This is a genomic window from Aeromonas sp. D3, assembly GCF_027705025.1.
Lineage (GTDB): Bacteria > Pseudomonadota > Gammaproteobacteria > Enterobacterales > Aeromonadaceae > Aeromonas > Aeromonas salmonicida.
This window is the reverse complement of record NZ_JAPDBE010000010.1, coordinates 1-57671: the sequence shown is the minus strand read 5'-3', so window position 1 is coordinate 57671 and position 57671 is coordinate 1. Positions and strand designations below refer to the sequence as shown.

The 57671-nt window shown below is 57.3% G+C and carries 53 protein-coding genes; 33 read left to right on the top strand and 20 right to left on the bottom strand.

Translation table 11 applies throughout. The features are described from left to right. Positions 1-216: 216 nt before the first annotated feature. The 3 genes from OKC28_RS08420 to OKC28_RS08410 all read right to left on the bottom strand — a co-directional run bounded on the left by OKC28_RS08420 (position 217) and on the right by OKC28_RS08410 (position 4479). Positions 217-1404 (bottom strand): acyltransferase family protein, encoded by a 1188-nt coding sequence (locus OKC28_RS08420; protein ID WP_256688316.1) that lies wholly within the window; start codon positions 1402-1404, stop codon positions 217-219. Positions 1405-1743: 339 nt separating this feature from the next. Continuing rightward, entirely contained in the window at positions 1744-2934 is a 1191-nt protein-coding gene (locus OKC28_RS08415; RefSeq protein ID WP_059112021.1) for a class I SAM-dependent methyltransferase, read from the bottom strand. Between the two features lie 114 nt (positions 2935-3048). Further along, positions 3049-4479: a methyl-accepting chemotaxis protein gene (locus tag OKC28_RS08410; RefSeq protein ID WP_270688695.1), complete on the bottom strand. Its 1431-nt coding sequence runs from the start codon at positions 4477-4479 to the stop codon at positions 3049-3051. A gap of 86 nt (positions 4480-4565) precedes the next feature. Between OKC28_RS08410 and yccX the strand changes: the two genes are divergently transcribed. Further along, positions 4566-4838 (top strand): acylphosphatase, encoded by a 273-nt coding sequence (gene yccX / locus OKC28_RS08405; RefSeq protein WP_256688318.1) that lies wholly within the window; start codon positions 4566-4568, stop codon positions 4836-4838. Between the two features lie 69 nt (positions 4839-4907). Here the strand turns inward: yccX and OKC28_RS08400 are convergent, their stop codons facing one another. Together OKC28_RS08400 and metG are read right to left on the bottom strand one after the other, a co-directional pair. After that, on the bottom strand, positions 4908-5543 hold the full coding sequence (locus OKC28_RS08400; protein WP_256688319.1) for a glutathione S-transferase family protein: 636 nt from the start codon (positions 5541-5543) through the stop codon (positions 4908-4910). A gap of 191 nt (positions 5544-5734) precedes the next feature. After that, entirely contained in the window at positions 5735-7768 is a 2034-nt protein-coding gene (gene metG, locus OKC28_RS08395; protein WP_256688320.1) for a methionine--tRNA ligase, read from the bottom strand. Positions 7769-7954: 186 nt separating this feature from the next. On the opposite strand from metG, the gene apbC reads away from it, so the two are divergent. The 4 genes from apbC to OKC28_RS08375 all read left to right on the top strand — a co-directional run bounded on the left by apbC (position 7955) and on the right by OKC28_RS08375 (position 12325). After that, positions 7955-9037 carry an iron-sulfur cluster carrier protein ApbC gene (gene apbC, locus OKC28_RS08390; protein WP_256688398.1) on the top strand — a complete coding sequence of 361 codons (1083 nt, stop codon included), beginning with the start codon at positions 7955-7957 and terminating at the stop codon, positions 9035-9037. A 109-nt stretch (positions 9038-9146) separates the two neighbouring features. After that, positions 9147-9791 (top strand): uridine kinase, encoded by a 645-nt coding sequence (udk, locus tag OKC28_RS08385; RefSeq protein ID WP_021138915.1) that lies wholly within the window; start codon positions 9147-9149, stop codon positions 9789-9791. 63 nt (positions 9792-9854) lie between these two features. After that, a complete protein-coding gene (gene dcd, locus OKC28_RS08380; protein ID WP_005311470.1) occupies positions 9855-10436 on the top strand; it encodes a dCTP deaminase in 582 nt (193 codons plus the stop codon). A gap of 416 nt (positions 10437-10852) precedes the next feature. Continuing rightward, positions 10853-12325: an inorganic phosphate transporter gene (locus OKC28_RS08375; protein ID WP_042467361.1), complete on the top strand. Its 1473-nt coding sequence runs from the start codon at positions 10853-10855 to the stop codon at positions 12323-12325. Between the two features lie 757 nt (positions 12326-13082). Here the strand turns inward: OKC28_RS08375 and rne are convergent. After that, a complete protein-coding gene (gene rne, locus OKC28_RS08370) occupies positions 13083-16283 on the bottom strand; it encodes a ribonuclease E (RefSeq protein WP_270688692.1) in 3201 nt (1066 codons plus the stop codon). A 412-nt stretch (positions 16284-16695) separates the two neighbouring features. Here rne and rluC point away from each other — a divergent pair, with 412 nt between their 5' ends. Continuing rightward, positions 16696-17640 (top strand): 23S rRNA pseudouridine(955/2504/2580) synthase RluC, encoded by a 945-nt coding sequence (rluC, locus tag OKC28_RS08365; RefSeq protein WP_202864462.1) that lies wholly within the window; start codon positions 16696-16698, stop codon positions 17638-17640. Continuing rightward, entirely contained in the window at positions 17640-18287 is a 648-nt protein-coding gene (locus OKC28_RS08360) for an HAD family hydrolase (RefSeq protein ID WP_234595760.1), read from the top strand. Before rluC ends, OKC28_RS08360 begins: the two co-directional genes overlap by 1 nt. Positions 18288-18374: 87 nt before the next feature. On the opposite strand, the gene OKC28_RS08355 is transcribed toward OKC28_RS08360, so the two are convergent. After that, complete coding sequence (locus OKC28_RS08355; RefSeq protein WP_256688322.1) at positions 18375-18956, bottom strand: Maf family protein; 582 nt, start codon at positions 18954-18956, stop codon at positions 18375-18377. A gap of 302 nt (positions 18957-19258) precedes the next feature. Here OKC28_RS08355 and yceD point away from each other — a divergent pair, with 302 nt between their 5' ends. The 15 genes from yceD to OKC28_RS08280 all read left to right on the top strand — a co-directional run bounded on the left by yceD (position 19259) and on the right by OKC28_RS08280 (position 31442). Next, positions 19259-19780: a 23S rRNA accumulation protein YceD gene (yceD, locus tag OKC28_RS08350; protein ID WP_005311491.1), complete on the top strand. Its 522-nt coding sequence runs from the start codon at positions 19259-19261 to the stop codon at positions 19778-19780. Positions 19781-19799: 19 nt separating this feature from the next. Next, positions 19800-19967: a 50S ribosomal protein L32 gene (rpmF, locus tag OKC28_RS08345; RefSeq protein WP_005311492.1), complete on the top strand. Its 168-nt coding sequence runs from the start codon at positions 19800-19802 to the stop codon at positions 19965-19967. 9 nt (positions 19968-19976) lie between these two features. Beyond that, on the top strand, positions 19977-20996 hold the full coding sequence (gene plsX / locus OKC28_RS08340; protein ID WP_011898705.1) for a phosphate acyltransferase PlsX: 1020 nt from the start codon (positions 19977-19979) through the stop codon (positions 20994-20996). A gap of 7 nt (positions 20997-21003) precedes the next feature. Further along, entirely contained in the window at positions 21004-21963 is a 960-nt protein-coding gene (locus OKC28_RS08335; RefSeq protein ID WP_256688323.1) for a beta-ketoacyl-ACP synthase III, read from the top strand. Positions 21964-22035: 72 nt separating this feature from the next. After that, on the top strand, positions 22036-22971 hold the full coding sequence (fabD, locus tag OKC28_RS08330) for an ACP S-malonyltransferase (protein WP_034281768.1): 936 nt from the start codon (positions 22036-22038) through the stop codon (positions 22969-22971). A gap of 13 nt (positions 22972-22984) precedes the next feature. Continuing rightward, positions 22985-23719 carry a 3-oxoacyl-ACP reductase FabG gene (fabG, locus tag OKC28_RS08325; protein ID WP_219615690.1) on the top strand — a complete coding sequence of 245 codons (735 nt, stop codon included), beginning with the start codon at positions 22985-22987 and terminating at the stop codon, positions 23717-23719. 157 nt (positions 23720-23876) lie between these two features. Further along, positions 23877-24113, top strand: a complete 237-nt coding sequence (acpP, locus tag OKC28_RS08320; protein ID WP_270688685.1) for an acyl carrier protein — start codon at positions 23877-23879, stop codon at positions 24111-24113. A gap of 82 nt (positions 24114-24195) precedes the next feature. Next, positions 24196-25437 carry a beta-ketoacyl-ACP synthase II gene (gene fabF / locus OKC28_RS08315; protein WP_219592345.1) on the top strand — a complete coding sequence of 414 codons (1242 nt, stop codon included), beginning with the start codon at positions 24196-24198 and terminating at the stop codon, positions 25435-25437. 15 nt (positions 25438-25452) lie between these two features. Then, the gene (pabC, locus tag OKC28_RS08310; RefSeq protein WP_256688324.1) at positions 25453-26313 is read left to right on the top strand and encodes an aminodeoxychorismate lyase; all 861 of its coding nucleotides are present in this window, start codon (positions 25453-25455) and stop codon (positions 26311-26313) included. Further along, positions 26303-27304 carry an endolytic transglycosylase MltG gene (mltG, locus tag OKC28_RS08305; RefSeq protein ID WP_021138904.1) on the top strand — a complete coding sequence of 334 codons (1002 nt, stop codon included), beginning with the start codon at positions 26303-26305 and terminating at the stop codon, positions 27302-27304. The genes pabC and mltG overlap by 11 nt, the downstream gene beginning before the upstream one ends. Beyond that, complete coding sequence (gene tmk, locus OKC28_RS08300; RefSeq protein WP_059112037.1) at positions 27304-27945, top strand: dTMP kinase; 642 nt, start codon at positions 27304-27306, stop codon at positions 27943-27945. The genes mltG and tmk overlap by 1 nt, the downstream gene beginning before the upstream one ends. After that, positions 27930-28877 (top strand): DNA polymerase III subunit delta', encoded by a 948-nt coding sequence (holB, locus tag OKC28_RS08295; RefSeq protein WP_256688326.1) that lies wholly within the window; start codon positions 27930-27932, stop codon positions 28875-28877. Before tmk ends, holB begins: the two co-directional genes overlap by 16 nt. 25 nt (positions 28878-28902) lie before the next feature. After that, a complete protein-coding gene (locus OKC28_RS08290; protein ID WP_256688327.1) occupies positions 28903-29682 on the top strand; it encodes a TatD family hydrolase in 780 nt (259 codons plus the stop codon). Between the two features lie 289 nt (positions 29683-29971). After that, a complete protein-coding gene (locus OKC28_RS08285; protein ID WP_034523632.1) occupies positions 29972-31000 on the top strand; it encodes a site-specific integrase in 1029 nt (342 codons plus the stop codon). Between the two features lie 169 nt (positions 31001-31169). Continuing rightward, a complete protein-coding gene (locus OKC28_RS08280; protein WP_005311516.1) occupies positions 31170-31442 on the top strand; it encodes a RepB family protein in 273 nt (90 codons plus the stop codon). A gap of 192 nt (positions 31443-31634) precedes the next feature. On the opposite strand, the gene rsmF is transcribed toward OKC28_RS08280, so the two are convergent. The 4 genes from rsmF to OKC28_RS08260 all read right to left on the bottom strand — a co-directional run bounded on the left by rsmF (position 31635) and on the right by OKC28_RS08260 (position 37070). Continuing rightward, entirely contained in the window at positions 31635-33065 is a 1431-nt protein-coding gene (gene rsmF, locus OKC28_RS08275; protein WP_256688330.1) for a 16S rRNA (cytosine(1407)-C(5))-methyltransferase RsmF, read from the bottom strand. A gap of 131 nt (positions 33066-33196) precedes the next feature. Further along, positions 33197-35749: an MlaD family protein gene (locus tag OKC28_RS08270; protein ID WP_021138897.1), complete on the bottom strand. Its 2553-nt coding sequence runs from the start codon at positions 35747-35749 to the stop codon at positions 33197-33199. A gap of 102 nt (positions 35750-35851) precedes the next feature. Further along, on the bottom strand, positions 35852-36460 hold the full coding sequence (locus tag OKC28_RS08265; RefSeq protein ID WP_005311518.1) for a paraquat-inducible protein A: 609 nt from the start codon (positions 36458-36460) through the stop codon (positions 35852-35854). Next, positions 36438-37070, bottom strand: a complete 633-nt coding sequence (locus OKC28_RS08260) for a paraquat-inducible protein A (protein ID WP_005311519.1) — start codon at positions 37068-37070, stop codon at positions 36438-36440. The genes OKC28_RS08265 and OKC28_RS08260 overlap by 23 nt, the downstream gene beginning before the upstream one ends. A 147-nt stretch (positions 37071-37217) precedes the next feature. Between OKC28_RS08260 and prpB the strand changes: the two genes are divergently transcribed. From prpB to OKC28_RS08245, 3 genes are read left to right on the top strand one after another with little or no spacing between them, the layout of a single operon-like run. Beyond that, the gene (gene prpB / locus OKC28_RS08255; RefSeq protein ID WP_021138896.1) at positions 37218-38105 is read left to right on the top strand and encodes a methylisocitrate lyase; all 888 of its coding nucleotides are present in this window, start codon (positions 37218-37220) and stop codon (positions 38103-38105) included. An 11-nt stretch (positions 38106-38116) separates the two neighbouring features. Next, positions 38117-39244 carry a bifunctional 2-methylcitrate synthase/citrate synthase gene (gene prpC, locus OKC28_RS08250; RefSeq protein ID WP_021138895.1) on the top strand — a complete coding sequence of 376 codons (1128 nt, stop codon included), beginning with the start codon at positions 38117-38119 and terminating at the stop codon, positions 39242-39244. A gap of 10 nt (positions 39245-39254) precedes the next feature. After that, entirely contained in the window at positions 39255-40700 is a 1446-nt protein-coding gene (locus OKC28_RS08245) for a bifunctional 2-methylcitrate dehydratase/aconitate hydratase (protein WP_021138894.1), read from the top strand. A 75-nt stretch (positions 40701-40775) separates the two neighbouring features. Here the strand turns inward: OKC28_RS08245 and OKC28_RS08240 are convergent, their stop codons facing one another. After that, positions 40776-41519: an FFLEELY motif protein gene (locus OKC28_RS08240; protein ID WP_005311522.1), complete on the bottom strand. Its 744-nt coding sequence runs from the start codon at positions 41517-41519 to the stop codon at positions 40776-40778. Between the two features lie 229 nt (positions 41520-41748). Here OKC28_RS08240 and OKC28_RS08235 point away from each other — a divergent pair, with 229 nt between their 5' ends. Next, positions 41749-42126: a polyhydroxyalkanoic acid system family protein gene (locus tag OKC28_RS08235; protein ID WP_085941456.1), complete on the top strand. Its 378-nt coding sequence runs from the start codon at positions 41749-41751 to the stop codon at positions 42124-42126. Positions 42127-42431: 305 nt separating this feature from the next. Continuing rightward, complete coding sequence (locus OKC28_RS08230) at positions 42432-43862, top strand: wax ester/triacylglycerol synthase family O-acyltransferase (protein WP_270688675.1); 1431 nt, start codon at positions 42432-42434, stop codon at positions 43860-43862. 79 nt (positions 43863-43941) lie between these two features. Here OKC28_RS08230 and OKC28_RS08225 read toward each other — a convergent pair whose 3' ends face one another. The 4 genes from OKC28_RS08225 to OKC28_RS08210 form a co-directional block, all read right to left on the bottom strand. Continuing rightward, a complete protein-coding gene (locus OKC28_RS08225; protein ID WP_270688673.1) occupies positions 43942-44742 on the bottom strand; it encodes a hypothetical protein in 801 nt (266 codons plus the stop codon). Between the two features lie 13 nt (positions 44743-44755). Beyond that, positions 44756-45424, bottom strand: a complete 669-nt coding sequence (locus OKC28_RS08220; RefSeq protein WP_005311531.1) for a TetR/AcrR family transcriptional regulator — start codon at positions 45422-45424, stop codon at positions 44756-44758. 1 nt (position 45425) lies between these two features. After that, positions 45426-46610, bottom strand: coding sequence for a patatin-like phospholipase family protein (locus OKC28_RS08215; RefSeq protein ID WP_270688668.1), 1185 nt, complete (start codon positions 46608-46610; stop codon positions 45426-45428). Between the two features lie 93 nt (positions 46611-46703). Further along, positions 46704-47282, bottom strand: a complete 579-nt coding sequence (locus OKC28_RS08210) for a phasin family protein (RefSeq protein ID WP_021138889.1) — start codon at positions 47280-47282, stop codon at positions 46704-46706. A 245-nt stretch (positions 47283-47527) separates the two neighbouring features. Between OKC28_RS08210 and OKC28_RS08205 the strand changes: the two genes are divergently transcribed. Beyond that, positions 47528-49498 carry an SDR family oxidoreductase gene (locus tag OKC28_RS08205; RefSeq protein ID WP_099993235.1) on the top strand — a complete coding sequence of 657 codons (1971 nt, stop codon included), beginning with the start codon at positions 47528-47530 and terminating at the stop codon, positions 49496-49498. A gap of 49 nt (positions 49499-49547) precedes the next feature. Here OKC28_RS08205 and OKC28_RS08200 read toward each other — a convergent pair whose 3' ends face one another. Then, a complete protein-coding gene (locus OKC28_RS08200; protein ID WP_270688666.1) occupies positions 49548-50444 on the bottom strand; it encodes an esterase/lipase family protein in 897 nt (298 codons plus the stop codon). Positions 50445-50615: 171 nt separating this feature from the next. Between OKC28_RS08200 and OKC28_RS08195 the strand changes: the two genes are divergently transcribed. From OKC28_RS08195 to OKC28_RS08175, 5 genes are all read left to right on the top strand, one after another. Continuing rightward, entirely contained in the window at positions 50616-50936 is a 321-nt protein-coding gene (locus tag OKC28_RS08195; protein ID WP_021138886.1) for a YebG family protein, read from the top strand. Between the two features lie 299 nt (positions 50937-51235). Then, entirely contained in the window at positions 51236-52513 is a 1278-nt protein-coding gene (locus tag OKC28_RS08190; protein WP_270688664.1) for a tyrosine-type recombinase/integrase, read from the top strand. A gap of 243 nt (positions 52514-52756) precedes the next feature. Continuing rightward, positions 52757-53107: a DUF3653 domain-containing protein gene (locus OKC28_RS08185; RefSeq protein WP_155602675.1), complete on the top strand. Its 351-nt coding sequence runs from the start codon at positions 52757-52759 to the stop codon at positions 53105-53107. 171 nt (positions 53108-53278) lie between these two features. Beyond that, entirely contained in the window at positions 53279-53677 is a 399-nt protein-coding gene (locus OKC28_RS08180; RefSeq protein ID WP_270688661.1) for a hypothetical protein, read from the top strand. A 77-nt stretch (positions 53678-53754) separates the two neighbouring features. Beyond that, positions 53755-54672, top strand: coding sequence for a DUF2971 domain-containing protein (locus tag OKC28_RS08175; RefSeq protein WP_270688659.1), 918 nt, complete (start codon positions 53755-53757; stop codon positions 54670-54672). Positions 54673-55067: 395 nt separating this feature from the next. Here the strand turns inward: OKC28_RS08175 and OKC28_RS08170 are convergent, their stop codons facing one another. From OKC28_RS08170 to OKC28_RS08160, 3 genes are all read right to left on the bottom strand, one after another. Further along, complete coding sequence (locus tag OKC28_RS08170) at positions 55068-56123, bottom strand: zonular occludens toxin family protein (RefSeq protein ID WP_270688657.1); 1056 nt, start codon at positions 56121-56123, stop codon at positions 55068-55070. After that, positions 56124-56438, bottom strand: coding sequence for a DUF2523 family protein (locus OKC28_RS08165; protein ID WP_265432641.1), 315 nt, complete (start codon positions 56436-56438; stop codon positions 56124-56126). Between the two features lie 3 nt (positions 56439-56441). Then, a partial coding sequence (locus tag OKC28_RS08160; RefSeq protein WP_270688728.1) for a hypothetical protein occupies positions 56442-57671 on the bottom strand: 1230 nt, incomplete at its 5' end.

The window sequence follows — 57671 nt, the reverse complement described above, 5'->3', positions numbered from 1 at the left end:
GTGAGCCATATCATGACTAAACCCGGTATCAAGGGGCCACCTTCTTAAGGTGGCGCCTTTTTCAGGTTATTGGGGGGGGGGGCAAGGATTTGACGGGCAGGGTACTGGTAACCATGGTTCCATGCACAACAGCATCGTTTTTAGCTAGCATCCGAGTCGTCTGAGCAAACCTGGAGACGCTGACCGATAGGTTATCCAGGCTTGGTCACTGCTTGTTTAACTGACTCGCTCCATCGCCGCCGGTTGCCGCGACTTGCCAAAGCGGCGCAGACGCCGTTGCAGTGGTCGCTCCAGCAGGTTGTAGCTTAAAGAAGAGAGGCCGATCAGCACTGCCAGCATCAACAGGGTCGCCACTACCCCCAGCAGCGGGCTGGTCTGGGCATACCACCACTCGGTGAACCCCGGCGCCAGATAGTGAATAAGCTCGCAGCCGGTGAGCAGTACCAGCACATGGAGCAGGTAGATGGAGTAGGAGAGATCCCCCAGCCCGTTGGTGAGGCGGTTGTCCAGCAGGCGCAGCAGCGGGCTCTGGCGCTCCCCCTGAGCGGCGGCAATCCAGATCAGCAACACGTAGGCGCCGATCAGCAACAGGGTCAGCTGCGGCGTCATGGTGAATTGCATCAGCACGAAGGGCAGGAAAAAGGCGATCAGCAACGGCAGATCCCGTTGCATCATGGGCAAGCCTTTCGCGGCCTTGACCCTGGGCAGCAGCCAGAGTCCGAGCACGAATTCACTCACCCCGCGTCCCACCGCCAGCGCCCCGCTGGTGACATCCAGGGTGCCCCGGCTGTGCACGATATAAGCCAGCACCGTCAGCGCCAGCAGCGGCGCGAGATGGCCCCAGCGACTGCGGGTCACGGCGAGCGGGATCAGCAGCGGGAACAGCAGATAACTTATCCACTCCACGCTGAGGGACCAGGCGGCGAAGTTCCAGGTCAGCCCGTGACTGGTTACCACCTGCAGCAGCAGGAAGGCGCTTGGCAGCGCCTCGGCCGGGGTGAAGGGGGAGCCGAAGGGCGGCATCCCCTCCCACTCCCACATCTTGAACAGGGGGCCGGCATAGAAGCCAATCCCGTGCCGGGTCTTGTAAAGCTCCCAGCCAACCAACAACAGCAGGGTCACCAGGTAGAGGGGGTAGACCCGGGTCAGCCGCAGCCAGAGGAAGCGGCCATAGCCGATGGTGCGGGGCGTGCGGGTGAAAGCCTCCCCATAGACATGGGCCAGCACCACGCCGCTCAAAATAAAGAAGAGGTCGACCCAGAGGTAGCCATTCTCGATGAGTTGGGTGTAGCCTGCGATCGACTCCATCCACTGGGGAAAGAGCAGCAAGCGGGCATGGAACAGCACCACCATCAGGGCAGCGATGCCCCGCAGCGGCGTTAACAGCGGCAATGATTGATTCATATCGGGATCCCTTGTGATGTTCAGCTTGGCCTGACATCGATTTTGTTGTTGTGCAGGGGCATCAAGCCTGATGCCCCGCAGCCTTGACTCATGCTGGTCACAGGCGGGACCACACTACCCAAAAGAGAGTCATACGGGTGTGATTAAAGTCATAAAGTGTGCACGGATTGTGCACAACAACCGTTCAAACAGTGAAATAAAGACAGGGAAAGATAACAGGCGGAAGAAGAATGAGGGGGGCAAGGGAGCCGCGTCTCGCTCGGGCATTATACGCAGCGATGCCTAAAAATCAGGCCCGCAATGCGGGCCTGATTGATCAAAGGGAACGGGTATTGACGATCAGCGGGCGCGAACCACCAGCCCTTTGAGATAGAAGCCTTCCGGATAGGCGGTGCCAATGGGGTGATCGGAGGCTTGTGACAACAGCTCCAGGATCTGGGCATCGCGACCGGCGTCGAGCGCCGCATCGGCCACGATCTTCTGGAACAGGCTCTGCTCCATCAGGCCGGAGCAGGAGTAGGTCAGCAGCACGCCACCCGGCGCCAGCAGCTGGAACGCCAGCATGTTGATGTCCTTGTAGCCGCGGCAGGCACCCAGCAGCTGGGCCTTGCTCTCGGCAAACTTGGGCGGATCCAGCACGATAACGTCGAACTTCTCACCCTTCTCGCGGTATTCACGCAGCAGCTTGAACACATCGTGACGGATGAACTGGGTGTTGGAGATATCCAGTCCGTTCAGCTCAGCGTTGTGGCGGGCCATATCCAGCGCAGTCTGGGAGAGATCCACGTTGACCACTTCGTTGGCGCCACCCTTGAGGGCATAGATGCCAAAGCCACCGGTGTAGCTGAAGCAGTTGAGCACCCGCTTGCCCTCGGTGTACTTGGAGACAGCCTGACGGTTGTCGCGCTGATCCAGATAGAAGCCGGTCTTGTGACCGTTGCGGATGTCCACCAGGATCTTGACGCCGTTCTCTTCGATCACCACAGGCTCGGTCGGAGTCTCGCCATGGATGACGCCGGTACGCTCTTTCAGCCCTTCCTTCTTGCGCACAGCCACGTCTGAGCGCTCATAGATGCTGCACTCCGGGTAGAGAGTGCGCAGCGCTTGCGTGATCAGCTCGCGCTGGAACTCGGCACCGGCGGAGAGGATCTGGCACACCAGGAAATCGGCATAACGGTCTATGGTCAGACCCGGCAAACCGTCTGATTCGGCGGCGCACAGGCGATAGCCGGTGAGGCCCTGACGCTTGATCAGCGGATCGCGGGACTCCTGGGCATATTTGAGGCGACGCAGGAAGAAGTCGAGATCGACTGTCTCCTCTTTATCGAAGGTCCAGACCCGGGCACGGATCTGGGAGCTGCCTGACCAGGCACCACGGGCGAGCCACCGGCCATCGTTGGCGTAGATCTCGACGGTATCGCCGTCAACGGGGTTGCCTTCAACCCGCTCAATCCCCTTGGAGAAGATCCAGGGGTGACGGCGCAGCAGGGATTTTTCGCGACCTTTGACGAGATAGATGAAAACGCTCATGGGTGTTTGCCGATGGTAAAAAGAAAAGGGGCCACATTCTATGTGGCCCGCTGGTAAAACTCAAACAACCTTGGCAAGAGAGCCCGGCTTGTCTGATCTGGCATCAACTTCAGATCAGATCTTGAGCCCCTTCAATGCCTGGGCCAGCTCGGTTGCCGTGCCTTTGAGACCGGCAGTGCCGGCCACAGAGGCACTGGCGGATTCCTCCACCTGACCCGCTTCGTGGCGCACCTGGTCCAGGTTGCGGGTGATCTCCCCGGCGACCGAGCTCTGCTCCTCGCTGGAGGTGGCTATCTGGGTGCTCATCTCCAGCACGGCATCGCTGTGGTTGCTGAGCTTGTCGATGTCGAGCCCCACTTCGCTGATCAGCGCCTGGCTGCTGGCGGCGCGGCCGACTGTCTTCTCCATGATGTCGTTGAGGGCGCCGGTGCCGGCCTGCAGCTCTTCGATCATCTGCTGGATCTCCACAGTGGCCTGCTGGGTGCGGCTGGCGAGGGTGCGCACCTCGTCCGCCACCACCGCAAAGCCACGACCCTGCTCACCCGCGCGGGCGGCCTCGATGGCGGCATTGAGGGCCAGCAGATTGGTCTGCTGGGAGATGGCATTGATGACGTTGACCACCTCGTTGATGCGATTGGCGTTGTGGGTCAGTCGCTCCACCGCGCCTGAGGCATTGCCAATTTCGTCGGCCAGGGTGCGGATGGCGGCTATGGTACGCGATACTCGGGCGGCGCCGTTGGCCGCCTCTTCGCTGGATTGGCGAGTCTGTTGCAGGGTGTCGTTGGCATTGCGGGCCACTTCCCGAATCGCGGCCGACATCTGCTCCATGGCGGCAGCCAGGGAGTCCATGTGCTGGCGCTGGGAGCGGGCCATGGTTTCCCCTTCGCTGGCGTGGTCACGAAATTCGTCGGCGGCCATGGTGAGCGCTTCGGCAGACTCCTCCACCAGCTGCACTATCTTGTGCTGACGGTCGGTGAATCTGTCTATGCTGCCCGCCAGGATGGAGAACTCGTCCCGCACCGGGAAGAAGTTGAGACGGAAGGTAAGATCCCCGTCAGCCACGGTTTGGAGCGCCTTGTTGGTGGAGTAGAGGGCGCCGGAGACAAAGGTCATCAGGTAGTGGGTGATGAGGGCCAGCAAGGCCGCCAGCACGGCAATGATGGTGAGGGTGGTGCCTTGTCCGTCCCACATGGAGTAGCGGCCGGCATCCAGGCTGCCGGTCACGAAGCCGGCCTGGCCTGCGCTGGCACTGAAGCGGTAGTTGTCTCCCTGTTGGGTCAGGCCGGCACTGCCGGTCGGGCTCAGGGTGAGATCCGCAGGCAGGGTGAGGGTTGGTTGCTGGCTCACCAGCTGGGCGCTGGTGTCGACCCTCAGTTGCAACTGATTCAGCCGCATTTGCATCTGCTGACTATGGCTGTCAGCCAGCAGATACCAGGTGAGAAAGGCGATAAACAGCAGAGGGCACCAGAAGGTAATGAGAAATTTTTCACTGATCGTGAGATGAATGAGATAGCGGTCAACCCACCGGAATTTTACTTCTTTCATAATGGTATTGCGTCCTGCAAGGGGGAAGAGAGTGTCGCGCTCATTATCGCCTTGGAGAGAAATTTCTTAAGGGAAAGGTGTGAGAAATGGGAGAGCAATCGTTTGTCGTGCGCGTCTGGGGTCAGGTGCAAGGGGTGGGATTTCGCTACTTCACCCGTGAGCGGGCGTTGCAACTGGGGCTGAGAGGCTACGCCTACAACCTGGCAGATGGCTCGGTGGAGATCCTGATCTGTGGGCCCGAGCAGGGGGTGCAGATGATGCTGGGCTGGCTGGAGCGAGGCCCGCGTACCGCCGAGGTGACCCGGATGGAGTATGAAGAGACACCGCCACCACAGAAAGGGGGATTTCACACCAATTGAGCGGAGGGAAACCGCCATGCCACACATAAAAACGGGAGCCATCGGGGCTCCCGTTTGCCTATGTTGGCGTCAGCTGGCCTGGGCGGCGTCGGCGATGGCCTGGGTCTTGGCCAGCACGGCTTGCAGGGCAGGGCGTTTGGCCAGGCGATCCCGATAGGCGGCCAGCTTGGGGGGAATGGTCTGCTCGAAGCGGGTTGCCCACATCAGGGTATGGGCCAGCAGCAGATCCGCTATGGTGATCTGCTCCCCCAGCAGGTAGCCCTGTTCGGGCACCCAGGACTCGGCGATGGCCGCCGCCTTGTCAAACTCCCACTTGGCGGTGGGGAAGATGGCTGGCAGGCGCTGGGGTTCCGGCAGGGCAAACTTGTGCTTGCCGATGGTCCACAAGGGTTGCTCCAGCTCACAGGTAATGAAGCTGACCCACTGGGCATGCAACGCCGATGTCTGCGTCCCTCTGGCTGGCAGCCAATCCGAGCCATAGACTTCGGCCAGGTACTGCATGATGGCGGCGGATTCGGTCAGTACGAAATCCCCATCTTTGAGCACCGGCATCTTGCCACTCGGGTTTAGCGCCAGAAACCACTCGCTGCGATTCTCGCCCTTGGCGAAGTCGAGAAACTGAAATTGCCACGCCACGCCCAACTCTTCCAGTAACCAGGATATGCGCAGTGCCCGGCTGACCGGGGTTCCGTATAAGGTGATCATGTTTGCTCCTTGTCTGATGAGTGACGGGCCCATGTGCGCCCCTTGGTGAAAAGGCAGTCTAGGCAAATTGTGCCGCGGCAACAACCGCCTATGTGTGGGGGATCGGGGACGAGTCTGCCCATGCTGTGGGAAAATGGCATAAAAAAGAGAGGCCAGATGGCCTCTCTTCTCATAGGGGGCAGCAAGCGTGCTTACTTGACGCGCATGCCTGGCTGGGCGCCTTCCTGCGGCTCCAGGATCCAGAGGTCCTTGCCGCCCGGCCCTGCGGCCAGCACCATGCCTTCGGACATGCCAAAGCGCATCTTGCGCGGCGCCAGGTTGGCCACCATCACGGTCAGCTTGCCTTCCAGATCTTCCGGGTTGTAGGCAGACTTGATGCCGGCAAACACCTGACGGGTTTCACCGCCCAGATCCAGTTGCAGCTTGAGCAGCTTGTCCGCTTCCGGTACCGCTTCCGCCTTTTTGATCAGCGCCACGCGCAGATCAAGCTTGGCGAAATCCTCATAGGAGATGGTTGGGCTTATGGGGTCATCTGCCAGCGGGCCTGTGATCTTGGGAGCTTGCTCCTTGGCAAGGTCCTCCTTGGAGGCCTCGATCATGGCTTCAATTTTGGCGGGCTCGATGCGGGAGAACAGCGCCTTGAACGGGGCCAGCTGGTGGTTGGTTAGCGGCTGGGCCACGCCATCCCAGGAGAGGGTTTCACCCAGGAAGGCTTCGGCACGCTCGGCCAAGAGCGGCATGACCGGCTTGAGGTAGGCCATCAGCACGCGGAACAGGTTGATGCCCACGGAGCAGACCGCCTGCAGCTCGGCGTCTGCGCCTTCCTGCTTGGCCAGCACCCAGGGCGCCTTCTCGTCCACATAGCGGTTGGCCTTGTCGGCCAGCGCCATGATCTCGCGGATGGCGCGGCTGAATTCGCGCGCTTCATAGGCCTCGCTGATGGAGGCGCTGGCGTTGGCGAACTCGGCATAGAGCTCGGGCTCGGCGCAGGTAGCGGCCAGCTTGCCGTCGAAACGCTTGGCGATAAAGCCGGCATTGCGAGATGCCAGATTGACCAGCTTGTTGACCACGTCGGCGTTGACCCGCGCCACGAAGTCATCCAGGTTGAGATCCAGATCGTCGATGCGGCTGTTGAGCTTGGCGGCGTAGTAGTAGCGCAGGCACTCCGGATCCAGGTGGTTCAGGTAGGTGGAGGCCTTGATGAAGGTGCCCTTGGACTTGGACATCTTGGCACCGTTGACGGTCACATAGCCGTGTACGTTGACCTTGGTCGGCTTGCGGAAACCCGCCCCTTCCAGCATGGATGGCCAGAACAGGCAGTGGAAGTAGGCGATGTCCTTGCCGATGAAGTGATAGAGCTCGGCCTCGGAGTCCGCCTTCCAGTAGCTGTCAAAGTCGATGTCGCCGCGCTTGTTGCACAGGTTCTTGAACGACGCCATATAGCCGATGGGAGCATCCAGCCAGACGTAGAAGTACTTGCCAGGGGCACCCGGAATCTCGAAACCGAAGTAGGGGGCGTCGCGGGTGATGTCCCACTGCTGCAGGCCGCTCTCGAACCACTCCTGCATCTTGTTGGCCATCTCTTCCTGAATGGCGCCGGAGCCGCGTACCCAGCCGGCCAGCCAGGTTTCGAACTGGGGCAGGTCGAAGAAGAAGTGCTCGGAGTCCTTCATCACCGGGGTCGCACCGGAGACGGCGGATTTCGGATCGATGAGCTCGGTCGGACTGTAGGTGGCACCGCAGCTGTCGCAGTTGTCGCCGTATTGCTCCGGAGACTTGCACTTGGGGCAGGTGCCCTTGACGAAGCGATCCGGCAGGAACATGGATTTTTCCGGATCGAACAGCTGAGTGATGGTGCGGCCCTTGATAAAGCCACCGTCTTTCAGACGACCGTAGATCAGCTCCGCCAGTTCGCGGTTCTCATCGCTGTGGGTGGAGTAATAGTTGTCGAAGCTGATATTGAAACCGGCGAAGTCGGTCTGGTGCTCTTTGGAGACAGCCGCGATCATCTCTTCCGGGGTGATCCCCATCTGTTGCGCCTTGAGCATGATGGGGGTGCCATGGGCATCATCGGCACAGATGAAGTGCACCTGATGGCCACGCATTCGCTGATAACGAACCCAGATATCGGCCTGGATGTGTTCCAGCATGTGGCCAAGATGGATGGAGCCATTGGCGTAGGGGAGGGCGCAGGTTACCAGCATTGTACGAGGATCAGTTGCCATATAGTCGTTCTTGATGTGCTTGTTGTGATGATACAGTGCCGTGCATGTTACCCGAATTGGGGGTCGCCTGCCTAGGGTGGCGGCGCTGTCCGCTCTGGTGCTCGCGCTGGTTGGCAAGCAGGCAAGCCACTGATTTGTGTGCGGTAACAGTTCACCTCAAGATAATGACAAGATAATGAGGAGTTACTGGTGATTGATTCAGTAAAACAGATCCTGGCCGAATTTAAGCCGACAGGGTGGGACAAGGATCTGGTTGCGGCCGGGTTTGCGCGCAGCATAGAGCAGCAAGGGCAAGGCCTGGTCATCAAACTGGTGTTGCCCTTTGCCGGATCTTCCCTGTTTGAGCAGATCAAGCAGGAGTTCGATGCTCGCCTGCGTACCGCTACCGGTGCAACCCGCATCGACTGGACCTGTGACATCGAGGTGGCCAGCATGCCGCGGGCGCAAGGGCTGGCCGCGGTGCAGGGTATTCGCAACATCCTGGTGGTCGCCTCCGGCAAGGGCGGGGTCGGCAAGTCCACCACCGCCGTCAACCTGGCGCTGGCGCTGCAAAAAGAGGGGGCGCGGGTCGCCATTCTGGATGCAGACATCTATGGCCCCTCCATTCCGACCATGATGGGTACCCTCAAGGAGCGTCCCAGCAGCCTTGACGGCAAGTTGATGGAACCCGTGATCGCTTGTGGCCTCAAGAGCAACAGCATTGGTTATCTGGTGGCCGAGCAGGATGCCACCATCTGGCGCGGCCCCATGGCGAGCAAGGCGCTGGCCCAGATCCTCCATGAGACCCGTTGGGGCGAGGTGGACTATCTGGTGGTGGACATGCCGCCAGGTACGGGGGACATACAACTCACCATGGCCCAGCAGGTACCGACGTCGGCAGCCGTGATCGTCACTACGCCGCAAGATGTGGCACTGGCCGATGCCCGCAAGGGGGTCGCCATGTTCAACAAGGTCAATGTGCCCGTGCTCGGCATCATAGAAAACATGAGCTATCACGTCTGCAGTGCCTGCGGTCATCGCGAGTCCTTGTTCGGGACAGGTGGCGGCCAGAAGATGGCAGAGCAGTATCAAGTGGCGCTGCTGGGTCAGCTGCCGCTGCACATTGATATCCGCCAACACATGGATGATGGCTGCCCGACCGTGTTCGGTGCACCGGAAGGAAGCCTGGCCCAGGCCTATCTGAAGCTGGCTCGTCGGGTGGGGGCTGAACTCTATTTCAGCGGTAAACCGATTGCGACCCCTCTCTATGCCATGGCGCTGGATGAATAATCGGCTGTCGGCTGTTTGAGGTGGATTTGAGGGTGGGCATGGCTCACCCTTTTTTATATAATGGATCGGTTTAAACAATCCCCACTGCTCTTCTCTTTAGGTATTTTCAATGTCTGATACTCAACATTCGTGTGTGATCATCGGTATTGCTGGCGCATCCGCGTCTGGCAAGAGTCTTATCGCTCAAACCATTTATGAAGAGCTGGTGGCCGAACTGGGCGCAGGTCAGATTGGTGTGATCACCGAAGATTGCTACTACCGTGATCAGACCCACCTGACCATGGAAGAGCGGGTCAAAACCAACTATGACCACCCCAATGCCCTGGATCACGATCTGCTGGTGCAGCATCTGAGCCAGCTGGTGAAAGGGGATGCGGTCAATATCCCCCAGTACTCTTATACAGAGCACACCCGCATGAACGAGGTGACACCGTTCGCCCCGCGTCGGGTGATTATTCTGGAAGGGATCCTGCTGCTGACCGACAGTCGCTTGCGGGATCTGATGGATGCCTCCATCTTCATGGATACCCCGCTGGATATCTGCCTGCTGCGCCGTTTGGTGCGTGACGTACAGGAGCGTGGTCGTACCATGGATTCCGTACTCAAGCAGTATCAGAAAACCGTGCGCCCCATGTTTTTGCAGTTTATCGAGCCTTCCAAGCAGTACGCGGACGTGATCGTGCCCCGCGGTGGCAAGAACCGCATCGCCATCGACATGCTCAAGGCGCGCATTCGTCACATGTTGATTGGTTAAGATGAAACAAGCCGGGTGATGCCCGGCTTTTTTAAATGAACATTTTGTCAGGAGAGTCGCCCAATGCGTCTTTGTGATACCGATATTGAACGTCATCTGGATGAGGGCAAGATCGTCATTGAGCCAAGGCCCGGTGTTGAGCGGATCAGCGGCGTCAGCGTCGATGTGCTGCTGGGCAACGAATTTCGGGTATTTCGTGATCATACCGCTCCCTATATTGATTTGAGCGGCCCGAACAGCGAGATGGCCGACGCCATCGATCGGGTGATGAGCGACGAGATCCACATTCCGGATGGCGAAGCCTTTTATCTGCACCCGGGCCAGCTGGCGCTGGCGGTGACCTATGAATCCGTCACCTTGCCTGCGGATATTGTCGGCTGGCTGGATGGCCGCTCCTCCCTGGCTCGTCTCGGTCTGATGGTGCACGTCACCGCGCACCGGATCGATCCGGGCTGGTCTGGTCGTATCGTGCTGGAGTTCTACAACGGCGGCAAACTGCCGCTGGCGCTGCGCCCCAAGATGAAAATCGGTGCCTTGAACTTCGAGATGCTCTCCGGCCCAGCCGCCCGCCCTTACAACAAGCGGGAAAACGCCAAGTACAAGAGCCAGCAGGGCGCCGTTGCCAGCCGCATCAACCAGGATTGATATCCATACTTGCAGAGTGTTGAAAGAGGGGCGCCCATGGCGCCCCTTGCTGTTGGGCTTGCCATTATGCCCAGTGACAGCGTGCAGGAGACCCAAGTGGTTGGGGCAGGGGAGCGGGCTCATTGCTTGCCCTTATGTCTCCATTATCAGGTGTCGGTCGGCCGAGAATTGACGCTGTAACCGATAGAAAATCTGTCTTGCGCTGCCTGAATGTGATGAATTGTCCCCGTTTGGGAACTGTTTTTGTCAGCTCAAGTTTGTTTAATTAATCAAAGACAAGCCGCATGGAGACTGGCTCTAAGCTATTTCCCTACTGAATGCCCTTTTTTTTTCTTACTGAAATATTTCAACAACGGGTATGGCACCGCCAGCCTTCTGGCATAATCCGCCGCAACTCATAAACAGGTTCGTTTTGTATGTTTGAAATGTTTAGTGGTTTGGGTTTGTGGTGGTCAATCGGTTTGGTATTGGCCGTTTTTTTTGTGCTTGCCTATGAATTTATCAATGGCTTTCACGATACCGCTAACGCGGTAGCAACGGTTATCTACACCAAAGCGATGCCGGCTCACCTGGCGGTAGTCGCATCCGGGATCTTCAACTTTTTTGGCGTCATGTTCGGCGGTCTGGGCGTGGCCTATGCCATTGTCCATTTGCTGCCGATTGATTTGCTGTTGGGCATGGATTCCACCCAGGGTTTGATCATGGTGTTCTCCCTGCTGTTTTCCGCCATTGTCTGGAATCTGGGGACCTGGTTCCTGGGCATTCCGGCTTCCAGTTCTCACACACTGATCGGTTCCATTCTGGGGGTAGGCGGTGCCTATGCCTGGCTCAACCATCAGCCGCTGACTCAGGGCATCAACGTCGCCAAAGCCATCGACATCATGCTTTCCCTGATCATCTCGCCGACCGTGGGCTTCATCGTGGCAGCCCTGTTGCTGTTTGCCATGAAACGAGTCTGGCTGGGCAGCAAGATCCACAAAACTCCGGAAGAGCGTTTGCTGGTGGATGGCAAGAAGCACCCGCCGTTCTGGGCGCGCCTCACCCTGGTAGCTTCTGCCATGGGGGTAAGCTTCGTGCACGGCTCCAACGATGGTCAGAAGGGCATTGGTCTGGTGATGCTGGTGTTGATCTGCATGGCCCCCGCCTATTTTGCATTGGACATGAACAGCCGTTCCTACGAACTGGATCGCACCCAGGATGCCAACCAGCGCATCATGGAGATCTATCAGCGCAACCACGAGCTGGTGTCTCAGGTCGTGGACTTCAAGGTGCCTGCCCAGGCCCAGGAAGAGCTGATGACCCATTGCTCTGCGGACGCTACGCTGCAAAACATGGCAACCCTGGATGCCCGTCTGGGCGCTGTGCGTACCTATGAAGAGATGGACCTGACCAATCGTCGGGAAGTGCGTCGCCTGCTGCTGTGTATTGACGACACAGCCCGCAAAGTGTCCAAGCTGCCGCTGCCGGCCAAAGAGCTGACTGACCTTGCCAAATGGCGCAAGGATCTGACAGCGACCGCTGAATATGCACCGACTTGGGTCATCGTCTCCATCGCCTTGGCGCTGGGTTGCGGCACCATGGTAGGCTGGCGTCGTATCGTCTACACGGTGGGTGAGAAGATAGGCGCCACCGGTATGACATACAGCCAGGGCATTGCCGCCCAGATCACTGCGGCTGCGTCCATCGGTGTTGCCAGTTTGACCGGTATGCCAGTGTCCACCACCCATATCCTCTCTTCTGCGGTAGCGGGGACCATGGTAGCGAACAAATCCGGCCTGCAGAGCCAGACCATCAAGACCATACTGATGGCCTGGGTGCTGACCCTGCCGCTGACCATGTTGCTCTCTGGTGGTCTGTTCCTTATCAGTCACCATCTGTTTGGCGGCTGATAACAGCTAATCTTGCTGATTGACGAAGGGCCTGCGGGCCCTTTTTTCATTGCTGTGGATCAGAGTCCGTCTGCTTCGTCTCGAACCAATACAAAGCGTTGACCAAACAGGATGGGCTTCCTGGTTATATTATGTATGCCATCAAACTAGATGCGTTGTTCACCCAATAACACCGCCTATCCAACATGGATATACCTATCCCGGCAACACATGCCAACAGTAACTGTGCATTGCAGACGTCACTCAGGGGGCTGCTACTCTGTGCTGTCCGTTATCAAGGGTCAGCATACGGTACATACTCAGGGCGCAAGAGGGGCATCTGTGCTCATCATCTGGGGCAGATACCCATCCTGGCTGAATATGGGAGACAGATGTAACGAGGATCCATCCTGGCTAAACAGAGTCTCTGCTGCTAGCCCCAAGACAGACACGAGTAGACAAGGGTGAGCAGGGCATGTGCAGGACTCTTGCTCAACCAGCGCATTTGTCAGAGAGAGGGGGGATGACAGGCAAGCATCAATCATAAGCGCGGGGCCAGGCATCATTGTCTAATGAAGCGAACTGGCTGGAGAGGCAATAAGGGCTTGCTAGCGTTGCCAAAGGGATGACACCAGCTGACTGGTGCGGGGCAGGGGAATCTTATATGCCGGAGAGCAGGGGGCATATTGCAGCGGGAGCCTCATCTACCTGAATTGAGGATAAAAAAAGAGCCACACACTGTGTGGCTCTTTTTTCTATCAGGCTAGTTAGCCAGCAATCAAGGACGACCAGCCGGGCTGGTTGCCACATTGACGGCAGCAGTACTGCCCGCATGACGGCCAGAGCTTGCCACTTCGCTGCGAACCAGCGGTGCTTGCTCTACCGGCTCACGCTCCGGCTGGGCTGGCGCCGCAGCAGGCGTTGCCATCGGGGCTGAAGCCTTGCGAGCGCTGGCCAGCAGACCGGCACCCTTGTTGACCTGCTTGGTCACAGGGGCTGCAACAGCTGCCTTGGCAACAGGCTGTTCAGCCGCAGGCTCAGCGACCGGTTCAACCACAGCAACGTCAGCAGTCACGACCGGCGCAGTTGCGATGACAGCAGGAGCTGCCTCAATGGGCGCAGCTTCGGCAACAGGGGCTGCTTCGGTAACAACTGGGGCCTCATCAGCAGGCGTTGCTGCAACGACCTCAGTAGTCTTGACATCGACAGGTGCTGCTTCAATGACGGGGGTCACTTCGGCAACGACTGGCGCAGTCACGGCCTCTGCCACAACCGGCTCGGCAGCAACAGGGGCTACGTCAGCGTCGGCAACGGTGTCGGTCACGACAGGTGCTGCAACTACGGCTACGGCGGCTTCTGCTTGCTCACGTGCTTCTTCGGCAACGGCTTCTGCCACTACGTGCTCGGTCAGAGCGGAAGAGGCTTGTACGGCAGCGGCAATGGCAGCGGCGCTCGGGATGGTGACGACAGGCACAGCCGGCTCTTCCACCTTCACCTGAGCAGCATCCGCCTGGGCGGCTGTGGTCATGGTTGCGGTGTCTGCCTGCTGATCGTCATCATCACGCTGGCTACGGGCATCTTCGTTGATGCGCTTGCGGCGTTGACCCTCGATACGCTGAGTGCGCGGGGTGCGACGGGAACGACGCTGGCCGTCGGCCTGCTCGTCACTCTGCTCAACGGCATCCGCCACGACAGCAACGGGAGCCTCGGTCGGCACAACAGCAACATCGCTGGCCGGTACGTCGGCACGGATCTGCTTGCGCAGTTGACGACGTTCGCGGCGCTCGGCGACTTTCTGCTCTTTTTCCTGCTGTGGCTCGGCGCTGACAAGGGCAGTTTCAACGATTTCTACCGCTTCAACGACCGCCTCGGCACGGGGCTCGCGCGGTGCACGGGGCTCACGAGCCGGACGCGGGGCACGCGGTTCACGTTCCTGACGCGGTTCGCGGGGCTCACGTTCCACACGCTGCTCGCTGCGTACTTCAGTACGAGTTTCACGTTCCTGACGGGGCTCACGCTCTTGACGAGGTTCGCGCTCTTTGCGCGGACGACGGTTGCGGCTTTCGCCACCCTCGCGGCTGGCGGCGCCTTCGCGCTTCTCACCCGCTTCAGCTGTGTTGCGGCTGTTGCGGTTGTCGTCACGACGGGGACGCTGACCACGGCCACGGGTGTCATCACGCTGATGACGATGAGCCTCGTCCTTGCGTGCTTCCCGTTGCACTGCCGGTTTCTCGGCAGGGGCCTTGACATCGGCAGGGGCTGCGTCGGAACCGAACAGACCTGAAATGGCCTTGAACAGTTTGCCAAACAGACCCGCTTCCGCTTTGGCGGCAACGGGAGCTGGCGCCGCGACGGGGGCAGCAACTGCAGCCGGCGCAGCCGGTTGAGGTGCCTGGACGAAGCCTTGCAGCAGCGGTTGCTCACGCTCGATCACCTGAGTCTGCTTCGGCTGGTAGACCGGCTTGGCAATCTCGGTTTTCAGCTCGTAGCTGGCCGCTTCCGGGATTTCGTTCTGACGGATGCGGGTCACTTCGTAGTGCGGGGTTTCCAGGTGCTGGTTAGGAATGATGTACAGACGTACTTCATTACGCTGTTCCAGACTGGCGATGGAGGCGCGCTTCTCGTTGAGCAGATAGGCGGCAACATCAACCGGCACCTGAGCATGAACCTGCTCTGTGTTGTCCTTCATGGCCTCTTCTTCGATGAGACGCAGAATGGACAAGGCCAGTGATTCGTTGTCACGGATGACCCCCTGGCCCTGGCAACGGGGGCAGATATGACTGCTGGACTCGTTGAGGGAGGGGCGCAGACGCTGACGGGACATTTCCAGCAGACCGAAACGGGAGATACGGCCCAGCTGGATGCGGGCGCGGTCCTGATGTACCGCTTCACGCAGACGGTTTTCCACTTCGCGCTGATGGCGAACCGGCGTCATGTCGATGAAGTCGATGACGATCAGACCACCCAGGTCGCGCAGACGCAATTGACGGGCAATTTCATCGGCCGCTTCCAGGTTGGTTTGCAGCGCCGTCTCTTCGATATCGCCGCCCTTGGTGGCGCGGGAGGAGTTGATATCGATGGAGGTCAGTGCTTCGGTCGGGTCTATGACTATGCTGCCGCCGGAGGGCAGGCGCACTTCGCGCTGGAAGGCCGACTCGATTTGGCTCTCAATCTGGAAGTGGTTGAACAGGGCAACTTCACCCTTGTACAGCTTCACGCGGTTGAGGAAATCGGGACGAACCAGCTCGATGTGAGCACGGGCACGTTCAAAGATGACAGGGTCGTCGATCAGGATCTCGCCTACATCGCGACGCAGGTAGTCACGAATGGCACGTACTATCACGTTGCTTTCCTGGTGGATAAGCACGGGAGCAGTTCGGTCCTGTGACGCCTTGTGGATGGAGTCCCAGTGGTTGAGCAGAACGTTGAGATCCCATTCCAGCTCTTCCGGGGATTTGCCCACACCGGCGGTACGCACGATGAGGCCCATGCCGTCCGGCACTGTCAGTCCACTCAGGGCTTCTTTCAGTTCTGTCCGTTCATCGCCCTCAATGCGGCGGGAGATACCGCCTGCACGGGGATTGTTCGGCATCAGCACCAGGTAGCTACCGGCCAGGCTGATAAAGGTGGTGAGGGCTGCACCCTTGGTGCCACGCTCTTCTTTATCGATCTGGACGATCACTTCCTGGCCTTCGCGGACCACTTCTTTGATGTTGGGACGACCCTGATAGGAATAACCGGAGGGGAAGTAATTGCGGGCGATTTCCTTTAACGGCAGGAAACCGTGGCGTTCAGCGCCGTAGTCGACAAAAGCAGCTTCGAGACTGGGTTCTACGCGGGTGATCTTACCCTTGTAGATGTTCGCTTTTTTCTGCTCATGGCCCGGACTTTCAATATCCAAATCGTAGAGCTGTTGTCCGTCAACCAGCGCTACGCGCAACTCCTCTTCCTGAGTCGCGTTGATTAGCATTCTTTTCATTGAGTTCTCGTTATTTTGTCATTTTGATTTCCTCCACAGGATCCTGCCGGCGCCGGCCTCGGGTCTTCAGCATACTTGGGCAACCTCCCGGTTGGGGTATGCATGAGGCGCAAACTAAGGGCGCTCTGGTTCGGCCTTCTCGAAAGGCATGAATTAAGGATGCCGATGTGGAGACAAATAATCGGTTCTGCTTGTGTTCTCCATGCGTTGTACCTCGCACCCGGGAACCGTCATGTTCTTATATACACGGTGTTTTGGGATTGGGTGGCATAAATATTGGCCACTTAGTACAAGGCTTGAACACAATGACAAAACCTTGTTTATTATCCCATTTAAACCACTTTTATAGCAAGGCGCCATTTTTCAACAAAGCATGCAGCCAAGGGGCGCCGGCGGTGTTAAAATCCGCGCCATGACACAGATACAACAACAAGTGCAGCTGCTCACCATCGAAGCTGAGCATGAAGGGCAGCGCATCGACAATTTTCTCAAGACTCAGCTAAAGGGCGTCCCCAAGAGCCTGATTTATCGCATCCTTCGAAAAGGGGAAGTGCGCGTCAATAAAAAGCGCATCAAACCGGAATACAAACTCTGCCCGGGCGACGAGGTGCGGGTTCCCCCCGTGCGGGTTGCCGAGAAGAATGAACTGCCCTCTGCCAACCTTGGCAGCATCCAGCGTCTGGAGAGCCAGATCCTGTTTGAAGACGACGCCATGATAGTGCTCAACAAACCGTCCGGCATGGCCGTGCACGGTGGCAGCGGTCTGAGTTTCGGCGTCATAGAGGGGCTGCGCGCCCTGCGCCCGGACGCTCGCTTCCTGGAGCTGGTGCATCGGCTGGATCGCGACACCTCAGGCGTACTGCTGGTTGCCAAGAAGCGCAGCGCCCTGCGCAGCCTGCACGAGCAACTGCGGATCAAGACCATGCGCAAACAGTATCTGGCGCTGGTACGCGGCCAATGGCAGCCCCACGTCAAGGTGGTCAATGCGCCGCTGCGCAAGAACGATCTGCAATCCGGTGAACGGGTTGTGCGGGTCAGCAGTGATGGCAAGCCATCCGAAACCCGTTTCCGCATCGCCCGTCAATTTGCCGAGGCGACCCTGGTCGAGTGCAGCCCGATCACGGGGCGTACCCACCAGATCCGGGTCCATACCCAGCATGCAGGTCATCCCATTGCCTGTGATGACAAGTATGGGGAAGCAGCCTTTGACGATAAAATGCGCAGCCAAGGGCTGAAACGGCTATTTTTGCACGCCTGGAAGCTGACATTCACTCATCCGGTTGATGGCCGCGAGGTGCTGATCGAGGCACCGCTCGCGCCTGAGCTCGACAATTTCCTCAACAAGTTGGCACGCTGATGAAGGCTATCCGACTCGCCATTTTCGACTGGGACGGTACCCTGATGGACTCGGTGGGGCGGATTGTTGCCTGCGTCGCGGGGGCGGCGCGCGATTGCGGCGAGCCGGTGCCCACTGCGGTGCAGACACATCAGATAATAGGGCTCAGCCTGGAGGTCGGCATTCCACTGCTGTTTGACCTGGCGCCGGGGGGCGAGCGGGCCAACGCCCTGATCGCCCGCTATCGTCACCATTATGTGCATGATGGCACGCCCAGCCCGCTTTTTGTCGGGGCGAGTGCGCTGCTGCACCACTGGCACGGGCAGGGAATTGCGCTGGCGGTGGCGACGGGTAAGTCTCGACGCGGCTTGGATCGGGTGCTGGATGATACCGGCCTGCGGCCGTTGTTTGCTGCCACCCGTGGCGCGGATGAGGCCAACTCCAAACCCGATCCTTTGATGTTGACGCAAATTCTGGATGAGCTGGGCTTTGCTTCCCATCAGGCAGTGATGATCGGTGACTCCATCCACGACATGGCGATGGCAGAAGCGCTCGCCATGCCGCGGATCGGCGTAAGCTGGGGTGTGCACGACAAGAAGCGCTTGCAGACACATGATCCGCTTGCGGTCGTCGATACCATGGACGAGTTGAAGCTGCTGCTGGGTTAGTCTTGCCATATGCCAGTTGAATAGATGACGAAACGGGAGCCTTGGCTCCCGTTGTTCGTTTGGCTCGTCGTGGATAGGCCATTCCCGTCAGGGCAGGGCGAGGCCGTGGCGTTCCAGCAGCTCGATCAGGCCGATCAGGGGCAGGCCGATCAGAGAGTTGGGATCGCGCCCCTCCAGCCCCTTGAACAGCACTATCCCCATACCTTCACATTTGAAGCTGCCCGCGCAATCAAGGGGCATCTCCGCTGCCACGTAGCGGCGAATGGCGGTCTCATCCAGAGTGCGGAAGTGCACAGTGAAGGGCTCCACCAGCTGTTCTGCTTTGCCGCTGGCGGCATCCAGTACGCACAGGCCGGTATAAAAGGTAATGCTGCGGCCCCGTGCGGCCATCAGTTGTGCCACCGCCTTCTCCACCGTGCCCGGCTTGCCCAGGATCTGACCGTCGCAGACACACACCTGATCGGACCCTATGATCAAGCCCTGATCACGCTGGTTGGCAATGGCGTTCGCCTTGGCATAGGCCAGCCGCGCCACCAATGCCTCGGCAGATTCGCCGGGCAGGGGAGATTCATCCACCTCGGGTGCTGCACATTCAAAGGGAAGGCCGAGTTTTTCCAACAGGGTTTTGCGATAGCGGGACGTGGAGGCGAGGATAAGCTGTGTTGGCATTGTGTTGTGATGTCCTGATTTGATGCAGTCAGGTGCCGATGGTATCGCCACGCCGTGAGCTGGGCAAATCTCCGATGAGGTTTCCATGCTGGACCAGCAATGATGAGGATGGCACTTGGGTTGCCATTCTGGGTGGCAGTAAATCCGGACAGGATCCTGTGTAGGATCCTGCTGTTTATGGCATAATCAGCCACCGATGAGAACAAGTCCCGGCATCTCAGGGAATTGTATGGTTAAAATCATCGGCGGTAAGGACTTTTTCCTTTGACTATCAGTTGTTGGACCTATAATATTCGCGCCCTATGCAAAAGGTGAAGTTGCCCGTTAAGGTTGATCCAGTCCGTAATGCCTTGAAGCTGCTCGACTATGTCGGGATAGTGGAAAAGTCGCAGATGCCCAGGCTGGAGGAATCAACCGCAGGCTTGCAGAGTGATGTTGATGTATCACTGCACTTTGGCAAAGATGTCCAGAAGTTGACCGTTATGAAAGGCACTGCCCATGCCAAGGTTGACCTGGTTTGCCAGCGTTGTGGAGAGACATTCGAGCACCTTTGTGAAGCTGATTTTATCTACACTCCGCTGTTTGAAAAAACAAACGAGGAAGAACTGCCGGAAGCTTATGAGCCCATTGAGTTGGACGAAAACGGCGAGATAGATCTTCATCAAGTTCTGGAGGATGAACTCATCCTCTCGTTGCCTCAGGTGGCAATGCATCCAATGGATGCGTGCCCTCGCGGTAACATGGACATGACTTGGGGTGATATCGAACCTGCTGATGAGCGGCCGAATCCCTTTGCAGTTCTTGAAGAGCTTAAACGTAAGTGAATCTAGGAGTTAGCCTACAATGGCCGTACAACAGAACCGTAAAACCCGTGCCAAGCGTGGCATGCGTCGTTCACACGATGCGCTGACCAGTGCAGCTCTGACTGTTGATCAGACCAGTGGTGAAATTCATCGTCGTCACCATGTGACTGCCGATGGTTTCTACCGCGGTAAAAAGGTAATCGCTTAAGGATTGCCTTTGTCTACGCAAACTGTCGCGCTAGACATAATGGGGGGAGATATTGGCCCCTCGGAAACAGTGCCTGCCGTTGTGCAGGCACTGTCTCTTTTGCCCCAGCTAAAACTCATTCTGGTTGGTGATCAACACCAGACCACTGCCTTATTGCAGCAACATGGCTTGCTGACTCATCCTCGCGTTCGTTTCGTACATGCATCCCAAGTGGTTGGCATGGGCGACAAGCCGATCGTGGCGCTGAGAACTCTGAAAGACTCCTCCATGCGGGTTGTGCTTAATCTGGTGAAAGCCGGTGAGGCCGATGCCTGCGTCAGTGCCGGTAATACCGGTGCCCTGATGGCCATGGCCAAGTGTGTGCTCAAATCCTTGCCCGGTGTCGACAGACCTGCGCTCATCAAGGCGCTGCCGACCTTGAGCGGCAAGCGTACCGTGATGCTGGATCTCGGCGCCAATGTCAGCTGCGATGCCGACACCCTGTTGCAGTTCGCTGTGATGGGGTCGGTGGTGGCCGAAAAGGTTGAAGGCATTGCGTCGCCCCGGGTTGCCTTGCTCAACGTGGGGGAAGAGGAGATAAAGGGCAATGACCTGGTGCGTCACAGCGCAGAGTTGCTCCGTCAGTGCAGCGCACTCAATTTCGTTGGCTTTGTCGAGGGGGATCGCATCTTCAGCGGCGAGTGTGATGTTATTGTCTGCGATGGTTTTGTTGGCAATGTCGCCCTCAAAACGGCGGAAGGGGTAGTGCGGATGATGGCCCAGCTGGCCGGATATCCCCGCAAAAAACGCAGTTTTCTTGGCCGACTCGCCGGATTTATGTTCAAACGACGTTTTTCTTACCTGAACCCCGACCAGTATAACGGTGCAAGTCTGTTAGGATTGCGCGGCATTGTGGTAAAAAGCCATGGGCGAGCCGAACGGCACGCTCTGTGTAATGCGATCCTGCTGGCCGCACAAGAGGCCAAGCATCAACTTCCATTGCAAATAGCAGATCGCCTTGAATCTGTCTTTTCCGACAGGGATCTATAAGAACTCTATGCATAGCAAAATTCTGGGTACTGGCAGTTATCTGCCGAGTTCAGTGCGTACCAACGCCGATCTCGAGCAAATGGTTGAAACCAGTGATGAGTGGATCGTGGAACGTACCGGGATCCGTGAACGCCGTATTGCCGGTGCCGACGAAACTGTCGCCACCCTGTCTCACCAGGCCGCCCTGCGCGCCCTGGAAGCTGCGGGTCTGACCGCTGCCGATCTCGACATGATAGTGCTGGCTACCACCAGCGCCGAAAACGCCTTCCCGGCTGCCGCCTGCGAGCTGCAGGGATTACTCGGTGTGCCAGGCATTCCTGCATTTGACGTGGCAGCCGCCTGCGCCGGTTTCACCTATGCGCTCTCCATTGCCGATCAGTTCGTCAAGTCCGGGGCCGCCCGCCATGTGCTGGTTGTTGGCGCCGATGTGCTGTCCCGCATGTGTGACCCGCAAGATCGCGGCACCATTATACTGTTTGGCGACGGGGCAGGGGCTGTGATTGTTGGCGCAAGCGAGACACTTGGGATCCTGTCTACGCACCTTCATGCCGATGGCCGTTATGGCGATCTGCTCAAGTTGCCGCACCCTCGTCGCGGCATGCCGGGCGCCGAGCTCGAAGCCTACATGTATATGAAGGGCAACGATGTGTTCAAGGTCGCGGTGACGCGGCTGAGCGAGATCGTGACCGAGACGCTGGCAGCCGCTGGCATAGCGCCGAGCGAACTCGACTGGCTGGTGCCGCATCAGGCCAACTTCCGCATCATCAGCGCGACCGCCAAGAAGCTCGGCATGAGCCTCGATAAAGTGGTGCTGACCCTCGACAAACACGGCAACACCTCTGCTGCCTCCGTGCCCATTGCCTTTGATGAAGGGGTGCGTGACGGCCGGATCAAACCGGGCCAGCTGGTACTGCTGGAGGCCTTCGGCGGTGGTTTCGCCTGGGGTTCGGCGCTGATCCGCCTCTGATCTTCAGCGGGATGGCGCCAAGGCATCATCCCGTGACCGATTTCGTTTTGTCTTACCTTAAAGGAATCAATGATGACCCAATTTGCCATTGCCTTCCCGGGACAAGGCTCCCAAGCCGTTGGCATGCTGGCCGAGCTGGCCGAGCAACACGCCGTGATCAAGGAAACCTTCGCCGAGGCGAGCCAGGTGCTGGGTTATGACCTGTTTGCCCTGGTCATGGATGGTCCGGTTGAAGATCTGAACAAAACCTGGCGCACCCAGCCCGCGTTGCTGACAGCTTCCGTCGCCCTGTGGCGTCTGTGGCAACAGCAGGGTGGGGCGACCCCCGCCATGATGGCCGGCCACAGTCTGGGTGAGTACTCAGCACTGGTGTGCAGCGGCGCGCTGGATTTCGCCGATGCGGTCAAACTGGTTGAACTGCGTGGTTTGGCCATGCAGGAAGCCGTACCGGAAGGGACCGGTGCCATGGCGGCCATCATAGGTCTGGATAACGAAGCCATCGCCGCCAACTGCGAAAAAGCGGCGCAAGGTCAGGTGGTCTCTCCGGTCAACTTCAACTCCCCGGGCCAGGTGGTGATCGCCGGTCACAAGGAAGCGGTTGAGCGCGCAAACGTACTGATGAAAGAGTCTGGCGCCAAGCGGGCATTGCCGCTGCCGGTCTCTGTGCCATCTCACTGTGCACTGATGAAACCTGCCGCAGAAAAACTGGCGGCTGCGCTGGACGGGATCGAGATCAAGGTTCCAACCATCGCAGTCATCAATAATGTCGACGTATCCTGTGAACAGGATCCGGCCGCCATCAAGCAAGCGCTGGTGCGTCAGCTGTTCAGTCCGGTCCGTTGGACCGAGACGGTGGAGCGGATGGCCAATGAAGGTGTCACCCTCGAGATCGAGATGGGGCCGGGCAAGGTATTGACCGGGCTGGCCAAGCGCATCGACAAGCGCGTGGAAGGTATCCATGCCAACGATGTAGCCTCTTTCGAGCTGGCGCTGGCCCAGTCCAAGTAAACAGGAGCAGATAATGAGTTTTACCGATAAGGTTGTGTTGGTGACCGGTGCCAGTCGTGGTATCGGCCGTGCGATTGCCGAGACATTTGCGGCCCGTGGCGCAAAAGTCGTCGGCACAGCGACCAGCGACAGCGGCGCAGAGGCTATCAGCGCCTATCTGGGTGAGCAGGGTTGTGGCATGGCACTGAACGTGACCAGTCCTGAATCCATCGAGACTGTTTTCGCGGCCATCAAGGCGCGTTTCGGCGACATCGATATCCTGATCAACAATGCCGGCATCACCCGCGACAACCTGTTGATGCGTATGAAAGATGACGAGTGGAATGAAATCATCGACACCAACCTGACTTCCCTCTATCGTCTGAGCAAGCCAGTATTGCGCGCCATGATGAAGAAGCGTCATGGCCGGATTATCAGCATCGGCTCCGTGGTCGGAACCATGGGCAATGCAGGCCAGGTCAACTATGCAGCCGCCAAGGCGGGTCTGGTTGGCTTTACCAAATCGTTGGCTCGGGAAGTGGCATCCCGTGGTATTACAGTGAATGCGGTTGCGCCCGGTTTTATCGAGACCGACATGACCCGGGCACTGAATGACGAACAACGTGCCGGCATCATGAATCAGGTGCCAGCAGCCCGTTTGGGTGATCCAAAAGAAATTGCCGCAGCTGTGGTATTCTTGGCGTCGGATGATGCCGCCTATATCACTGGCGAAACCCTGCATGTTAACGGCGGGATGTACATGGTGTAATCAATTTGTCGTGAGATCTGTTCAAATTTGCGATAGTACGCCGAAGTTTGGCGAATTTCGTGGTTTGACCAGAGGCAAGCTACTTGCAAACTGACGTTAATTGAATAAACTACCCCAACCAGACGCAATAGCGTATTTTTAAAGGAAAATTCAGGTCATGAGCAACATCGAAGAACGCGTAAAGAAAATCATCATCGAACAACTGGGTGTTAAAGAGGAAGACATCAAGAACGCTGCCTCCTTCGTCGACGACCTGGGCGCTGACTCTTTGGATACCGTTGAACTGGTAATGGCGCTGGAAGAAGAATTCGATACCGAAATTCCTGATGAAGAAGCCGAGAAGATCACCACTGTTCAAGCGGCTATCGATTACATCACCGCTAATCAGGAATAAGTTCCTGTTCTGAAAGAAGCGGCCCAAGGGCCGCTTCTTTTATGTTTACTCCCTTTCAAAATACCTCTCGGAGACTACCTCAGTGTCAAAACGCAGAGTCGTGGTGACCGGCTTGGGGATGCTTTCCCCGGTGGGCAACACTGCCGAATCCAGCTGGCAAGCCCTGCTCAACGGGCAGAGCGGCATTTCTCCTATCGAACATTTTGATGCCAGCGAGTTTGCGACTCGTTTCGCAGGCCAGGTCAAAGAGTTTGATCCTGAACAGTACGGTATCAACCGCAAAGAAGCCCGCAAGATGGATCTCTTCATCCAGTACGGCGTGGCGGCGGGGATCCAGGCGCTCGATGATGCGGGTCTGGTTGTCAATGAAGACAATGCAGAGCGGGTCGGTGTGGCCATAGGTTCCGGTATCGGCGGTCTGGGTCTTATCGAACAGAACCATACTAGCCTGATCAACGGTGGCCCGCGCAAGCTGAGCCCCTTCTTCGTGCCTTCTACCATCATCAATATGGTGTCCGGTCATCTCTCCATCATGAAGGGACTGCAAGGCCCCAACATAGCGGTGACTACTGCTTGTACCACAGGCACCCATGCCATCGGCATGGCTGGCCGCATGATCGCCTACGGTGATGCGGACGTGATGGTAGCCGGCGGTACCGAAAAGGCTTCTACCCCCATGGGAATGGGCGGTTTTGCGGCGGCCAAGGCACTCTCTACCCGCAACGACGAGCCCCAGAAGGCGAGTCGCCCGTGGGACAAGGATCGCGACGGTTTTGTGCTAGGTGATGGCGCCGGTGTACTGGTACTGGAAGAGTATGAACACGCCAAGGCCCGTGGCGCAAAGATCTATGCCGAGCTGGTTGGCTTTGGCATGAGTGGCGATGCTTATCATATGACGGCACCTCCCTCTGACGGCAGCGGTGGCGCGCGCGCCATGAAAAATGCCATCAAGGATGCCGGTATCGTTCCCGAGCAGATCGGCTACATCAACGCCCACGGCACCTCTACCCCCTTGGGTGATGTGGCCGAGCTGCGCGGCATGAAGCAGGTGTTTGGCGAGCATGCCAGCGCCCTGATGATCAGCTCCACCAAGTCCATGACCGGCCATTTGCTGGGGGCGGCGGGTGCTATCGAAGCCATCATCACAGTGCTGGCGCTGCGTGATCAGGTGGCACCACCCACCATCAATCTGGACAATCCGGATGACGAGTGCGATCTGGATTTGGTGCCCCACGTAGCCAAACCTGGTCACTTTGAGTATGCCTTGTCCAACTCGTTCGGTTTTGGCGGCACCAATGGCTCACTGATCTTCAAACGCGTATAATTCGCCCCAGGGCGGATGACTCGGGCCCGATACTGCCGGTATCGGGCCTTTTTTATCGGAGGGATCCTTTTGCTTATCAATGGAATGCAGACAGATGCTGTGTCCGCCAGGGATCGTGGGCTGGCCTATGGGGATGGTCATTTCACCACCATGCTGGTCAGAAACGGTCAGGTTGTCTGGTGGTCTGCCCATCTGGCACGGCTGCAGCAGGCCAGCGCCAGACTCGGATTTGCCGGAATGGACTGGTCAACCTTGACCCGGGAGGTGGCGCAATTGGCTGCCGGCCAGACGCAGGCTGTCGCCAAGGTGATGCTGACCAGGGGAACTGGCGGGCGCGGTTATGACGGCAGTGCCTGTGAGGCGCCTACCCGTATCGTCTCCCTTGCCGATTACCCGAGCCATTATCAGAGTTGGCAGCAAAACGGCATTCCCCTGCTGGTTTGCCAGCAACGGCTCGGCGATGCCCCCATGCTGGCGGGACTCAAGACCCTGAACCGGCTGGAACAGGTCTTGCTGAAAAGCGAACTTGCGGCGCGTTCGGGAGTCGAAGGTATAGTCTTGAACAGTCGGGGATTTCTGGTAGAAGGTGTCAGTGCCAATCTGTTTTGGCGCCGTGGCAAGACGGTGTTTACACCGGATCTTTCCCACTGCGGTATTGATGGCATCATGCGGCGCCATGTGATGGCGATGCTAAAACAGATGAGTATTGAACTGCGTGTCGTGGAGGCTCCGCTGGAGTCACTGTGGCAGGCCGAAGAGGTATGGCTGACCAATACCCTGATGGGCATAGTGCCGGTGACCGGCATTGGGGATACTCAGTATCCGAGCCCGGTATTGATCCGCCGTTTACAGGAGCGTTTGGTCATTGAAGTTTAATCGGCTTTACACCCTGCTCGCGGGCGCGGCGCTGACAGTTGCCGTGGCCGGGGGCTATGTATATCACAAGTGGCAGCAGGTGGAGACGCTCACCAACAAGGGGCCGACACGCCTCTTTACCGTTGAGAAAGGGGCCCATGCTGCGCGCCTGATCGCCGAGCTGGGGGAGGGGGAAACCAGTCCCTGGGCCGTGCGGCTTTGGCTGCGCGGTCACCCCGAGCTGGTTGCCATCAAATCCGGTACCTACGAGATCAAGGAAGGGGCGCCACTTAAAGAGACCCTCTCTCTGTTTGCATCGGGAAAGGAGTTTCATTTCAGCCTCACCTTCGTCGAGGGCTCCCGTTTTGAGGACTGGCTGAAGCAGCTCTCCGGCGCGCCCTATCTGGAGCGGCTGACTGTGGAGCAATCTGAAGCCGATCTGGCTCACGAGCTTGGTATCGACAATGGCAAACTGGAGGGCTGGTTCCTGCCGGAGACCTACGCCTACACCACCCATGCCAGCGACATCTCCATACTGCGTCGCGCTTATCAGGACATGAAAGCCTTCCTGCAACAAAGCTGGGACAAGCGCCAGGCCAATCTGCCCTACAAGACCCCTTATGAAGCGCTGATCATGGCTTCCATCATCGAAAAAGAGACGGGCCAGCCGGACGAGCGGGCGCAGATCGCCTCCGTGTTCGTCAACCGCTTGCGTCTTGGCATGAAGCTGCAGACAGATCCTACCGTCATCTACGGGGTCAAGGATCGTTACGATGGCAATATCCGCCGCAGCGATCTGACGGACGTGAATCCGTACAACACCTATGTGATCGATGGCCTGCCGCCTACGCCCATCGCCATGCCCGGCAAGGCTTCCATCGAAGCGGCCCTCAACCCCAAGTCGACCGACTATCTCTATTTCGTCGCCAAAGGAGGCGGTGCCCACTATTTCTCCAAGACCCTCGATGAACACAATCGGGCGGTTCGCGAATACATATTGAAGAAACCCTAATGTCTAAATTTATCGTGATTGAAGGACTGGAAGGGGCAGGGAAGAGCTCCGCGGTACGTTATGTTACCGATTATCTACAACGCCACGGCATCGACCAGATCGAATGCACCCGTGAGCCTGGGGGAACCCCGCTGGCCGAGCGGATGCGCGCCATCGTCAAGGAGGTGCACGACGAGCGCCTTACCATCGAAGCCGAGCTGCTGCTTATGTATGCTTCCCGGGTGCAGCTGGTCGAGACCCGGATCAAGCCGGCTCTGGCTGAGGGGCGCTGGGTGGTGGGGGATCGCCACGATCTCTCCTCCCAGGCCTATCAGGGCGGCGGGCGTGGCATCGATGCGGGGCTCATCGGCGCCATCAAGCAGGCGGTGCTCGGTGACTTCAAACCGGATCTCACCCTCTATCTCGATATCGATCCTGCCCTTGGTTTACAGCGAGCCCGTCATCGTGGCGAGCTGGACAGGATCGAACTGGAGCAGCTCAGCTTCTTCGAGCGCACTCGCAGTCGTTATCTCGAACTGGCCGCCAAGGATGATTCCATCCGGGTGATCGATGCCGGACAAACTCCGGATCAGGTCAAAACGGCCATCGAGGCCGCACTGGACCACTACTTGTCGAACGAGCACGTATGTATCCCTGGCTGATCCCGGATTGGCATGCCCTGAGCCAGACGGCCCAGGCCGGTCGGCTGGGCCATGCCTGGTTGCTGCTCGGCGATCCGGGTCTTGGCAAGGAACAGCTTGCAGAACGATTGGCGCGCTTGCACCTCTGCCAGCTGCCGGATCGCGGAGAGCCCTGTGGCCAGTGCCACTCGTGCCAGCTGTTTGACAAGGGACATCACCCGGATCTTGGTACCGTTACAGTCGACAGCAAGACCATAGGGGTCGAAGCTATTCGCGAGATCTGTGCCCGCTTGCAGAACTCGGCCCAGCTTGGCCGGGGCAAGGTGGTGATCATTCCGGATGCGGAGCGCATGACGGAGTCCGCTGCCAACGCCTTGCTGAAGACATTGGAAGAGCCGGCCGGCGATAGTCTCTTGCTGCTGATTGCCTCCCAGGTTTCCCGTCTGTTGCCCACTATCCTGAGCCGCTGTCACAAGCACGTCTGCCAGTTGCCGACGGAAGGGGAGACGGTGCGCTGGCTGGCCGAACAGGGTCACCAGGCCACATTGGCTCAGGTGCGGATCTGCCAGGGAGCCCCGCTGCGGGTGCTGCATTACATCGAAGAGCAGCAGGATGGCAAACGCCGGGAGTTGCTGGAGAGTTTCGTCTCACTGCCACTGACCCCGACTCGGGCCACCCATGTCTGCAGCCAGCTGGCGGATGAAACTCAGGTCAGGCTGCACTGGTTGCAGCTGTTTTTGTGCGATGCACTCAAGACTCAGGCCGGCTGTGGTCATCATCAGCTGGCGATGCCGGATCTGGCGGCCCTCAGTCAGCAGCTGGCCGAGGGCAACTCCAGCGAAAAGTTGCTGGAGGCGGAGCAGCAGCTCGTGGCGCTCAAGGCCGCCTGCCAACCTGGCCAGCTCTCCAATTCCACCATTCATCTGATGAACTGGCTCAGCCGCTGGTTATAAATCGGACAAGACGCAAAGGTTCTTTATGTTACTCATTGACTCCCATTGCCACCTCGATCGCCTCAGCTATGGCAGCAAGCAGACCGACATGGCCGACGTGCTGGCCAAGGCTGCGCAGCAGGACGTGGGATACTTTCTGTGTGTAAGTGTCACCCAGGCACAGTTTCCGACCATGCTGGCGGCGATCGCCCCTTATCCCCAGGTGTTTGCTTCCTGTGGCGTGCATCCGCTCAATCAGGAACCCGGTGTCGATGCCGAGCTGTTGCTGACGCAGGCCAGCGATGAAAGAGTGGTGGCCATAGGGGAAACCGGGCTCGACTACTTCTACTCGCCGGAGAACAAGGAGGTGCAGCAAGCCTCCTTCCGCGAACACATCCGGGTCGCTCGTACCTTGAACAAGCCGCTGATCATTCACACCCGTGATGCCCAGCAAGATACCCTGCAGATCATGCGTGAAGAGGGGGCGGACCTGGTGGGCGGTGTGCTGCACTGTTTCACCGAATCCCTGGAGATGGCCCAGGCCGCGATGGAGATGGGCTTTTATATTTCCATTTCCGGCATAGCGACCTTCAAGAATGCATCCGCGCTACAAGCCGTGGTCAAGGCGTTGCCGCTGGAACGCTTGCTGGTTGAAACAGACTCTCCTTATCTCGCCCCTGTGCCTCATAGGGGGAGGGAGAACGAACCTGCCTTTGTGCGAGATGTTGCCCAGTTTATTGCCGACCTTCGTCAGATGCCGCTGACCGAGTTGGCAGAGGTGACCAGCCGAAACTTCTTTGAACTGTTCAAGTTGGCAAAAAAATAAACGACTAGGCCCCGGATAAAGGGGCCTCTTTAGTTAAAATCATCCGCACAACTTCCCCTCGTTATCACTGCCATGCCACTTGTTATCTCTCACAGATCATTGAATGTCAGCGAGATGACGTCGTTGATAAACTTGTTTATTACAGATGATGTTGCTGCAGGTGAGCATCGAGGTTCAGGTGGTTTAATTAGAGATTCTATAAGTATCGATAATATTCATTATCGATACTTGATGTATATGAAAAATTCTGTAAGATCCTCTCAAACTCCGCATTAAATCATAGACTTACGTGGCTTATCCAACTGTTTCACCCCCTGTTTATCAGTCATTGCAGACTGTGTTCGATCCTCAGCTCAATAGTCGGGCGAGACGCTTCTTGCGCAGTGCCAAAGCGGATTCCACTCTCAATGCCTATCAGGCTGATACCCGTATTTTTGTATTCTGGTGCCAGCTCCACGGGCTTGACCCGCTGCAAACCACTCATCACGACATCATGAATTTTCTGGCGGATCAGGCCGATGGCATATTGGCGGACTGGGTGTGGCTGGATAAAGAGGAAGGGAAAGGGGAGCTGCGCAACGGTGAACCACGTAAACCTGCGACCCTGGTCAGGCGACTGGCCGGGATCCGCTACGCCTTCAAGCAGAAAGGCATTCATCCCATGCCGACCGAGCATGCTGAAATCAAGGAGATGATGCGTGGCATAGTGCGTCTTGGTGATAACCGCAAGCGCAAGACGGGGGCGCTGACCCTGCAACCGCTGGCCAGGGTACTCGATGAAATCGACACCTCCAACCTGGCCGGTTTACGGGATCACACTCTGCTGCTGTTGATGTTCAGTGGTGCCTTGCGCCGCTCGGAGGCGGCCAGAATCGAGGTCAGCGATCTCGATTTTGTGGGGCAGGGGATCCGGCTTCGCCTCAAGCCGAGCAAACATCAGCTCCATGAAACCGAGATAGCGCTCATTCCTGGCAAGCAGTATTGCCCCGTCTCGGCGCTGCACACCTGGCTTAAAAAAAGCCGGATCGGTGAGGGCGCGCTGTTTCGTCGCATGAACCGCTGGGGTCAGCTTATGTCGGAACCTCTCGGCCCTCAGGGGATAAACCTGATGATCAAGCGGCGCACCGGCCAGGCCATCGACGATCTTTATGTCAGTGGCCACAGCCTGCGACGGGGATTCATCACCTCGGCCGTCACCGCCGGCAAGCCCATGAACAAGATCATTGAGGTGACTCGCCACAAGGACATGCGTACCCTGCAGGAGTATTTCGACTATGCCCACAAGTTCTCCGATCACGCACTGGATGGCTTGTTGTGACACTCCGCGTCACTGCATTTCTTATGTTAAATTATATCTTGTTGATCTGATGATATATTTATCGCGCTTTGCCAAAGTGCCTGATGGGAGGGGAGAGCTTTCTTGTTCAGGCAACAATGCACCACAGGTTAGAGATAACAAACATTAAAACAGAACATTGCAAGGTCATATGAGCCAGGAAATAAATGTGAATGAGCCCCAAGCGGCAGCCCCACACAACAATGCCGAACGACAGCGCCAGCATGTGAAACGCAAGCAGGAAACCCATAGCCGGTTGCAGTGCTGGATAAGCAATCGTCACGCCGAGCGGTTACAGGAATTGGGGATGCACCTTGAAGACAGTCAGGCTTCGCTCATCGAGCAGGCGATCGATCTGCTCTATCAGCATGAGTTGTCATCCCAACCCCAGGTTGAGAAAGAGATGGCGGATGTGCTTGAGTGAAAGAACGTCCGGACATAAAAAAAGCCAGGTACGAATTCCTTGTACCTGGCATAGGGGAATTGGCTCTTTGCAGAGCCGTGCGCTAACTGGTGTTCGGATAGCCTTAAGCTTAGACAAGGTTCAAGGCTTTTCAAGATCCGAATAAAAGTTCAACCGAAGTGTGGGTTTTCCAGACTCGATCAGGCGCGGCGCTTATGCACCGAACAGATTGTTGTCGCGCACCAGCTCACGGGGCAGGGCGTTCTTGACCCGGCTACCGACCCACTTCCCCATGCCCAGGGTATGCCCCTGATAACGAACGATCACCTCGCCAGTGCCTGCCTCCTGCTCGGGCCAGACGTCCCGCCCCATCATGAATTCTCGCGCATTGGCACTGTCGAGTTCGACAACCCCTTGTGTCGCCTTGTCGCCATAGGCCAGCGCCCACTCATGGGTAAGGCGATAGCCCTTCTTGAAGGTCTCAGCCAGCTTGATGCCGATGCGATCGAAACGCAGCTTGCCCTGCACCTGCCCAAACAGGTGAGGGAAGAGCCAGATCTCGTCATTGCGACCAAACAGCTGACCTTGGGGCACCACACCAAAATTGGCTTCAATCTCGCGCAACATGGGCTCAGCCTCTTTGGCCAGCAGTGGCGAGAAGGGGAACTTGCCGAGTTTACCCGGCTTGAACATGGTGTTGGGCACAGAGTGATGCTTGCGCAATCTGGCGACGAAAAAGCCTTCACTGTCGAAGATCTGGGGCCAAACGTGCAGATATCCTTCGGGCGTACAGGCCTGCTCCGCATTGGGGAACAGGTCGGCCAGCGAATCAACGGTCAGGGCATCGCCGAACTTGTCCAGCAGAGACTGACAGACCGCCTGATTCTCCTGCTGGCTCAAGGTGCAAGTGGAGTAGACCAGCACGCCGCCGAGTTTAAGGGCGTGAAAGGCGCTCTCCAGCAACCCTTGCTGCACCGCCGCAATCTCGTCGATGCTCTCGATACTCCAGTTGCGCAAGGCATCTTCATCTTTGCGCACCGTCCCTTCACCGGAGCAGGGTGCATCGAGCAAGATGGCATCGAAGGTCTCCGGCAACCACTGGCCAAACACCTTGGCATCGAAGTGAGTCATGCCCACATTGGTAACGCCACAGCGCTGGATGTTGGCACTCAGCACCTTGAGCCGACTGCTGGAATATTCATTGGCAACCAGCATGCCCTGGTTGTTCATCAAGGCCGCGATCTGGGTGGTCTTGGAACCAGGGGCGGCCGCCGCATCCAGCAGCATGCCATCTCGCTTGACCTGATCGCTGGCAAATAGCGCCGTCACCGGCAACATGGAGCTCGCTTCCTGAATATAAAAGAGGCCGCTCAGGTGCTCTGCCGTATTGCCAAGGGGCACGGACTCATCGGCCCGGGTCAACCAGAAACCGGTCTCGCACCAGGGAACGGCATCGAATTGCCAGCCAAGTGGCTGCATCTGCATCACAAAGTCGGAGACAGATATCTTCAGCGTGTTGACCCGGATGCTGCGCCGCAGCGGCCGCCGACAACTGGCTACGAATTCATCCATGGAGAGATGAGCCGGCATGATGGCCGCAATATAGTGCAAGAAGTGATCGGGAAGATAGGTATTGTCGTGCACGGCGCCGTCTCGTTGACCCAAAATAAGGGGCGATATCCTATCACAAGTCTAGGAATTTTCTTAACAGTGCCGACCGGCAACATAAAAAAGCCCGGCGTCATGGCCGGGCTGGTGTAATAGGAAAGAGACGATCAGGGCAGAATGCGAGGGCTCCACTCCAGCCACTCTTTCTCTGCCTTGCCATGCAAGGGGTAACGATGGCCCGCCTTGACGGTCGGCCCCATCTCCCGCTCTGGGGTATTGAAGGCAATGCCGCCCGCCAGCAGGCTCTGCACGGTTTCCACTTCGATGGTGCCCCCGGTCAAACCTATGTCGGCCTTGACGCCGGAGACGTTCCAGAAGCGGGTGTTGGCCCGAACCAGGTGGGCATACTCCTGATCAACGCTCACATCGATCAACACTTCGCTGCCATCACGCGCCAACGCCACGCCTGTGACGCTACCAACAACCAGTTTGCGAAACAGCAAGGGGCTGCCAACACTCAAGCCGCTGACTGACGGGCTCTTGAGGGTCAAGGCCAGCCCAACCGGGCCCGTCTGACTCAAGGGAAAACGGTCCTTGCCCGCCCCCTGGCCTGGCTGAGCCTCCACAAAGGCTCCCTTGATCAGGGTATCGAGGTGAGCTATGCCGCCCAATCCCAGCTTGGCTTGTACCAGGGTAAAACGGGCGCCGGATTGCATAAAGCGCTCTGCATACTGACCATCCAGCTCGGCCTTGAAGATCACCTGACCCAGCGATGGCTCCAGCTCAATTTGCTCAATCTTGCCGATGTCGACACCGCGATAGCGGATTGGGCTGCCAACCCCCAGACCCGGATTGTTGTCGGCCACCAGGGAGAGGGCGCGCACTTTCGCCCGTGCCTGCTCTTTGCTATCAAACAGTTGATGGCTGCTGCGGCCGGTTCCCAGCCTGTCAAACTCGATGGCACCGCGCAGCAGGGTCGCAAGATTGCCCACCTTGACGTGTACGCCATCGACGCGCACCCGGGTATCCAGGGCCGGTTTTTTCCAGAACTGCGGCTGCCGGGAGAGCAGGGGGGCATAAACGCCGTCAATCTCCAGCTCGATCTCCACCCCTTCTTTGGCTGCGCGCAGTTGCTTGACCTTGCCCGCCTCAAGTCCCAGATAGAGTACGGGGGAGCCGATGCCGATACCATCTGCCTGCTCTGCCTTAAGCAACCAGCGCTGAGGCTTGGCATCACGGGTACCGAGCAATGCCAGCTCCTGGCTCGGGTAGAGGCGGTTGATGCGCTCACCGGTGACGGCCTGCACCAGCTTGATACCGCCGCCAATCCAGGCGCTGGCCGGGCTGGTTTCCACCTTGATACCGCTAAGATCGGCATCGATCTGCAGTGGTGACGCCCGATAGAAACGGGCCCGTTTCAGCAAGTGCTGATATTGCGTATTGACCACCAGAGCGACGCTGGCATTGCCGTTTGCATCCAGGCTCAGCTGGTTTATCTGACCAATCTGCAACCCCTTGTACCAGAGCGGAGCCCCTTCATTGAGGCTCGCCAGATCATCGGCCAACAGTGTGAGTCGGGTGCCGCTGACCTGATCCTGGCCGCTCAAGGTGATGGCTTTGACCCTCTCCCCCGCCACATAGTCGAGGCGAATGGCAGGCCCTGCCAGCAGGCGATCAGCGTGCTTGAGACCACTGGCGCCGAGGGAAACTGTCTCCCAGACCAGCCGGCTTTCGCCGGTGATCCGAAATGCTTGTTCCGGGTTGATCAAAGCCGTCACGATCCGGCCCTTGTCGGTCAGGCGAATGGGGTCAATACGGCCAATTTCGATCCCCTCATAGAGGATGGGCATTCCCTCCTTGATGGGCAGATCCCCCGCGGCTATGTCGATCCGCTCGCCACGGGCGGCCTCGGCCAGTCCCTTGTAGAGGGTGAAGGTCTGCCCCTTTTGTGGCTCTGGCGATGCTTTGGGAGAGTCAAATGCTATGCCGCCGCTGAGGATGGAGGTGAGGCTGCCCGCCTCCACACTGACGCCGGCCAGACTGAAGGACCCCTTGATGCCGCTGATGTTCCAGAAACGGGTATCAGCCTTGACGAGGTGCTCGAAGCGCGGCTCGATCACCAGATCCAGGATCACGTTCTGGTTGTCCTGGCCCAAGCGGGTATTGATGACGCTGCCCACCTCGATACCACGGAAATAAAGCCTGGCGCCGATCCCGACCGACCCCAGCGAGTCAGCAGTCAGGTGCAACATGCGTCCTTGAGCCTGATAACCCGGGGGAGGGCCGTCCAGTGCATCAAACTCCTCTTCCAGCGGATTGTTGTCCCGGCCGGGCTGCAGGTTGATGTAGTTGCCGGAGACCAGGGTATCGAGGCCGGAAATTTCGGTCAGCGAGGCCTTGGGGCTCACCAGCCAGAAGTCAGAGCCTTTGCGGATAAGCGAACGGGCTCGGCTGTCTATCTTGGCCAGTACCGCTATCTTGTGGCCATCTTCAGCCAGCTCCAGATCCTGTACCACCCCTATGGCTACCCCCTGATAGCGCAGCTGGGTCTTGCCCGGCAGAATGCCGTTGCCCTGGGCAAAATTGATGCGAATAAGTTGTCCACTGCTCGCAAACTGCTGGTAGATGAACCCGACCGCCAGCAAGAGGGCAATGAAGGGCAACAACCAGACTGGCGATAACCAGCGACGCTTCTCAATGACGGGTTCAGCCCCGATCATACCGACTCCTTAATTGGCTGATGTGAACAGCACTTCAGATACAAACAAATCATCAACAAGTCACCTTGTCCAAAAACAGAAAGGGAGATTATCCAAGGGGTATCAGCGGGCCGCTTTGTCCCACAGCAGCCGGGTATCCAGCATCCTGGCCGACATCATGGTCAGCACCACTACACAGGCAAACGCCGTAGCGCCGGGGCCCGCCCGCACATTGAGCAGCACGCCGCGATCAACCAACGCCACCATCAGCGAGATGACAAACAAATCCAGCATGGACCAGCGGCCGATAAAATCGATGATGCGATACATGATGAGCTGACGCTTGCGCCGCACCGGCTTGGTGCGCTGCAACTGCCAGCAGATCCAGCCCAGCCCCAAAATTTTGCCCACCGGCACTATGATGCTGGCGGTCAGCACTATGGTGGCGATCCCCGACATCTTGCTGCGATAAAGCATCATGATACCGCTGAAGATGGTATCGGACTGCAATAATCCCTTGTTATAGAAGTGGGTGATGGGCAGCAGATTGGCGGGCAGCAACATGAAGGTGGCCAGTGCCAGCAAGCCCCATGACCAGGCCAGCGAATGGGGGATGCGCAACTGCAACTTGCTGTGGCAGCGGGGGCAGACTGCGCCGGCTTGATGGCGAACCAGCAGACCGCAGCTGTGACAGCGGCAGAGCCCCAGCTCACGGGCGCTGGTCTGGGTCATGTTCCGGCTCCTCCAGTGGCACGCGCTCCCAGTAAGGTGCGGGATCAAACAGGGTCAGCAGTGTCATGTTGAGCAGCATCAGAATACCCAGACTCAACAAGCCGCCCCCCAGGCGCACATCGGCGATATCGATCAGTTTGAACAGCGCGACCAGCAGGCTGACGATGTAGACCTCCAGCATGGCCCAGTGACGAAACACCTCCACCGCTTTAAGGGTCGGGGCCAGTATGTGCCAACGCTTGGCCAGACCACAGGACAGCAAAAAGATACCGAGCAGCAGGCCCACCGGTGCCAGCACGGCGCACCAGAGCACCAGTCCCGCCACCCAGAATTCGTGTTCGACCATCAGCACCAGGATGCCCTTGAGCAAGTTGGCATCCGAGTTCACCCCGGCCAGACGCAGGTAGATAAGCGGTTCGAAGAAGGCGGAGGGCAGCAGCAGAAAACCTGTGATGGTCAGGGCCATCAACTGGGAGGGGCGAAAGGCGTAGCGTCCATACAGATGCTGATGGCAACGAGGACAGTGAGCGTGGCGTCGCATTGGCAATAACTTGCGTTCGATCAGCAAGTCGCAAGCCGGGCAGACGATCACGGGATTGGGATCCGACATACGATTCAACCTGTTGAAGGAATTGGTGAAATTTACCCTAAAACCCGCGCCCTGTCTTGCCTGGCGCCGTTCTGCCACGAAAGTATGATTGACGTTAACGTAAACGTGATATTAGATAGTCAGACCAGACAAATGAAAGGAGTCATGATGTCCAGCCTTACCCCTTCGGCAGGCCTGCGTTTTCGCACAGCCCTTGCCAACGAACGGCCACTGCAGATCGTCGGCACCATCAATGCCTACATGGCCCTGATGGCCGAACGTAGCGGCTTTGCGGCCCTCTATCTCTCCGGTGCCGGTGTGGCCAATGCCTCCCATGGCCTGCCGGATCTCGGCATGACCTCCCTCAATGATGTGCTGATCGACGCGGAAAGGATCACCGCAGCGACCAAGGTGCCACTGCTGGTCGACATCGACACCGGCTGGGGCGGCGCCTTCAATATCGCCCGCACCATTCGCGCCTTCGAGCGGGCAGGGGTGGGGGCTGTACATATGGAAGATCAGGTCGCCCAGAAACGCTGTGGCCACAGGCCCAACAAGGCGGTGGTCTCGCAGGAGGAGATGTGCGATCGCATCAAGGCGGCGGTGGATGCCCGTGAGAACGGGGAGTTCGTCATTATGGCGCGCACCGATGCGCTGGCGGTGGAGGGGATTGGCTCTGCGCTGGAACGCGCCGCCGCCTACGTGGCCGCCGGAGCAGACATGATCTTCGCCGAGGCGGTGACCGAGCTTGGTCAATATGATCGCTTCAAACAGGCGGCTGGGGTGCCCATCCTCGCCAACATGACAGAGTTCGGCCAGACCGAGTTGTTTGATAAAGAGGCGCTCGCCAAGCATGGGGTCGACATGGTGCTCTATCCCCTGAGTGCCAGCCGGGCGGCCAATCAGGCCGCGCTCAACGTCTATCAGCACATTCGCCAGGATGGCCACCAAAGAGCCGTCGTGGACACAATGCAGACCCGGGAAGCCCTGTATGACTTCCTCGGCTATCACCATTACGAGCAGACACTGGATCGTCTGTTCACATCCAGGGATTAGGAGGCAAGGTTATGGGACAACAGAAGCCATTGGGCGGCGCCGGCCTGCGGGGTCAGAGCGCGGGGGAAACCAGCATCTGCACCGTGGGCAAGAGCGGTACCGGGCTCACCTATCGCGGCTATGACATCAAGGAGCTGGCAGAGGGCGCCCAGTTTGAAGAGGTCGCCTATCTGCTGCTCAAGGGAGCCTTGCCCAGTGAACAACAACTGGTGGACTACAAGCGCGAGCTGCGCCGCCTGCGCACCTTGCCCACCGCCCTGCTGGAGGTGCTTGAGCGCATCCCTGCCAATGCCCATCCCATGGATGTGTTGCGTACCGGTTGTTCCATGCTCGGCGATCTGGAGCCGGAAGATGGCTTCGAGCACGAGCATGAAGTGGCTGATCGGCTGCTGGCGGCCTTCCCTGGCATACTGCTCTATTGGTACAAGTTCAGCCACGAAGGGCTGCGCATTGCGCTCGATACCGATGAGGAGTGCATCGGTGGCCACTTCCTGGCCCTGCTGCACCAGAAAGCCCCGAGCGAGCTGGCGCGCCGCGTCATGCATGTCTCCCTCATTCTCTATGCGGAGCATGAGTTCAACGCCTCCACCTTCGCAGCCCGGGTCTGTGCCTCCACGCTTTCTGATATGTTCTCCTGCATTACCGCCGCCATCGGTACCCTGCGCGGGCCGCTGCACGGTGGTGCCAACGAGGCCGCCATGGCGATGATCGAGCCCTGGCAGGATGAAGCCCAGGCCCGGCGCGAGCTGCAGGCGAAACTCATCGCCAAGGAGAAGATCATGGGCTTTGGCCACGCCGTCTATCGCACCTCGGATCCCCGCAACGTCATCATCAAGGAGTGGTCGGCAAAACTTGCCGAGGCGGTGGGAGACTCACGTCTTTATCGCGTTTCCTGCGAGGCGGAGAAGGTGATGTGGGAGGAGAAAGCCTTGTTCCCCAATGCAGATTTCTTCCACGCCAGCGCTTACCACTACATGGGGATACCAACCAAGCTGTTCACGCCTATCTTTGTCTGCTCACGGGTCACCGGCTGGTGTGCCCACGTGATGGAGCAGCGGGAACACAACCGGATCATTCGCCCGAGCGCCGATTACGTCGGCCCGGCCCCCCGTCATTTCGTCTCTTTGCAACAACGATAAGGAAATCACGATGTCCGCCAACGTCGACGTCAACCACAGACCTTCTCCCGATCAGGTGCTGGTCGATATTGCCGATTATGTCTGCAACCACCCCATTACCAGCCAAGCGGCGCTCGATACCGCCCGCTACTGCCTGATGGATACCCTGGGCTGCGGCCTGCTGGCCCTGCGTTTTCCCGAGTGCACCAAGCATCTGGGGCCCATAGTGCCGGGCACGGTCGTGCCCTTTGGTGCCCGGGTGCCCGGCACCCAGCTCTGCCTCGATCCGGTCAAGGCGGCCTGGGACATAGGCGCCATCATTCGCTGGCTCGATTACAACGACACCTGGCTCGCCGCCGAGTGGGGCCACCCTTCCGACAACCTGGGGGGTATTCTGGCTACCGCTGACTGGCTGTCGCGCACTCGCGTCGCCGAGGGCAAGGCGCCGCTCACCATGGCCGATGTGCTGACCGCCATGGTCAAGGCTCACGAGATCCAGGGCGTGCTGGCGCTGGAGAACTCCTTCAACCGGGTTGGCCTCGATCACGTTGTGCTGGTGAAGGTCGCCAGTACCGCAGTCGTGACCCATATGCTGGGGGGCAATCGCGATCAGGTGATCGATGCCATCTCCCAGGCCTGGGTTGATGGCCAGAGCCTGCGCACCTATCGCCACGCCCCTAACGCGGGGTCACGCAAGAGCTGGGCGGCCGGGGATGCGACATCACGCGCCGTTCGTCTGGCGCTCATCACCATGAGCGGTGAGATGGGCTATCCCGGCGTACTGAGCGCACCCAAGTGGGGCTTCTACGATGTGCTGTTCAAGGGCAACCAGTTCGCCCTGCATCAGGGCTATGGCAGCTATGTGATGGAGAACGTGTTGTTCAAGATCGCCTATCCGGCCGAGTTCCATGCCCAGACAGCCGTCGAGTGCGCCATGAAGTTGCATGAGGAGGTGAAGGGGCGGCTCGACGAGATCGACCGCATCGAGCTCACCACCCATGAATCGGCCATTCGCATCATCAGCAAGGTGGGGGCACTCAACAACCCGGCGGATCGGGATCACTGCCTGCAATACATGGTGGCCGTGCCGCTCATCTTCGGGCGCCTGATAGCCGAGGACTATGAAGATGACGTGGCCGCCGATCCCCGTATCGATGCCCTGCGCGCCAAAATGGTGGTACAGGAAGACAAACGCTACAGCCGCGAATACCTGGAGGCAGACAAGCGCTCCATCGCCAATGCCATCCAGGTCTTCTTCAAGGATGGCAGCCACAGCGCCAAGGTGGAGGTGGAATATCCGGTTGGCCATCGTCGCCGGCGTGAGGAGGGGATCCCCCTGCTGGTGGAAAAATTCCAGCACAATCTGGCGACACGCTTCCCGGCCAAACGGGTGCACGATATTCTCGCCCTCTGCCAGGATGGCAAGCAGCTGGCCAGCACACCGGTCCACGCCTTTATGGATCTGCTGGTGATCTGATCCGCAGGTTTCCCCACCAGAAATAGACGCGGGCCGCAGGGGCCCGCTTCTTATTGGAGCGTCACGCGCCGCCAGTCAGGCCAACACGCTGGCATCCCCGTCAAACAGCGCCGTCATGATGGCTGTTTCCCGGCTGGCGATGGTTTCCAGAAATTCGTTGGCCCGCCCCATCTGATGACAGACCCGGTAGCCCCGCTCGACAAACGAGAAAAGCTCGCCGAGCCCCGCCAGATGCGCCGGCCCAGAGACAAGTTTGAGGGTGGTGCCAAGGAAAGGCTTGCGGGCCAACCTGTCCAGCGTCATCCCCAGCTCTGTGACCAGGGTTATCTGATGGGCGCGCCGCTCGGGTTCGCCCACCTCCCGATAGGCGAGGGCATAAGCCGCTGCCGTCAACCGGCCTATGGCGCCACTGCGACGCAGCGCCACCACCATCAGGTAGTCGAGCTCCTCGGAGAGGGCGTCAAGCTCAATCGCCTGGGCCAGCACCTTGAGGCCCGATTCCGGCAACAATCGCTCGGCGGTCGGCATGACTCGCATCACGTCCGCATCGCGCCGGGCACAATCCCCAGGGCCATAGAGATCCGTCAGGAAAAATTCGGCGGCCGGGCCGTAGCGTTCGCTCTCCAGCAGATCCCTGTGGGTACGGCCCAAGCGATCTGCCTGCCATTGACGCAATCTGTCTCTGTCTTGCTGATCTTCCGGGTGGTTACGCATCTGCTCGCGCAGGGAGGCGACCCGATTGAGCTGACGATAGAGCCGCCCCAGTGTGCTCTCGTCTTCGGACTGCGGATCATCGGATAGGCGTGTCTCTTGGGTCATATTCAGCTCTCTGGTGACCTGCAACGAATGGCTTGGCGAACGGATAAAAACAGGGAACATGATAAGTGGATAGTAAGGCGGATAGTAGCGTGCACTACAGTGCTGATACATCCTTCTCCTTGAGTGTAACTCGCGGGTGGGCAGGGGATAAATGCATGGTGCCCTTGCTCAAGCGGCTTTGTTAAGTGAGTCCCAATTATGTTGCAAATGGCTTTCACTTGTTTGATTCATGTGTTTAATATCAATAAATGTTGTCATCGCTCAGAGAGTTAGCATGTTCCTATACGATCCCCTTGTCGGCAGCAGCCTGTCGACCATCCAGGTCAATCGCCAGCACCCTCTGGGGCTGGCCGGTGTGCGGCTCGCCGCCGAAGCCATTGCACAAGACATGAGCGAGGAGTACCAACTCGACTGTGAATGGGAAGATGAGGAAGAGACCCGGTTGCTGTTTCGCGGTGCCGGGGTTAATGGCTTTCTCTGCCTGACCGACACAAACCTGCAACTGGAGGTGCGCCTCGGCCTGATGCTGCTGCCGGTACGCAGCGTGCTGGAGCAGGAGATCCTCGAATATGTCGATAACCGCCTGCCTTGTCCCAGTCAGGGATAAGCCGCACAGGAACATCAACACTCGCTCTGTCTGTCTGTCGCCGAAAATAGATGCCAGACAGCACATCTGTATATTAACTGAACGATGAGACGACCTCCGAATAACAAATAAACCGGAGACAAGACGAGCGGAACAATTATTTTTACGATGCCATGTTCACGTCGCCACGTTTCATTATGCCCAGGCAGAAATAATTAATCGAAGCGTATTGGCACCAACATATACGACTCTTGTTTGTTCGTCATCGATATTGCAGTCTTCATGGGAAGATGGCGGACAAATAAGCGAAACGGTAGGGAAAAACCATGTCACCGTGTGAACTTATCTCCTGTGTCGATACCGCCTGGCTGCGGATGGACAGACCCAACAATTTGATGCAAATCGTCGGTGTGCTGATGTTTGACGGTCAGCTCGACGAGGCCCAGCTGCGTGCCAGTCTCGAGTACACCATACGGGTACAGCCCAGATTTCACCAAAAGGCCAGCCTGGAGGGGGGCGAGTACTACTGGCGTGACGATCCCGATTTCGATCTCGATTTGCACCTCAAGCGGGTGATCCTGCCGGGCAAGGCTGGCAAGGCCGAGCTGGAGCGGCTGGTGGCCGACTTTGCCTCCACCCCGCTCAACCATCAGCGCCCCCTGTGGGAGATGCACCTGGTGGATACCTCCCTCGGTGGTCAGGCGCTGGTGGTTCGCTTTCATCATGCCATGGGAGATGGATTCTCCCTGGTGCGTGCCCTTCTCACCATGATGGATGAGAGTCCTGTGTCCGCGCCGCGCCCGCAGCCCGAGCCCCTGGCCAGCGACCATGATGACGACCACGACGCTCATCAGGGCAGTCGCCTGCTGCGAGCCGGTCTCAAGCTGACCGGCACTCTCTGGTCCAAGTATGTCGAACTACTTACCCATCCCACCAAGGCGATGGACTACCTCAAGATAAGCCGGGATGTGACCGCCGAGCTCTACACCATCGCCACCCTCTCCGACGATGCAAAGACCCGGCTGAAAGGGGAGACAGGCAGCACCAAGCGGGTGGCCTGGTCTGAACAGATACCGCTACCGGATGTGAAGGCGGTAGGACGGGTGCTCGGCTGTTCGGTCAACGATCTGCTGATTGCCGCCACCGCAGGAGCGCTTCGCCACTATCTGATTGAGAAAGGGGATGACGCCGATGGTGTCGCAATACGGGCCCTGGTGCCGGTCAACATGCGCGCCCCCGACGACAACGGTGCCCTTGGCAACCGGTTCGGGCTGGTGGCCCTGGACTTGCCTCTGGATATCGAACACCCGCTGCAACGGCTGCATGCGGTGCGAGAGCGGATGCAGGCGCTCAAGTCCTCCCTGCAACCAGCCGTGGTGCTGAACCTGCTGGAGGTAATGGGCATGGCCCCCAAGGCCTTGCAACAGCAGACCATCGATATTCTCTCGGCCAAGGCCAGCGCCGTCATCACCAATGTGCCCGGTCCCCAGCAGACCCTTTATCTGGCCGGTGCGCGTCTGCGCCAGCCCCTGTTCTGGGTGCCCCAGGCGGGTGACATAGGTGTCGGTGTCTCTATCCTCTCCTATGACAACAAGGTGCAACTTGGCCTCATCACCGACAAGAAGCGGGTGCCGGATCCCGACCTTATCGTCGATCGCTTTGCCTTGGAGTTTGAACAACTGCTGTTGCTGGTGCTGCTGGAACCGGATCTGGTCTATGACCCTGCAGTACTCGAGCAACTGCTGCAAGGAGACTAAGCGTACCGAGCAAGCTGCCTTACCGGAAAACAAAGAGGCCAACCCTTGGGTTGGCCTCTTTCATGGCCACAAGGCGGTGTTATTCGTCCTCCAGTTCCTCACGGGCCGCTTCCACATCGAGCCGCTCCATGGCATCCATGGGCTCACACTCGGCAGCCTCGGCATAGAGCGCTTCGGCCGCCGCCATCTTGCTCTTGCCATGCATCATCACCATGGCATTGGCGTACTCCATGCGGGCGATTGCAGAGTGGGGCAGTATGGCCAACGCAGCCTTGAAGTGACGCTCAGCTTCGTCTTTTTTGGCACCATAGGTGATCCCGCCGATCATGGCGCCCAGCTTGTCGATGATCTCCGCATGCCAGGCACCGAAGGCGATGTGGGCCTCGGCATGCTCGGGGGCCAGTGTCAGTGCTTTTTCCAGGCTGGTTTTTATCTTGTCACCTATCCCTTGTGACAGGGCCTTGGAAACCGAGATCACCTGGCTATAGCGACCCAGCGCCAGGGCGTGGAAATACCAGCCGTTGGCATTGTCGGGCTGACGCTTTTGCAGTTGCTCGGCGTTGCTGGCGGCCAGCTCGAATGCCGCCCGCTTGGCGTACTTGTCATCCAGCAGGTAGCTGGCGTGGATCACCAGCGCCTTGTTCACCACGTTGAGGCCAGCGTCCCCCGCCGCATTCCCCAATGCCACCGCCTGACCGAAGTCACCGGCATGGTAGGCACGCCAGGCCGCCTGCACCTGAGTATCCTGAGGCCAGGGCTCTGCATCCCCCTGATGCAGGCGAGCCCAATGTTGCTTGAGACCCGCCCCCGCGTAGTCATAGGCCGCGTCCGGCCAGGGGAACGGGGTGAACTCGGACAATTTTTGCTGTGAAGTGGTCATGTTGTGCTCCCTGTTAAAAGTCGGAATTGGGCGCCCTCGTCGCAAGGGACGGGCAGTAGTGCATGGCGATGGCATCCAGATGGGCACGGGCATTGGGCCGCAGACGAGGGGCCACCAGCTGCATTACCTGAAACACCCCGAGGGCGATGTCGGCATCGGCCCGCGGGTGCAGTGCCCGTTGATAGGAGATCCAGAAGGTGCCCACCAGCGCGATATTGGCCGCCAGGGCAGCAATCTGGGCATCGCTGCCCTGCAGCAAGCCACTGCCGGACAGGCTGTGACAAATGGCGGCGGCGGTCTGTTCCTTGCGCCGAAGCAGAGCAGAGAAGCGCAGCTCCACCTTGTGATTGCCGCTCATCAGGGTGCTGATGTCGTAGTAGAAGAAGCGATATTTCCAGATGAGTTCGAACATCAGGTGCAAGAAGAACCAGATATCTTCTGTTTCATCCAGCGGAGGGGTGACGGTGTCGAGCAGATGAGCCATCTCCTGTTCGAATTCGCCGAACAGGGCGTTGACTATCTCTTCCTTGTTGTGAAAGTGGTAATAGAGATTGCCCGGACTCATCTCCAGCTCAGCCGCGATGGCGGAGGTGGTGACGGTCGGCTCACCCAGCAGATTGAACTGGGTGAGGGCGGTGGCCAGGATCCGCTCCCGCGTTCGCCGCTTTGGTTTGCTGTCCATGCTACTCCTTCGGTTGCCGGCGGCCCTTGCCGCCATAACGGTGGGTCAACCAATGTTGCAATTGGGTCAGGGAGGCATCCAGTGCTGCGACCGAGCCAGTTCCCGGAGTGAGCAGGGAGCGCTGCTGATCGGTCAGCGCCCCCAGATTGAGCTCAAGCCCATGTTTGGCGAGGATGGGGCCAAGTTCTGCCCGGCGCTGCCACAGATCACGACGGGTATGCTGGAAGGCGTGCTCGCACAGGTGGCGGCGATCCCGATAGCTGAACACATTGGCAAAAAACATTTCGCCATCAGCCTGGGAGGGTTCGAACAGCAAGGCGTCGGCATCCGGGTACTGATGCTTGTAGCGATCCATCCCCACGTGCATGCGCGAATGTATGATGGCGCGAAAAGTCTGGGCCAGCACCACAGGCAAACCACTGTCCACCAGATTGGCGGGGCGCTCGCTGGCGATCCCCGCATCGAACGGCACCAGCGGATTGATGCAAAACACCAGGTCGGCTCCCTCCTGCAGCGCCACAGAGGCATGCAGCGTCTTGATGAGGGCCCCGTCCACATAGTGACGACCATTGATCAATGACGGTGGAAACAGGCCGGGCAGGGCAGCAGAAGCTTGTACCGCCGCCGAAATGGGCACGTCATCGAGTCCCGGGCTGCCAAATGCCACGGCGCGGCCTGTGTCGAGCTCGGTGGCGATGACGAACAGACGGCTCTTGAGTTTGCGAAAGTCATTGCTGCGGCCACGGCGAGAGAAAAATTGGGTCAGGAAGCGATCCACCCCGCGGCTGTCAAACAAACCGGTCGGGATCGCTTTGGACATGCCTTGCAAGGAGCCGAGCAAGCTTTTGTTCCAGGGGGCGGAGAGATAATCGGCCAGGCATTCCCACGCCAATGGCGGCAGTGAGGTCAGTCGGCCAAGGTATTCACCGAAAGCGGGGCGCAGCAGGGTAGAGGGGTCGAAAAACTCGCTGCTGTCATCGCTGAGCAGGATCCGCACCAGCTTGTCGGGGGAAATGCCATTGGCCAGCGCCGAGGCAACGACGGCACCGGAACTGACCCCCACATAAATATCGGCCTGTTCGAAACGCAGCCCCTTGATACTGTCGGCCAGGGCGGCGCAGGCTCCGATCTCGTAAATCCCCCCCAGAGGACCCCCTCCAGCGAGGGCAATCGCAATCGTGCTCATGACACAGCCTCCCTTCTCAAGCAAAACCGGCCCAGCAAGAGGGCATGGGCCGGTCAATCACTATGCCAGGCCAAGCAGATCTGGCCGGTCAGATCAGGAGAGGGTAGTCTCGCCCTTCTCCTTGACATCCTTGGCGACTTTTTCTACCTCGGACGCCAACGCCTTGACCTCTTCTTTCACCTTGGCGATGGGGGCTGCAGCCTTTTTCACCGGTGGCTTCCTGGCCGCCGGTTTCTTGGCGACAGTGGCGGCGGCAGGTTTGGCTTCGGCAGCCGGTGCAACCGTGTCATCCTGTGCATCGACCAGTTGCTGTACTACTTCTGTCAGCTCGGCCATCCGCTTGGAGAGCTTGTCGATATCCTTGCGGGTCGGGATACCCAGGCTGGCGACGGCGCGGGCCACGCGATCCTCGAACACTTGTTCCAGACGGCCCCAGGTACCTGTGGTCTTGTCAGTGATGGCCGCGATCTTTTCGTCGGCACTCTGACGGGTGCGGGTCTGCAATGCTTCGCCTTCCTGCACCAGGGCTTCGAAGATCTTGCCCCCTTCCTCTTGTGCCTTGGCATAGGCACCCAAGCCCGCCAGCCAGATCTGCTGGGTGGATTCTTTGATGGTCGAGGTGAGCTGGTTGTCGGTCACCGAGCTTGCCAGCGATTTCAATTTCTTGGCCATGATTGTTTCCTTACTGGAGAGTGGGATTAGGTAATGACAACAACCTTGGAACATTCGTTGTGGCATTACTGAGCTTTCATTCTCAGTCTATGGGGAAAAAATAGAGGGTTCTACCTAATAACGGAACAGGCAGTCGTGGTAATTTTGGTCTCGGTCACGAAGATGATGTTCGAATGCATATTTCCAATTGAAGCGTGATATATCTAACGACAACTAACAGCCCAATCAGTAAGGGAATAAATACCATGGACTATTTCATCACGGGGGGCAGCGGTTTTATCGGCCGCCGACTGATAAAAAAACTGCTGCAGCGCCCGAATAGCCGGGTGCATTTCTTGATGCGCGCAGCCCATCTTGAGCGGGTACCCGAATTGCTGGCTTACTGGGGAGTCGACGAGCAAAGGGCAATCCCGATCGTCGGAGACATGACCCATCCCCAACTCGGAGTAAGCGCCACCGAGCAGGAACCACTCGTCGGCAATATCGATCACTTCCTCCATCTCGCTGCCATCTATGACCTCAACGCCAAGGCGGGCATTCAGCAGCAGGTCAACACTGAGGGCACCCGTCAGGCGCTGCAACTGGCCGAACGACTCGGCGCTCGCTGCTTCCATCATTGCAGCTCCATCGCAGTGGCCGGTCTGTTCGACGGCCTGTTTCGTGAAGACATGTTCGATGAGGCAGAGCACCTCGACATGCCCTATTTCCAGACCAAGCACGAGGCCGAGGGCATAGTGCGTAAGGAGAGCACCATCCCCTGGCGCATCTACCGACCCGGTATAGTGGTGGGGGATGCCAACACAGGCGAGATGGACAAGGTGGATGGCCCCTATTACTTCTTCAAGACTATCCAGAAGCTGCGGCGCCTGCTGCCGCCCTGGATGCCCGCCATCGGCGTCGAGGGGGGGCGCATCAACCTGGTGCCGGTCAACTTCGTGGTGGATGCCATCGATCACATCGCCCATCTGGACGGAGAGGACAACAAGGCATTTCACCTGACCGACTCCCATCCGATGCGGGTTGGCGACATGCTGAGCACCTTCTCCCGTGCTGCCCACGCGCCCGAGCCCGCCATTCGCATCAATGCGGCCCTGTTCAGCTTTATTCCCCGCCACCTGATGGCCATGCTGATGGCTCTGACGCCGGTGCGCCGCATTCGCGATGCAGCCATCGCCGATCTCGGTCTGCCCAAGGATATTTTCCGGCTCATCAACTATCCCACCCGCTTCGACAACCGCGAAGCACAGCGGGTACTGAAAGGCACCGGCATTGAAGTGCCGCCGCTGCACAGCTATGCCTGGCGACTGTGGGACTACTGGGAGCGTCACCTCGATCCCGAGCTGTTCATCGACCGCACTCTGCGCGGCCGCGTCGAGGGTAAAGTAGTGCTGATCACCGGCGCTACCTCCGGCATCGGCAAGGCCACCGCGAAAAAGCTGGCCGAGGCTGGCGCCAGGGTGCTGACTATTGCCCGGGACGAGCACAAGATTGCACAGACCCAGGCCGAGTTTGCCGAGCAGGGCTTGACCCTGCAGGTCTATCAGGGAGACATGGCGGACCTCGCCCAAGGGGAGGCTATTACCAAACAGATAGTGGCCGAACACGGCGGGGTGGATATCCTCATCAACAATGCCGGCCGCTCCATCCGTCGCGCCATCGAGGACTCCTTCGATCGTTTCCACGATCTGGAGCGCACCATGCAACTCAACTACTTCGGCACCCTCAAGGTGATCATGGGGGTGCTGCCCACCATGATCGAGAAGAAGAAGGGTCACATCATCAACATCTCCTCCATCGGGGTGCTGACCAATGCGCCGCGCTTCTCCGCCTACGTGGCCTCCAAGTCGGCGCTCGACGCCTGGGTGCGCACCGCGGCGTCCGAGTTTGCGGACAAGGGAGTCAACTTCTCCATCATCAACATGCCGCTGGTGAAAACCCCCATGGTGGCGCCGACCAAGGTGTATGAGCAGGTGCCCATGATGACGCCGGAAGAGGCCGCCGATCTGGTGTGTGACACCATCATCAACAAGCATGTACGGCTGGCTACCCGCCTCGGGGTATTCGGTCAGGTGATCCATGCCCTGGCGCCACGGGTGGCCCAGGTGATCATGAACACCAGCTTTCGCACCTTCTCGGATCCCAAAGAGGGCGGCGAGTCCAAGGCATCTGCGGATCAGATGGCGGTCTCTACCCTTATCAAGGGCATTCACTTCTAACCTGCTTTCATCGATCAAGAGAGAGCACAAACACCAAGGGCCTGAGCAATCAGGCCCTTTTCGTTTCTGGCTGGGCGCGGGCAAGCAGGGTCAGCAGCAGGGCCGTGGTACGGCGCGAGTAGATAAGGGAGAGGTGGCCAAGGGCTGCGAGCTCTATGTCCTCCATGCCCGCCATCAGCTGACGGGACTGGGGCAACACAAAGTTGTCATGACTGGTGCGCACCGAAATCCCGGGCACACACAGCGGCACGGCGGCGAAGCGTTGCAGCCAACCGGAGCCTGGCTCCATCTCCCGCGCGTTGTCACCCAGTGCAATGGTCGCCAGCTGGCTGCCCTGATGGGGCGTCGCCAGGGTAATAAGCTGCGCCACCTTGCCACCGCCGGCCAGGGCAAGATAGTCACGGCACACCAGCCCCCCCATACTATGGCCAACCAGCACCAGCTGAGCGGCGCCCGTGGCAGCCAGTACTTCATCGATACGCCTGGCCAGCAGGGGTACCATGTCATCGAGATGACCGAAAGGAGGAGTCAGGGTAACGGTGGCGACCACGTGACCGGCGGCTTCCAGACGGGCTCTTTGTACCCGCCAGATCCCGCGACTGCAACCGTAACCGTGAACCAGCAGCAAGGGCCGGGGGGAGGGGGTAAGCCTGTCCGGCGCCATCAGCAGCCGCTCAAATGGCAGCAGCCAGGTGAAGGTAAACAGATAGGCGAGCATCTCCCAAACCACCATGCGTAACCAGGCCCGCAAGCCGATGGCCGGTGCCGGATAAAAGCGGGAGAACCCCCAGGTCAGCAATACCACCAGGCAGCGCAGCCCCAATAGCGTTAATACCACAAACAGCAGAGAGAGCAGGGGAGAGAGGCCAATGACCAGATGCGCGATGCCCCCGAGGAGCATCACTTCAACCAGCAGCAGTATGAGCAGTTGTCTTGTGATCGTCATGAGCCCATCATCCAGCTTGCTTAAAGCGGATGTCAAATGACCCTTTCATCAATGTGATGATGGCCGCGTAATCGGCCACAGTCTCTCATCATCACCCGCTTTATCTGGATATTTGCAATACTGTATATCCGTACATATACTTGTGTTCACTATCATGAGGAGGACGCCATTATGGCTGTTGAAATCAAATATGTTGTCGTGCGTGGGGGAGTGGAAAAGATGACCTTTGCCAGCAAGAAAGAGGCGGATGCCTATGACAAGCTGCTGGATACCGCCGACGAGTTGATGACCTTGCTGGCGGGGGCACCTGTCAATCTGGAACCCGAACAGCAAGAGACCCTGGCCTTCTACCTGGCCGAACAGCGTGACGTACTGCAAAACGTACTGCGCGGTGGCAAGGCGCAGGGGAGTACCAAAGAGGATCCCCAGCCAATGGAAGAGAAGGCTGACGCTGACAAACCCAAGGGAAAATCCCTCAAGAGCGTGGCGTGAAGGCAAGGGGAGTGAGGCGCCAGGTTGAAACAGTGAAACAGCAAGCTCAAACACCCCAAGCTATTCACAATTTAAGAATTTACAGTCATTTTTACGGATATTTACCCCGAGAAATTTCGAACAAGGGTGCATATCCATTGAATAAACATAGGAAGTCGCCCAAACGGGTTACAACAGCCGATGCGGCATCGCACACAGCTGGATTTTTTGTCACATCATGATGCCGATAACCCCATTTATCGGCATCAGCTTTTGAACAGAGCACACGCTCCCATCCTATAAACCAAGCAAGCACCACCATGACCTCTATGTTACTTCCACCCGCCATGCCACTGTTTGACGGCCTGGCTCACCTGGAGGCGGGCAATCCCCAGGTCAATCAGTATCTGGCCAACCTCAGCCTGAACGACGTGCCCGATGCGGGTCTCGTCTACGAACTGGCGGTCGACTGGCTGCTGGAGCAACGCCATAACGAGAACAACTACAAAACGTACCGTAGCGAGCTGACGACATTTCTGCACTGGTGTTTCAGCGAGCTGGCCATCAGCCCGAAAGACCTGACCCGGCGCATCATGATGCGCTATCTCGACTATTGCCAGGCGCCACCAGACCAGCTGATTGCCTACCGCAATGTGGCGCAGTTCATCCTCGACAAAGAGTGGGGAGAACGGCTGCCCAATCCGTTATGGCGGCCATTCCTCGGCAAACGGGAGCTGGGACGTGAACTGCCGTATCGCCTGAGTGAGCAGGCAATGAAGACCAAACTCGCCATTTTGTCGGCCTTCTTCCAGTTTCTTATCCAGGAAGAGTACATGGACAGGAATCCGGCGTTGCTGCTACAACGAGTCAAGCGACCAGTCCAGCAGGAGATCGATGATCAGGGCCAGGCCTTCACCGAACTGCAGTGGTCCTATGTCATGCAAGCGGCCGAGCGACTGGCAACCGAGCAGCCAGAACAACATGAACGCAGCCGTTTTCTGATAAGCCTGATGTATGCCTGTTATCTGCGCATCTCGGAGGTGGCAGCCAGACCGGGTTTTACGCCCGTCATGGGCCAGTTTCGCCGTGACGGTAAAACCGGCGTCTGGGGTTATTACATTCCACGCAGCAAGGGCGGCAAACGGCGTACAGTGGCCGTGTCTCAGGCCTTGCTGGAAGCGCTCAAGCGCTATCGCACTTTTTTGGGGCTAGCGCCATTGCCAGCCCCCAATGAACAAACTCCACTCTTTGTACGCCATAAAGCAGCCGCGCATGGCCGTGAACAGGGAGAGCTCAATGCCAATCTCGGTATCCGCCAACTGCGTGAACTGGTGGTGACGGTCATCCAGACCGCTGCGAATCTGGCCGAACAAGACGGCTTTACCCAGGACGCCGCCGAGATGTGCAATCTGACCCCGCACTCCATTCGCCACACCGGCATTACCCATGACATCAATCTCAATGGTCGACCCTTATCCCATGTTCAAGCTGACGCGGGTCATGACAGCATAGACACCACCTCCAAATATCTGCACACCGGCAACAGTGAACGGCACGAAAGCGCCAACCATAAACCGCTTGATAGGTTGCATGAATGAACGTGTGTTGGTGTGTCGATGAAGAATGAGAGATAACAAATTAATGTGAGTGATAGATACAGTGGCCAACCGACTTGATAGGAACAAGATCTGACGTCATCAACCAGATGAGAACCAACTCGGTATCGTGTTTCATCTTTTAAACAAAACCGCGCATAATGCGACGTTTTGTTAAATGCCCATCCGAAACCCGCCGATAAGCCACTCCACGCAATTTTGCTGGTTTATCAGGTATTTACTTGGATGGAACGAGAGTTGACCAAAAACTTCATTTTTCGCTGGTTTGAATGCGGCTTATCCGTTGAAGAGGTGGCAAATCTATGTTTCGTTTCTGTGAGGCAGGTCACATATTGGGATAAGGGTACAGAGATACCCCCTGTCTATAAACGGCTGATGCGTATGGCATGCGGGCGGGAGCTGCCCACAATTTTCAAAGCCTGGGAAGGCTGGCGGATGAAAAACGACTGCCTTATCTCGCCTAACGGTGTGATGTACGACAGAAGAAGGATCGAGGCCCTGGCCATCATCCAGGTGGAACGATCCGAAAGGCAAATGGCCGCGTTCTACTGGAGGAAGAAGCTAGGCATCATGTAATGACACAAGCCGGGTGAATACCCGGCTTTTTCATCTCTGCATCCCGCTATGGTCACGTCAGCTGCCTAAATTAAGGGACGAACAGCACATAACAAAAATGTCAGCGTCGGCATGAATAGGGATTTATGGCAGGATCCAGCCACCTACCCACCATTGCATGATGGAGAACAAATGGAGCCGAACAAGTGCCATGGCCAGCACACTGCTAGCGTGGCAGGGCAGGTGATCACCAGTAAACTGATAGGCGCTTTCAACGCCGAAGGATGCAGCCTCTGGGTTAGCAGTATCAAGTCCCTCATTGAAGGCCTAGAAGGGAAGATGTTCTGCCTGCTGATCGACACCAGAGACTATAAGGGAGGGACTGACGAGGCCCTTAGCCTCGCCAACGACTTCAACGGCTGGCTCAACGACCAGAACATGGTCGCCAAAGCCCATGTCATCAAATCCCAGGTCCTGCACGATATCGCCATAGAGCGGGTTCCCAAGATAAAGCCCCAGCGCGTGAAGACCTTCAAGAACACCGAGGATGCCTTGACCTGGCTGACTGAGCAGTTAGCGCATGCAGGATAAGGGTTCCGATAGGGTAGGCTACCAAGTAGAATTCCCCCCGTATTACTATACGGGGGGCCAAACGACCGAGACTCCATATGAAAGTCCTATATAAATATTACTCTAATAACTTCGATATATTAGATCACTTAGAAAACCCAGCAATAAAGCTTGCACCAACACTGAATTTCAACGATCCCTTTGAATCAACACTATGTGAAGCATTAGCTACAAAGTTAAGCGAAGGCCTTCTTGATTTTGCAAAGGCACAAGGTGATACGTCCCTAACAGAAGTATATAAAAATATATACATGGATTTACCAAAAAGTTACGGAGTAATATCACTAACAGAAAATCACAGAAACATACTAATGTGGGCTCACTATGCAAGCTCCCACAAAGGAATCTGCATTGGCTATAAACATGACTTTATAGAGCGAAGCTTTAAAGCAAATGAAATTGACAAGCTACTTGGAATCACAAACCCCCTGCCACAAAGAGTTATCTATGATTCCAAGCGGTTTGACATAAACAAATTTAATGAGAAAACGCCTGAAGAGCAAATTCCATATGATTTCATCATGGAAAAGATGCTTATTAAAAGCAACGAATGGATATATGAAAAAGAGCACAGATGCATAATGCCATTTCAGTATGGTGAACTCATAAAGACAACGAGAGAACCATCTCTTAAAACTACAGACATAATTTATGAAAACCTTAAAAAAATGAGCATCAAAAGAGGTGATGGAAATCATGAATATTACTTCAATAAACTACCAAACATACAATTAAATAATTCAATTCACATACTAGCTCAACAGAATGATGTTATCATTTTAAAAAAAATCCTACCTGAAAGCATAGATTCAATATATTTCGGATGCCAATCAGATGACTCTATTATTAGAGAAACACTAAAAAAACTAAACCAGAATAACTATAAAAGTGTAAAGATTTATAAATACAAAACCAACAATGACACATTCGATATTAATGAGGAAAGATTACTCTAATTATAGTGCCCGCTACGGCGCAGCATCATATGTGCATGAAAGCCTTAAAAGCCGGTTTAGCAGGGAAGGGGGTGATCCAGTCTCGGGGCTATATCTGCGTGTTCCGCCGCGAGACTTTAGAGGGCCAAATCAGCACCAAGGGGCGGCTTGTAGGGGCTACCGCCCCCGTCCTTTGGGGCTTGGGCATTTGTATTTAACATAAATAATGCCATGTCGCGGTTAGGTTTTTATACCCGTTCATATTTATAGTTATGACCGGTCATCCGATGGCGCGTTTTTGGTATCGCCGCCGGCGAAGAGGGCAGCATTGTATTTCCGGCGCAGGGTATCCCCATCAGGGTCGCAATACACATCCACCGGCTTGCCCTGGTACTTCACCACCGCATGACAGCCGCTTACAGCATCCACGCTGGCAAGCTCATCCGGCCAATCATCGCTATAGAGCGGTTGCACCGCGTCACCCTTGCGCAGTGAGAAGAATACTCAACGCGATACTCGCCCCGGTGATCCTTCACCAGGACATGACAGCTAATAATGATCCGATGCCCAGCAAACGGCCCTACAGAAAGAACCCCGCCAGGAGACGCAGCAGGAGCGCCGCCAGGACGTACCCCATCAGCGGGAGTACCATCCACCGCCCCAGGAGCCGAAGAGGCGTCAGCAGCAGCCTGAGAGGCCTTAGCAGGAGCATCAATATACTCAGGCTTGATGAAGCCAAAGAATACACAAAACCCCCACACCGCCAGAAAAAACAGAATTTTAGGATCTCGTAATACCGAGCTACCCGCGATTGTATCCGAGACTTTACCGGTTGTAGTTGAGTCATAAAGTTTGAAAACATACTTGGGCACCTTGTTAAATGGCTTGGCTTGCAATACGTCAGACATGGACGAACCGGAATTATCCGAGAGGTGTAATACCGTCTTGTAACGACCACCTATCCCCAATATCGCCATATTGGTATGGCGAATGGCTGTTTCGGCAGCAGCTCGGATTACCTGGTGCACCTTTTTGATGTTCGGAGTCGTAAATACAAAGTCCCAGTTATGATGCCGGTGCATATCAAAGGCCACGTCTATGGTTTCCGGTCGCCCATCATTTTTAGCTGCATCCGGCCCACCTGGATAATCCAGCCGGTCTAAATCAGTCTGTCGCCAGGAAGGCGGAAATATCCGTTGCACCTCATCGACCAAGAAGAACACGCCCTTGGGTGCCCAGTGATAGAAGCGAGCAAAATGATCCCGTCCTTCCTGGGATTCGGTTTCGATATACGTTACCTGGAAGTCATCGGGGACGGCCTTGCCCAGTACCTCCCTACACCGCTCAGCCGTGAAGCCGCCCACGTTGGTAACGATATGGCGGCCAGCCTTGATGGCGGGTATCACATCGGTATGGATGGCCCCTGAGGACTTGTAGGAGCCTGGGGCACCGTGGTGGATCTTGATAGACATTTACCACCCCATCATATTGAGCATGAAGCGGGTAACAAACGCTTGGGTGAGGATGGTTAGCCCTTTGTCCAGGTGAATGTATAACAGTATTCCTTTCATGGTCGGCGGCAGGGAATTAAAGGATGACGACAGCAATTCACTAAAGTGAACGTTCACCAATATTTCCTTGGCAACGTCCCAGGTAAACGTCAGCAGAAAGAGTTTGAACTCTACCCACTGCACCGCCAAGCGAATGGCCAGCCACGCGCCAAACTGCACCGCCAATTGATATATATCGGCGAAAAACGAATTAAAGAACTCTCCAAGCCATTCCATACATCACCTCTTAAATATGATCATCAGCGCAATGAAATAGAACACAAACATCATTATCGCGGCGAGCGTCTGCCAGTAGTCCCCCGTTGGCGGACAAACCGAATAGGTTTTTCCCTGGTGACTGAATAAATCAAGGCACTCCATCGGGTCAGCAGAACCGGACAGGCTAAAGGTAAAGACCTTCTGCACATCGCTAGAAATAGTCGTGTATTTGTCTGTCAGCGACTTGTTGGCATCATCGAGTTTCTTTTGCATTGCAGGCACATCAAAGAAACAGTCTTTTCCCTGGCAAGCGGAATTATATTTACTGCCCTGGACTGCAAGGGGGTTATCACCGGATCCAGGCATTTTATTGTAATCAATGTCACTACTCTCACCATCGCCACTACCTGAGCCACTACCATCACCCCCAGCACCGCCGTTCCCTTTGAGTATTTCGGCAATCGCTTTGATATTACGGTTCATTTCAATACTGTTATTCCGCAACTCTTGAGACGTAGTCCAATGAAAACTACTAAATGTGGTATCAAGGTTATGAACACTCTCTTTTATACTGTTAACATCATATTGATACCCCCTCACTAAATCATAAAAGTTACCTCCTATATTATTTTGAGCAAAGTCAGGGCCAAATGTATTAAGATGAAACTGTTTCAGTTCATCATACAATTTTGAGTCATCCCCATCTTTGTCCCCGCCAGGAGATGAAGAACCTAAAGAATCAAGCTTAGCGTTTATTGCATTCAAATATTCATTAGATGTATTAATTCCACCCAAAAGCTCAGCACTATTATTTTTAGTCTGAAGAACATCATTAGACATTTTATCCAAATGGTAGAGCGCTGTTTTCATATCCCTAGCAAATGATTCAGCACTATGAGTAATAGAGTTAATGTTATTAGAATCCCGCTTAGTGCCATCCATCAACTGACGAAAAGCAAGACCCAGGTTTTTATTTAGTTTAGCAACGGAACCAGAAACAGAAGTCCCAGTGGCATCACCGACAACCGGCTGAAAATCAAGCCAACCATCAATAGGTTTAGTTCCTGAAGGCCCCTCACCAGGAGTCTTACCACTGCCATCCGAATCGCCATCACCGCTGCCATTATCTGACAAGCTACAAGCCGAACCCGTTGTTTCAACAGGCCCCATAGTGTTAGGGAAGGTGCGAACAAGTCCCTGATATGAGATCATGTTTGTCATCTGGAGCCATGGAACAGGGTTCATCATGAG

Excerpts from the sequence above, each read along its gene's own strand:
- OKC28_RS08355 (WP_256688322.1), bottom strand. The coding sequence starts at position 18,956 with ATGCCAACACAGCTTATCCTCGCCTCCACGTCCCGCTATCGCAAAACC.
- dcd (WP_005311470.1), top strand. The coding sequence starts at position 9,855 with ATGCGTCTTTGTGATACCGATATTGAACGTCATCTGGATGAGGGCAAG.
- OKC28_RS08195 (WP_021138886.1), top strand. The coding sequence starts at position 50,616 with ATGGCTGTTGAAATCAAATATGTTGTCGTGCGTGGGGGAGTGGAAAAG.
- OKC28_RS08240 (WP_005311522.1), bottom strand. The coding sequence starts at position 41,519 with ATGACCCAAGAGACACGCCTATCCGATGATCCGCAGTCCGAAGACGAG.
- OKC28_RS08190 (WP_270688664.1), top strand. The coding sequence starts at position 51,236 with ATGACCTCTATGTTACTTCCACCCGCCATGCCACTGTTTGACGGCCTG.
- OKC28_RS08360 (WP_234595760.1), top strand. The coding sequence starts at position 17,640 with ATGAAGGCTATCCGACTCGCCATTTTCGACTGGGACGGTACCCTGATG.
- acpP (WP_270688685.1), top strand. The coding sequence starts at position 23,877 with ATGAGCAACATCGAAGAACGCGTAAAGAAAATCATCATCGAACAACTG.
- prpB (WP_021138896.1), top strand. The coding sequence starts at position 37,218 with ATGTCCAGCCTTACCCCTTCGGCAGGCCTGCGTTTTCGCACAGCCCTT.
- OKC28_RS08225 (WP_270688673.1), bottom strand. The coding sequence starts at position 44,742 with ATGACCACTTCACAGCAAAAATTGTCCGAGTTCACCCCGTTCCCCTGG.
- yccX (WP_256688318.1), top strand. The coding sequence starts at position 4,566 with ATGGGAGAGCAATCGTTTGTCGTGCGCGTCTGGGGTCAGGTGCAAGGG.
- OKC28_RS08185 (WP_155602675.1), top strand. The coding sequence starts at position 52,757 with ATGGAACGAGAGTTGACCAAAAACTTCATTTTTCGCTGGTTTGAATGC.
- OKC28_RS08245 (WP_021138894.1), top strand. The coding sequence starts at position 39,255 with ATGTCCGCCAACGTCGACGTCAACCACAGACCTTCTCCCGATCAGGTG.
- OKC28_RS08420 (WP_256688316.1), bottom strand. The coding sequence starts at position 1,404 with ATGAATCAATCATTGCCGCTGTTAACGCCGCTGCGGGGCATCGCTGCC.
- OKC28_RS08215 (WP_270688668.1), bottom strand. The coding sequence starts at position 46,610 with ATGAGCACGATTGCGATTGCCCTCGCTGGAGGGGGTCCTCTGGGGGGG.
- OKC28_RS08260 (WP_005311519.1), bottom strand. The coding sequence starts at position 37,070 with ATGTCGGATCCCAATCCCGTGATCGTCTGCCCGGCTTGCGACTTGCTG.
- OKC28_RS08180 (WP_270688661.1), top strand. The coding sequence starts at position 53,279 with ATGGAGCCGAACAAGTGCCATGGCCAGCACACTGCTAGCGTGGCAGGG.
- rpmF (WP_005311492.1), top strand. The coding sequence starts at position 19,800 with ATGGCCGTACAACAGAACCGTAAAACCCGTGCCAAGCGTGGCATGCGT.
- tmk (WP_059112037.1), top strand. The coding sequence starts at position 27,304 with ATGTCTAAATTTATCGTGATTGAAGGACTGGAAGGGGCAGGGAAGAGC.
- fabG (WP_219615690.1), top strand. The coding sequence starts at position 22,985 with ATGAGTTTTACCGATAAGGTTGTGTTGGTGACCGGTGCCAGTCGTGGT.
- OKC28_RS08280 (WP_005311516.1), top strand. The coding sequence starts at position 31,170 with ATGAGCCAGGAAATAAATGTGAATGAGCCCCAAGCGGCAGCCCCACAC.
- OKC28_RS08175 (WP_270688659.1), top strand. The coding sequence starts at position 53,755 with ATGAAAGTCCTATATAAATATTACTCTAATAACTTCGATATATTAGAT.
- OKC28_RS08235 (WP_085941456.1), top strand. The coding sequence starts at position 41,749 with ATGTGTTTAATATCAATAAATGTTGTCATCGCTCAGAGAGTTAGCATG.
- OKC28_RS08210 (WP_021138889.1), bottom strand. The coding sequence starts at position 47,282 with ATGGCCAAGAAATTGAAATCGCTGGCAAGCTCGGTGACCGACAACCAG.
- OKC28_RS08335 (WP_256688323.1), top strand. The coding sequence starts at position 21,004 with ATGCATAGCAAAATTCTGGGTACTGGCAGTTATCTGCCGAGTTCAGTG.
- OKC28_RS08270 (WP_021138897.1), bottom strand. The coding sequence starts at position 35,749 with ATGATCGGGGCTGAACCCGTCATTGAGAAGCGTCGCTGGTTATCGCCA.
- prpC (WP_021138895.1), top strand. The coding sequence starts at position 38,117 with ATGGGACAACAGAAGCCATTGGGCGGCGCCGGCCTGCGGGGTCAGAGC.
- OKC28_RS08375 (WP_042467361.1), top strand. The coding sequence starts at position 10,853 with ATGTTTGAAATGTTTAGTGGTTTGGGTTTGTGGTGGTCAATCGGTTTG.
- OKC28_RS08200 (WP_270688666.1), bottom strand. The coding sequence starts at position 50,444 with ATGACGATCACAAGACAACTGCTCATACTGCTGCTGGTTGAAGTGATG.
- OKC28_RS08230 (WP_270688675.1), top strand. The coding sequence starts at position 42,432 with ATGTCACCGTGTGAACTTATCTCCTGTGTCGATACCGCCTGGCTGCGG.
- OKC28_RS08165 (WP_265432641.1), bottom strand. The coding sequence starts at position 56,438 with ATGGAATGGCTTGGAGAGTTCTTTAATTCGTTTTTCGCCGATATATAT.
- pabC (WP_256688324.1), top strand. The coding sequence starts at position 25,453 with ATGACTCGGGCCCGATACTGCCGGTATCGGGCCTTTTTTATCGGAGGG.
- udk (WP_021138915.1), top strand. The coding sequence starts at position 9,147 with ATGTCTGATACTCAACATTCGTGTGTGATCATCGGTATTGCTGGCGCA.
- OKC28_RS08410 (WP_270688695.1), bottom strand. The coding sequence starts at position 4,479 with ATGAAAGAAGTAAAATTCCGGTGGGTTGACCGCTATCTCATTCATCTC.
- OKC28_RS08265 (WP_005311518.1), bottom strand. The coding sequence starts at position 36,460 with ATGACCCAGACCAGCGCCCGTGAGCTGGGGCTCTGCCGCTGTCACAGC.
- OKC28_RS08415 (WP_059112021.1), bottom strand. The coding sequence starts at position 2,934 with ATGAGCGTTTTCATCTATCTCGTCAAAGGTCGCGAAAAATCCCTGCTG.
- holB (WP_256688326.1), top strand. The coding sequence starts at position 27,930 with ATGTATCCCTGGCTGATCCCGGATTGGCATGCCCTGAGCCAGACGGCC.
- rne (WP_270688692.1), bottom strand. The coding sequence starts at position 16,283 with ATGAAAAGAATGCTAATCAACGCGACTCAGGAAGAGGAGTTGCGCGTA.
- OKC28_RS08220 (WP_005311531.1), bottom strand. The coding sequence starts at position 45,424 with ATGGACAGCAAACCAAAGCGGCGAACGCGGGAGCGGATCCTGGCCACC.
- OKC28_RS08205 (WP_099993235.1), top strand. The coding sequence starts at position 47,528 with ATGGACTATTTCATCACGGGGGGCAGCGGTTTTATCGGCCGCCGACTG.
- metG (WP_256688320.1), bottom strand. The coding sequence starts at position 7,768 with ATGGCAACTGATCCTCGTACAATGCTGGTAACCTGCGCCCTCCCCTAC.
- OKC28_RS08170 (WP_270688657.1), bottom strand. The coding sequence starts at position 56,123 with ATGTCTATCAAGATCCACCACGGTGCCCCAGGCTCCTACAAGTCCTCA.
- fabD (WP_034281768.1), top strand. The coding sequence starts at position 22,036 with ATGACCCAATTTGCCATTGCCTTCCCGGGACAAGGCTCCCAAGCCGTT.
- rluC (WP_202864462.1), top strand. The coding sequence starts at position 16,696 with ATGACACAGATACAACAACAAGTGCAGCTGCTCACCATCGAAGCTGAG.
- OKC28_RS08290 (WP_256688327.1), top strand. The coding sequence starts at position 28,903 with ATGTTACTCATTGACTCCCATTGCCACCTCGATCGCCTCAGCTATGGC.
- yceD (WP_005311491.1), top strand. The coding sequence starts at position 19,259 with ATGCAAAAGGTGAAGTTGCCCGTTAAGGTTGATCCAGTCCGTAATGCC.
- OKC28_RS08400 (WP_256688319.1), bottom strand. The coding sequence starts at position 5,543 with ATGATCACCTTATACGGAACCCCGGTCAGCCGGGCACTGCGCATATCC.